The organism is Pseudanabaena sp. FACHB-1998 (assembly GCF_014696355.1).
Lineage (GTDB): Bacteria > Cyanobacteriota > Cyanobacteriia > Pseudanabaenales > Pseudanabaenaceae > Pseudanabaena.
Window position 1 is genome coordinate 1 of the sequence record NZ_JACJQA010000046.1, and the last position, 57671, is coordinate 57671.

General features: G+C 42.2%; 56 protein-coding genes, 1 tRNA gene and 1 riboswitch (1 of these 58 running past the window's edge). Of the genes, 33 read left to right on the forward strand and 24 right to left on the reverse strand.

Annotated elements, in window-relative coordinates; all coding sequences use genetic code 11:
* The first annotated feature begins 153 nt into the window (after positions 1 to 153).
* From H6F42_RS18665 to H6F42_RS18700, 9 genes are all read left to right on the forward strand, one after another.
* Positions 154 to 429, forward strand: coding sequence for a type II toxin-antitoxin system PemK/MazF family toxin (locus H6F42_RS18665; RefSeq protein ID WP_199289168.1), 276 nt, complete (start codon positions 154 to 156; stop codon positions 427 to 429).
* Between the two features lie 151 nt (positions 430 to 580).
* Positions 581 to 790 (forward strand): hypothetical protein, encoded by a 210-nt coding sequence (locus H6F42_RS18670; protein ID WP_190400890.1) that lies wholly within the window; start codon positions 581 to 583, stop codon positions 788 to 790.
* Entirely contained in the window at positions 780 to 1040 is a 261-nt protein-coding gene (locus H6F42_RS18675; RefSeq protein WP_190400891.1) for a type II toxin-antitoxin system RelE/ParE family toxin, read from the forward strand. Before H6F42_RS18670 ends, H6F42_RS18675 begins: the two co-directional genes overlap by 11 nt.
* A complete protein-coding gene (locus H6F42_RS22170; protein WP_277873899.1) occupies positions 1041 to 1163 on the forward strand; it encodes a hypothetical protein in 123 nt (40 codons plus the stop codon). It abuts the gene before it with no gap.
* A gap of 103 nt (positions 1164 to 1266) precedes the next feature.
* Entirely contained in the window at positions 1267 to 1488 is a 222-nt protein-coding gene (locus H6F42_RS18680) for a DUF433 domain-containing protein (RefSeq protein ID WP_055077700.1), read from the forward strand.
* Positions 1489 to 1491: 3 nt separating this feature from the next.
* On the forward strand, positions 1492 to 1809 hold the full coding sequence (locus tag H6F42_RS18685) for a hypothetical protein (RefSeq protein WP_190400892.1): 318 nt from the start codon (positions 1492 to 1494) through the stop codon (positions 1807 to 1809).
* 21 nt (positions 1810 to 1830) lie between these two features.
* Positions 1831 to 2061, forward strand: a complete 231-nt coding sequence (locus H6F42_RS18690; protein ID WP_190400893.1) for a hypothetical protein — start codon at positions 1831 to 1833, stop codon at positions 2059 to 2061.
* Between the two features lie 4 nt (positions 2062 to 2065).
* On the forward strand, positions 2066 to 2275 hold the full coding sequence (locus tag H6F42_RS18695) for a hypothetical protein (RefSeq protein WP_190400894.1): 210 nt from the start codon (positions 2066 to 2068) through the stop codon (positions 2273 to 2275).
* Complete coding sequence (locus H6F42_RS18700) at positions 2265 to 2525, forward strand: type II toxin-antitoxin system RelE/ParE family toxin (protein ID WP_190400895.1); 261 nt, start codon at positions 2265 to 2267, stop codon at positions 2523 to 2525. The genes H6F42_RS18695 and H6F42_RS18700 overlap by 11 nt, the downstream gene beginning before the upstream one ends.
* Positions 2526 to 2748: 223 nt before the next feature.
* On the opposite strand, the gene rnc is transcribed toward H6F42_RS18700, so the two are convergent.
* The 4 genes from rnc to H6F42_RS18720 all read right to left on the reverse strand — a co-directional run bounded on the left by rnc (position 2749) and on the right by H6F42_RS18720 (position 6018).
* Positions 2749 to 3432 carry a ribonuclease III gene (gene rnc / locus H6F42_RS18705; protein WP_190400896.1) on the reverse strand — a complete coding sequence of 228 codons (684 nt, stop codon included), beginning with the start codon at positions 3430 to 3432 and terminating at the stop codon, positions 2749 to 2751.
* A gap of 85 nt (positions 3433 to 3517) precedes the next feature.
* A complete protein-coding gene (locus tag H6F42_RS18710) occupies positions 3518 to 3826 on the reverse strand; it encodes an HNH endonuclease (RefSeq protein WP_190400897.1) in 309 nt (102 codons plus the stop codon).
* 418 nt (positions 3827 to 4244) lie between these two features.
* On the reverse strand, positions 4245 to 4496 hold the full coding sequence (locus H6F42_RS18715) for a hypothetical protein (protein ID WP_190401006.1): 252 nt from the start codon (positions 4494 to 4496) through the stop codon (positions 4245 to 4247).
* Positions 4497 to 4662: 166 nt separating this feature from the next.
* Entirely contained in the window at positions 4663 to 6018 is a 1356-nt protein-coding gene (locus tag H6F42_RS18720) for a nicotinate phosphoribosyltransferase (RefSeq protein WP_190400898.1), read from the reverse strand.
* 743 nt (positions 6019 to 6761) lie between these two features.
* Here H6F42_RS18720 and H6F42_RS18725 point away from each other — a divergent pair.
* Together H6F42_RS18725 and H6F42_RS18730 are read left to right on the forward strand one after the other, a co-directional pair.
* Complete coding sequence (locus H6F42_RS18725) at positions 6762 to 7541, forward strand: DUF4079 domain-containing protein (protein WP_190400899.1); 780 nt, start codon at positions 6762 to 6764, stop codon at positions 7539 to 7541.
* A gap of 16 nt (positions 7542 to 7557) precedes the next feature.
* Positions 7558 to 8601: a DMT family transporter gene (locus H6F42_RS18730; RefSeq protein WP_190400900.1), complete on the forward strand. Its 1044-nt coding sequence runs from the start codon at positions 7558 to 7560 to the stop codon at positions 8599 to 8601.
* Between the two features lie 269 nt (positions 8602 to 8870).
* Here the strand turns inward: H6F42_RS18730 and H6F42_RS18735 are convergent, their stop codons facing one another.
* Both H6F42_RS18735 and glnT read right to left on the reverse strand, forming a co-directional pair.
* Positions 8871 to 9785, reverse strand: a complete 915-nt coding sequence (locus H6F42_RS18735; RefSeq protein ID WP_190400901.1) for a hypothetical protein — start codon at positions 9783 to 9785, stop codon at positions 8871 to 8873.
* Positions 9786 to 9994: 209 nt separating this feature from the next.
* Positions 9995 to 11302: a type III glutamate--ammonia ligase gene (glnT, locus tag H6F42_RS18740; protein ID WP_190400902.1), complete on the reverse strand. Its 1308-nt coding sequence runs from the start codon at positions 11300 to 11302 to the stop codon at positions 9995 to 9997.
* 192 nt (positions 11303 to 11494) lie between these two features.
* Here glnT and H6F42_RS18745 point away from each other — a divergent pair, with 192 nt between their 5' ends.
* Positions 11495 to 12145, forward strand: coding sequence for a Uma2 family endonuclease (locus H6F42_RS18745; RefSeq protein WP_190400903.1), 651 nt, complete (start codon positions 11495 to 11497; stop codon positions 12143 to 12145).
* A 13-nt stretch (positions 12146 to 12158) separates the two neighbouring features.
* On the opposite strand, the gene H6F42_RS18750 is transcribed toward H6F42_RS18745, so the two are convergent.
* Together H6F42_RS18750 and H6F42_RS18755 are read right to left on the reverse strand one after the other, a co-directional pair.
* A complete protein-coding gene (locus H6F42_RS18750; protein ID WP_190400904.1) occupies positions 12159 to 13163 on the reverse strand; it encodes an alpha/beta fold hydrolase in 1005 nt (334 codons plus the stop codon).
* The gene (locus H6F42_RS18755; RefSeq protein ID WP_190400905.1) at positions 13160 to 14188 is read right to left on the reverse strand and encodes a fatty acid desaturase; all 1029 of its coding nucleotides are present in this window, start codon (positions 14186 to 14188) and stop codon (positions 13160 to 13162) included. The genes H6F42_RS18750 and H6F42_RS18755 overlap by 4 nt, the downstream gene beginning before the upstream one ends.
* Before the next feature lie 425 nt (positions 14189 to 14613).
* Here H6F42_RS18755 and H6F42_RS18760 point away from each other — a divergent pair, with 425 nt between their 5' ends.
* The 6 genes from H6F42_RS18760 (at position 14614) to purM (ending at position 23964) form a co-directional block, all read left to right on the forward strand.
* A complete protein-coding gene (locus H6F42_RS18760) occupies positions 14614 to 16917 on the forward strand; it encodes an ATP-binding protein (RefSeq protein WP_190400906.1) in 2304 nt (767 codons plus the stop codon).
* Between the two features lie 5 nt (positions 16918 to 16922).
* A complete protein-coding gene (locus H6F42_RS18765) occupies positions 16923 to 17426 on the forward strand; it encodes a response regulator (RefSeq protein ID WP_190400907.1) in 504 nt (167 codons plus the stop codon).
* Between the two features lie 270 nt (positions 17427 to 17696).
* Positions 17697 to 20258, forward strand: coding sequence for a response regulator (locus H6F42_RS18770; RefSeq protein ID WP_190400908.1), 2562 nt, complete (start codon positions 17697 to 17699; stop codon positions 20256 to 20258).
* A 903-nt stretch (positions 20259 to 21161) separates the two neighbouring features.
* Entirely contained in the window at positions 21162 to 21746 is a 585-nt protein-coding gene (locus H6F42_RS18775; protein WP_190400909.1) for a cell division protein SepF, read from the forward strand.
* Between the two features lie 148 nt (positions 21747 to 21894).
* Positions 21895 to 22689 (forward strand): pyrroline-5-carboxylate reductase, encoded by a 795-nt coding sequence (gene proC / locus H6F42_RS18780; protein ID WP_190400910.1) that lies wholly within the window; start codon positions 21895 to 21897, stop codon positions 22687 to 22689.
* A gap of 243 nt (positions 22690 to 22932) precedes the next feature.
* Positions 22933 to 23964, forward strand: coding sequence for a phosphoribosylformylglycinamidine cyclo-ligase (purM, locus tag H6F42_RS18785; RefSeq protein WP_190400911.1), 1032 nt, complete (start codon positions 22933 to 22935; stop codon positions 23962 to 23964).
* A 428-nt stretch (positions 23965 to 24392) separates the two neighbouring features.
* Here the strand turns inward: purM and H6F42_RS18790 are convergent, their stop codons facing one another.
* Entirely contained in the window at positions 24393 to 24989 is a 597-nt protein-coding gene (locus H6F42_RS18790; RefSeq protein ID WP_190400912.1) for a sulfite oxidase-like oxidoreductase, read from the reverse strand.
* A gap of 315 nt (positions 24990 to 25304) precedes the next feature.
* Here H6F42_RS18790 and H6F42_RS18795 point away from each other — a divergent pair, with 315 nt between their 5' ends.
* Both H6F42_RS18795 and H6F42_RS18800 read left to right on the forward strand, forming a co-directional pair.
* On the forward strand, positions 25305 to 25916 hold the full coding sequence (locus H6F42_RS18795; RefSeq protein ID WP_190400913.1) for a DUF721 domain-containing protein: 612 nt from the start codon (positions 25305 to 25307) through the stop codon (positions 25914 to 25916).
* A gap of 81 nt (positions 25917 to 25997) precedes the next feature.
* Positions 25998 to 27254, forward strand: coding sequence for an ATP-binding protein (locus H6F42_RS18800; RefSeq protein ID WP_190400914.1), 1257 nt, complete (start codon positions 25998 to 26000; stop codon positions 27252 to 27254).
* A gap of 168 nt (positions 27255 to 27422) precedes the next feature.
* Here the strand turns inward: H6F42_RS18800 and H6F42_RS18805 are convergent, their stop codons facing one another.
* From H6F42_RS18805 to thiC, 3 genes are all read right to left on the reverse strand, one after another.
* The gene (locus H6F42_RS18805; RefSeq protein ID WP_190400915.1) at positions 27423 to 28427 is read right to left on the reverse strand and encodes a phosphoribulokinase; all 1005 of its coding nucleotides are present in this window, start codon (positions 28425 to 28427) and stop codon (positions 27423 to 27425) included.
* 481 nt (positions 28428 to 28908) lie between these two features.
* Positions 28909 to 29457 (reverse strand): hypothetical protein, encoded by a 549-nt coding sequence (locus H6F42_RS18810; RefSeq protein ID WP_190400916.1) that lies wholly within the window; start codon positions 29455 to 29457, stop codon positions 28909 to 28911.
* 232 nt (positions 29458 to 29689) lie between these two features.
* A complete protein-coding gene (gene thiC / locus H6F42_RS18815; protein ID WP_190400917.1) occupies positions 29690 to 31075 on the reverse strand; it encodes a phosphomethylpyrimidine synthase ThiC in 1386 nt (461 codons plus the stop codon).
* Between the two features lie 7 nt (positions 31076 to 31082).
* Positions 31083 to 31179, reverse strand: a riboswitch (TPP riboswitch).
* A 346-nt stretch (positions 31180 to 31525) separates the two neighbouring features.
* On the opposite strand from thiC, the gene H6F42_RS18820 reads away from it, so the two are divergent.
* Entirely contained in the window at positions 31526 to 32275 is a 750-nt protein-coding gene (locus tag H6F42_RS18820; protein WP_190400918.1) for a hypothetical protein, read from the forward strand.
* Positions 32276 to 32416: 141 nt separating this feature from the next.
* On the opposite strand, the gene H6F42_RS18825 is transcribed toward H6F42_RS18820, so the two are convergent.
* From H6F42_RS18825 to H6F42_RS18835, 3 genes are read right to left on the reverse strand one after another with little or no spacing between them, the layout of a single operon-like run.
* Entirely contained in the window at positions 32417 to 32992 is a 576-nt protein-coding gene (locus H6F42_RS18825; protein WP_190400919.1) for a Uma2 family endonuclease, read from the reverse strand.
* Between the two features lie 7 nt (positions 32993 to 32999).
* Positions 33000 to 33494, reverse strand: a complete 495-nt coding sequence (locus H6F42_RS18830; RefSeq protein WP_190400920.1) for a hypothetical protein — start codon at positions 33492 to 33494, stop codon at positions 33000 to 33002.
* A gap of 34 nt (positions 33495 to 33528) precedes the next feature.
* Positions 33529 to 35331 (reverse strand): ABC transporter ATP-binding protein, encoded by a 1803-nt coding sequence (locus H6F42_RS18835; RefSeq protein ID WP_190400921.1) that lies wholly within the window; start codon positions 35329 to 35331, stop codon positions 33529 to 33531.
* A 163-nt stretch (positions 35332 to 35494) separates the two neighbouring features.
* Between H6F42_RS18835 and H6F42_RS18840 the strand changes: the two genes are divergently transcribed.
* On the forward strand, positions 35495 to 35995 hold the full coding sequence (locus H6F42_RS18840) for a gamma carbonic anhydrase family protein (protein WP_190400922.1): 501 nt from the start codon (positions 35495 to 35497) through the stop codon (positions 35993 to 35995).
* Between the two features lie 56 nt (positions 35996 to 36051).
* On the opposite strand, the gene lpxD is transcribed toward H6F42_RS18840, so the two are convergent.
* Positions 36052 to 37110 (reverse strand): UDP-3-O-(3-hydroxymyristoyl)glucosamine N-acyltransferase, encoded by a 1059-nt coding sequence (gene lpxD / locus H6F42_RS18845; RefSeq protein WP_190400923.1) that lies wholly within the window; start codon positions 37108 to 37110, stop codon positions 36052 to 36054.
* Positions 37111 to 37395: 285 nt separating this feature from the next.
* Here lpxD and H6F42_RS18850 point away from each other — a divergent pair, with 285 nt between their 5' ends.
* Positions 37396 to 38097 (forward strand): methyltransferase domain-containing protein, encoded by a 702-nt coding sequence (locus H6F42_RS18850; protein ID WP_190400924.1) that lies wholly within the window; start codon positions 37396 to 37398, stop codon positions 38095 to 38097.
* 243 nt (positions 38098 to 38340) lie between these two features.
* Entirely contained in the window at positions 38341 to 40752 is a 2412-nt protein-coding gene (pheT, locus tag H6F42_RS18855) for a phenylalanine--tRNA ligase subunit beta (RefSeq protein WP_190400925.1), read from the forward strand.
* 65 nt (positions 40753 to 40817) lie between these two features.
* Here the strand turns inward: pheT and H6F42_RS18860 are convergent, their stop codons facing one another.
* The 5 genes from H6F42_RS18860 to H6F42_RS18880 form a co-directional block, all read right to left on the reverse strand.
* The gene (locus H6F42_RS18860) at positions 40818 to 41441 is read right to left on the reverse strand and encodes a Vat family streptogramin A O-acetyltransferase (RefSeq protein WP_190400926.1); all 624 of its coding nucleotides are present in this window, start codon (positions 41439 to 41441) and stop codon (positions 40818 to 40820) included.
* Between the two features lie 34 nt (positions 41442 to 41475).
* Positions 41476 to 41850, reverse strand: coding sequence for an STAS domain-containing protein (locus H6F42_RS18865; RefSeq protein WP_190400927.1), 375 nt, complete (start codon positions 41848 to 41850; stop codon positions 41476 to 41478).
* Positions 41851 to 42122: 272 nt separating this feature from the next.
* On the reverse strand, positions 42123 to 44480 hold the full coding sequence (locus H6F42_RS18870; protein WP_242018522.1) for a SpoIIE family protein phosphatase: 2358 nt from the start codon (positions 44478 to 44480) through the stop codon (positions 42123 to 42125).
* A 323-nt stretch (positions 44481 to 44803) separates the two neighbouring features.
* A complete protein-coding gene (sbcD, locus tag H6F42_RS18875; protein ID WP_242018523.1) occupies positions 44804 to 46024 on the reverse strand; it encodes an exonuclease subunit SbcD in 1221 nt (406 codons plus the stop codon).
* A gap of 1 nt (position 46025) precedes the next feature.
* Positions 46026 to 46955, reverse strand: coding sequence for an alpha/beta fold hydrolase (locus tag H6F42_RS18880; protein WP_190400929.1), 930 nt, complete (start codon positions 46953 to 46955; stop codon positions 46026 to 46028).
* A gap of 346 nt (positions 46956 to 47301) precedes the next feature.
* Between H6F42_RS18880 and H6F42_RS18885 the strand changes: the two genes are divergently transcribed.
* Positions 47302 to 47382 (forward strand) — tRNA-Leu (locus tag H6F42_RS18885).
* 517 nt (positions 47383 to 47899) lie between these two features.
* Here H6F42_RS18885 and mazG read toward each other — a convergent pair.
* On the reverse strand, positions 47900 to 48712 hold the full coding sequence (gene mazG / locus H6F42_RS18890; protein WP_190400930.1) for a nucleoside triphosphate pyrophosphohydrolase: 813 nt from the start codon (positions 48710 to 48712) through the stop codon (positions 47900 to 47902).
* Positions 48713 to 48825: 113 nt separating this feature from the next.
* Here mazG and H6F42_RS18895 point away from each other — a divergent pair, with 113 nt between their 5' ends.
* The 6 genes from H6F42_RS18895 (at position 48826) to H6F42_RS18920 (ending at position 53542) form a co-directional block, all read left to right on the forward strand.
* A complete protein-coding gene (locus tag H6F42_RS18895) occupies positions 48826 to 49143 on the forward strand; it encodes a DUF2605 domain-containing protein (RefSeq protein WP_190400931.1) in 318 nt (105 codons plus the stop codon).
* A 119-nt stretch (positions 49144 to 49262) separates the two neighbouring features.
* Positions 49263 to 49541, forward strand: coding sequence for a DUF2973 domain-containing protein (locus tag H6F42_RS18900; RefSeq protein ID WP_190400932.1), 279 nt, complete (start codon positions 49263 to 49265; stop codon positions 49539 to 49541).
* A gap of 9 nt (positions 49542 to 49550) precedes the next feature.
* Complete coding sequence (locus H6F42_RS18905; protein WP_190400933.1) at positions 49551 to 49934, forward strand: DUF1636 domain-containing protein; 384 nt, start codon at positions 49551 to 49553, stop codon at positions 49932 to 49934.
* Positions 49935 to 50153: 219 nt separating this feature from the next.
* The gene (locus H6F42_RS18910; protein WP_190400934.1) at positions 50154 to 50714 is read left to right on the forward strand and encodes a fasciclin domain-containing protein; all 561 of its coding nucleotides are present in this window, start codon (positions 50154 to 50156) and stop codon (positions 50712 to 50714) included.
* Positions 50715 to 51188: 474 nt separating this feature from the next.
* Positions 51189 to 52259 carry a response regulator gene (locus tag H6F42_RS18915; protein WP_190400935.1) on the forward strand — a complete coding sequence of 357 codons (1071 nt, stop codon included), beginning with the start codon at positions 51189 to 51191 and terminating at the stop codon, positions 52257 to 52259.
* 152 nt (positions 52260 to 52411) lie between these two features.
* Entirely contained in the window at positions 52412 to 53542 is a 1131-nt protein-coding gene (locus H6F42_RS18920; RefSeq protein ID WP_190400936.1) for an endonuclease NucS domain-containing protein, read from the forward strand.
* A gap of 113 nt (positions 53543 to 53655) precedes the next feature.
* Here H6F42_RS18920 and H6F42_RS18925 read toward each other — a convergent pair whose 3' ends face one another.
* Complete coding sequence (locus tag H6F42_RS18925) at positions 53656 to 55713, reverse strand: FHA domain-containing protein (RefSeq protein WP_190400937.1); 2058 nt, start codon at positions 55711 to 55713, stop codon at positions 53656 to 53658.
* Positions 55714 to 55883: 170 nt separating this feature from the next.
* Positions 55884 to 56369: an FHA domain-containing protein gene (locus tag H6F42_RS18930; RefSeq protein ID WP_190400938.1), complete on the reverse strand. Its 486-nt coding sequence runs from the start codon at positions 56367 to 56369 to the stop codon at positions 55884 to 55886.
* Positions 56370 to 56623: 254 nt separating this feature from the next.
* Between H6F42_RS18930 and H6F42_RS18935 the strand changes: the two genes are divergently transcribed.
* A complete protein-coding gene (locus H6F42_RS18935) occupies positions 56624 to 57049 on the forward strand; it encodes a hypothetical protein (RefSeq protein ID WP_190400939.1) in 426 nt (141 codons plus the stop codon).
* 443 nt (positions 57050 to 57492) lie between these two features.
* On the forward strand, positions 57493 to 57671 hold the beginning of the coding sequence (locus tag H6F42_RS18940) for a DUF3177 family protein (RefSeq protein ID WP_190400940.1). It continues 412 nt past the right edge of the window; 179 of the gene's 591 nt are visible here — the first part of the coding sequence; the start codon lies at positions 57493 to 57495; its stop codon lies beyond the right edge, outside the window.

Consider the following 57671-nt stretch of genomic DNA (forward strand, 5'->3'; position numbering starts at 1 on the left):
CCTGCGTTATACTCTGACCAGTTGCGGATCTGATATTGCTCTTTCATTGGCTGTTTTGCCATCCTTATTTATATTTAATCTACCCTTCCATCCCTCTTTTATGCAACAACGCCTAAAAATATCGTCATTTTAGTTAAATATCCATTTTCAGATTTGTCTAATGCGAAGGTTCGTCCTGCTGTTATTATCAATGCACCACATAGCTCTCAAGACATTCTAATTGTGCCATTAACCAGCAAAACAGGCTCTTTGCTTGATGGAGAGTTTGTCCTTGCTGACTGGGCGGCAGCAGGACTTAACGTTGTTACAGCAGTTAAACGTGGTATCTATACTGTAAATAGAAGTTTAGTTATTAAGACTATTGGGAAGTTGGCTGATGTTGATATTAGGAGGCTTGAGCAATCTTTGAGAATTTGGCTAGGTTTATAATTACAACCCGATCGCCTAAATCTCTACATCAAACAGCGATCGCCCCTTCAACACCCACAAAACCTGATCGCCTAAATCTCAACATCAAATAGCAATTATATTGACGGCTAAGTTAAAATTAGTTAAACCCAAGTAGTAGATCCTTAGTGCTATGCAGATAAAAGAACTCACTACCGAACAGTTTCGTTTACTAGTTCGTGAAGTTGTAATTGAAGTGCTAGAAGAATATATCGATCTAGATGAAGGTAAGAAGTTAAAAAAATCGGTTGTGGAACGTTTATTACGACAACAACATCAACCAACTGTTATTCCTGCGGCTCAAGCTATGCAATCATTGGGGCTGAATTGGGATGAGTTATAGTATTGACTTTACTTCTGAGGCGATCGCGGATCTTGCGATAATTGATCGCACTAATCAAATACGGATAGCTCGTAAAATCAAGTGGTTAGGCGAGAATTTTGAACAAATTACACCTCTATCGCTTTCTGGTAATTTATCAAGCTTTTTTAAGCTGCGTGTTGGAGATTATCGAGTTATTTATGCGATCGCCCAATCACAAAAAAGTGTCATTATCCATCAGGTCGGGCATCGTAGAGAAATTTATGATTAGATGAATGATCGCCTAAATCTCAACATCAAACAGCGATCGCCCCTCAACCCCACAAACCCGATCGCCAATCCCCTCAAATCAAACAGCGATCGCCCCTCACCACCCACAAACCCGATCACCTAAATCTTAAAATTAAACAGCTAGCGCCTAAATAGTCAAGTCTTACTTTAAAGTTGGTTTATAATCGAGTTGTTAGGTATATTTTTACTTTGCAGAGGTGTAGTATATGAGGCATTGGGAAAGTCTAGATGCTATAGAAAGAGAACCTTATAAAGTGAGTGGTGCTTGGGTATTTCGGAAGACGCGAGTTCCAGTTTCGGCTTTGTTTGAGAATTTGCGCGACGGTGCAACAGTAGAAGATTTTTTGGAGTGGTTTCCGCCTGTACAAAGATCGCAGGTTGAGGCTGTACTGAACTATGAGCTTGATATGCTAGCTGAGGCGGCTTAGATTATGAGGATTCTTTTCGATCAGGGAACTCCTGTACCTTTGCGTCAATATTTGACAGAACATTCTGTGACAACTGCCTATGAAGAAGGTTGGTCTAACCTGTCGAATGGAGACTTGCTCAAATCTGCTGAAGATAAGGGATATCAAATATTTGTGACAACGGATCGGAATTTACGCTACCAACAAAATTTGAGCGATCGCCAGATTGCTATTGTTGTTTTGCTTTCTACCTCATGGCCAAAGATTCGGACACAGACTGAAAAAGTTTGTGATGTCATCAATGCAATTAAACTTGGCGATTACGTTGAGGTTCCTATCTAATTTGCATTGTAATAACAGCGATTGTCCCACAACACCCACAAACCCGATCGCCTTTTCCCCCAAATCAAACAGCGATCGCACCCTTCATCACCCATAAAACCCGATCGCCTAAATCTCAACATCAAACAGCGATCGCCTCTCTCCACCCATAAAACCCGATCGCCTATTTCCCCACATCAAACAGCGATCGCCTTGCTAATTTATATTGACGATTACGTTAGAATTAATGCAAAACAAGTAGTAGAGCCGTAATGTTATGCAAATAAAAGAACTCACTACCGAACAGTTTCGTTTACTAGTTCGTGAAGTTGTAATTGAAGTGCTAGAAGAATATATCGATCTAGATGAAGGTAAGAAGTTAAAAGCATCGGTTGTGGAACGCTTATTACGACAACAACATCAACCAACTGTTATTCCTGCGGCTCAAGCTATGCAATCATTGGGGCTTAATTGGGATGAGTTATAGTATTGATTTTACTTCTGAGGCGATCGCTGATCTTGCGAAAATTGATCGCACTAATCAAATACGGATAGCTCGTAAAATTAAGTGGTTAGGCGAGAATTTTGAACAAATTACGCCTCTATCGCTTTCTGGTAATTTATCAAGCTTTTTTAAGCTGCGTGTTGGAGATTATCGGGTTATTTATGCGATCGCGCAATCACAAAAAGGTCTCATTATTCATCAAATTGGACATCGCAGGGAAATTTACGATTAGATAAATGATCGCCTAAATCCCCACATCAAACAACGATCGCCCCTCACCACCCACAAACCTGATCGCCTATTCCCCAAATCAAACAGAGATCGCCTCTCACCACCCACAAACCCGATCGCCTATTTCTCCACATCAAATAGCGATCGCCCCTCAATACCCATAAAACCCGATCACCAAAATCCTCAAGTTAATCAAAACACCAATTGTTTTTGGAATTGAGTATTTAAAGCAATCCCCGCTTTTTCAGTTTTGCCAGAGCATCAGCAGCAGCTTCTTTTTCAGCATCTTTCTTGTTGCGACCTTTGCCTTCACCATAGATTTTTCCACTAACGTAGACTTTGGACAAGAATTCGGGAGCATGAGACATTCCGCCAACCTGCTCAGTTTCGTACTTTGGAGGAGTTGTTGCTCCATTTGCCTGCACAAATTCTTGAAGTTTATTTTTGGAATCTATACTGGAGCGAATAACCATGACATCTTTTGGGACAGAGTCAAATAGTTGCGCTATTAAAGGACGAAGTACATCGATATTACGCTTATTATCTAAGTAATAAGCGCCAACAACCGCTTCAAATGTACTGCTCAGAATATTAGGATTGGTATAACCACCTTCTCTTTTTGCGCCTTCTCCCAAACGGATTCTAAAATCTAGTCCAACTTCAGTCGCAAATCGAGCAAGTTGCTTTTCATCCACAAGTGCAGAACGTCTGCGAGTCATTTCATCTTCTGCCATTTCAGGACTTTTCTCATATAGATATTCTCCACTAATAAAATTAAGAATGGCATCTCCAAGAAATTCTAGTCTTTCATTATGTTCAGATTCATCTAAGTTTTCATTTACAAAAGAGCGATGAGTAAGCGCACGACGAAGTAATTTTTCGTCATTGAAAATCAAAAGTTTATGCATTTTTATCGAATTTATTTGTTAGAAATATAGTTGTTTAAATCAACTAAAACCTAAATATAAAATTTAGGTTTTAGTTATACAAAAGCTATTTGCCAGAGCTGTTCAAGGATGAACTTCTATGCTTTTGTGGAGCAGGGAAAGAACTATGACCTTGAGGAAAACTAGATGGCTTCTTAAGTGGTGGTGGTACGGGATTGTTACCGCGAGCTTGATTACATGGTTTACAAGCAATTTTCAAATTGTCGTTGCGGTTAGAGCCGCCTAAACTTTTAGGCACAAAATAATGCTCAATAGTGCGATCAAGTGGTGATAAAAAACGACCACAGTAGCAACAATAAGAACCATCGCGAAGGGCAATTTGTTCTCTCTTACGACGCGCTTTTTTGCTGTTCATAACATGTTGATCCTCTCAACTTATAGGGTTGGATTAGCAACAAAATATCAGTTAAATTAAATACAAACCTATTCCTACAAAGGGTAGAATTAGAAATTATATTTGCTGGTAAACGTCTTAAGTAATCTACGCGCTCCTCTCGATCTAATGCATATTTTATGCATTGAACTAATATCGCTTTAAGAATAGTAAACTACTCATCTCTCAGAAATGCTAGTTCAAGATATAAACTATCCATTAAATCGAGAAAAGTGCGTAGATTACTTAAGACGTGCACCCAAGCTACTGAATATTTCGCTTGCATAATTCAAATAAAACATGATCAAACTTATTTGTCAATAGTTTATAAGAAGAAATTTAATGAGTTGTTATTTTAATTGTGACAAACAAGTTTACAGATTTTTAATATGTTGGGCGATCACTGCATCAGTTTTTTACCTTCCCAAATAATTACCATATTTTTAAATAATCTTCCATCGCAATACTGGAAATTAAACTCTAATTTCATGACTTCCAGACTAACCGTTTGACCTAAATCTGCTTGTCGGATACCTTCTCGCAAATCTGACATAAACTCGCGATCGCTTAAAATTTCCATTATTTCCATCAAAGAAGCAAACTGCTGCATACTCAGAGCAACAATTACAGGCTTACCATCTTGCGTGATAATCGCTGGACTTGGAGGCTCTTAGATAGCGTTGGAATTGTTCCTGCGCCTCAGTAACAGTCAAATAATTAACCTAGTCTTTTACCTAGAGTTATTAAGATTGCACGATATCCAGTCAAGCGATCGCCATAAAATACGGTAGGCTAATGACCAAGACAAGATGTTTATTTTACTTATTCAAGCTTCTAGAGATAGCCACAGGAATTGTCTCTGGGTTAGCAATACTGCGAACTTCTTGAGGTAAAGACTTCACAGAATTACGGGTACGTTGAGCGATCGCATCTAAATCATCCAAAGACTTCAACAGTTCACCATCGTGCATGATTAGTTCTAGTAAAGATTGCTCATTGGGTTGAGGAATCTCGGAAATATGGGTGAGGCGATCGCCCTTCACAATTCCATTCTCAAAACTGCGCCAGATTTGCTTGCGACCAGCGATCGATTGCTTACCGCTTGATTTTTTGGAAACAGGAATATTATCAATTTCTACTAGTTTATAGACTCCATTTACGGGTGCACCTGTGACCAATTTTGTGCCGATGCCATACCCATCAATGGGCGCTCCTAATGCTTTGAGGCGAATAATCTCAGCTTCGTCAATATCGCCACTGGCAAAGATCGCAGCATCAGGTAGAAGGGCTTTTACTTCTTTAGAAACTGTTGCCATATCTCCTGAATCAATGCGAACTCCTTTTACTTGCATCTCGCCAGATTTGACTTTTTCGGCAAGATTACGAGCAGCAGCGATCGTATCGAAGGTGTCGATTAAGAGCGAACTATTAGGAAAAACTTGATGAAAAGCGCTAAAAGCTTGGGCTTCACTTCCTTCGGTGGCATTCAATGCCATGACCAACGCATGAGCCATCGTACCGCTTGGTTGTCTACCTAGTTTCAGTGCTGCTAACACATTGGAAGTAGCATCCATTCCTGCGGCGAGTGCTGCTCTTGCCGCCCAGAGTGAGGCTTGAGGACTGAAGGCTCGTCTAGTGCCAAATTCTAAGAGAGTAATGCGATCGCCTGCAACATCACGTATTCTGGCGGCTCTAGTAGCAATCAGAGTTTGATAGTTGATTGTATTTAAGAGATAAGTCTCAACTAGTTGAGCTTGCCAGAGTGGAGCTTCGATTCTTAGGAAAGGTTCATTGGCAAACATCGCTGTTCCTTCGGCAACTGCCCACAAATCTCCCTCAAAGCGGAAGTTTTCCAATAATTCCCAAAAGCGGCGATCGGCATTAGCGAAGATTCCTGTTGCTTGTAAAGCGGCGATTTGCTCAGAGGTGAAATGAAGATTTTGCAAGTATTCCACCGCTTGAGCGATACCCATCGCAATTAGGTAGCCAAATCCTTCGGGAAGGCGACGCACGAATAATTCAAAACTTGCTCGCTGGCGATCGCAGCCTTCGCGCACATAGCAAGCACCCATCGTCAGTTGATAAAGATCGGTGAGCAGTCCATATTCATCCGTCGCAATATTTAGCGTATTGGATTTCAGTCTGACAGCAGGATTGGCAGTTATAGCGCTCATGACTTTGGTGGGGGTAGAGGCTGGTATATTTCTATTATAGTGGTTTTCACCAAAATTGCAAGCGTATTTCTGGTTTAACAGCATCTAAATCCTGCTTGTCAAAATTATTTTTATCCATGAGGTTATTTTTTATGGCAATCCTCAAAAATTTGGCAACACTTTTGTGAATTGCTATATAGGATTAATCCAGCAAGGTTTTCTTAAAGCCAAAAATGGCTGCGCCATTTTTGGCTTTGGTATTAAAAATAGTTAATGACAAGAAAAAAATGGGTATTTGAAATCTACAATAATTATAGTAATTTTAAACTTAAATATTGAGCGTTTTTTTTGCAAGAATATTGAATAAATGCCACCGTTACAAGCTTTGCCTATTCAGGATTTCTCAATCCTTCAGAAGCTAAAGTAAGAAAACGCTGCACGGTGCAAAGTTCTATTTTTCATTTCTTCAGCTAAGTTATCAATTAGAAGCGATCACGCCATAGTCCGAAACCCAAGGAGCGAATTGAAATTCTTTCGCTAAGAACTTAATAAAGCAGCTTATTTTAGCGGGATAGAATCGACTGCGACGATGCAATCCATCGCTTATTCTAAAATGACGTATATCATATTCTATTTTGCCTAATCCGTTATTCACTGGAAAGGAAATCTGCCATAAGATTGAAAAACTGCTATAGGATAATTAGATACTGACATAGATAACCCTACAGACGGCTGTAATTTGACGTTATTCTTGGATTCTCAAAATGGAACTAGACGACTTTTTTGCTTTAATACACCCTGCGATCGCCGTAATTGTCGTTTTTCCTTTAATTGGCATTGTGACCCATCGAGCTTGGCAAGTTCGGCAACGCCGCCTACAAGTTATTAGTGGCGAAAAAAGCAAGGTTCCCCCAATTGTGGGATCTGAGCATGTGGAGATCGGCAACTGGTTGAGTATGGCTGTCGTAAGTGTTGCGCTCTTGGGTATGGCTTATCCGATTATTTCCAGATTCCTCAAAAACGATATTTTCTCTAAAGAACCTACACGCGCATTTTTAGTAATAGCTATTTTTATCGCCACTATTTCAACCTTTACATTTTTATTTAAAACGAAGGTAAAAATATGGCGTAATATTTTTGCGATCGCCACTTCAATGGGATTGATTGTGTTAGGAGCGCAGCCAGAAGTATTTAGGAGAGATAATGAATGGTTCTTTTCTCATTATTACTATGGAATTGCCGCCGCAATAATCATGATCTTTTCAGTGACTATCACTCAAGATATCTATAAAGACAAGCAAAATCGCTGGCGGTATATCCATGTCATTCTCAATTGCTTCGCTTTGATTCTATTTATGGGTCAAGGAATGACTGGTGCTAGAGATTTACTATCAATTCCTTACAGTTGGCAAAAGGAATTTCTCCGCCAATGTGATTCCAAAACTAAAACCTGTCCAAAATCGACAGCATTTTTAAGAAACGAACCAAGCTATACATTGTCTATCCTTAAGGCTCCTGCTCTTCACGTTTCGCGCGATCGCTAGATTCTAATTAAAGTTAATGAAAATTAGTAATATTCCAAAAATCTTAAACCAAACTCCCAGCTATTTCTACCTTGCAATTGCGGTCTTAATCTTTGCTTCTTCCAACTCGATTACTCGCAAAATTGTTGAAGTTGGGAATCATAATCTGATCGATGGCAGAAATCCAGTTTCCCTATGTAATGTTCTATTTGTCGGGAATATTTGTGCGCTTGGATTAATGATCCTGATTTTTCATAAACACTGGAATCGAGCGAATCTCAAGGCTCTAACTCGTAAGGACTGGATTAGCTTAACCATGACAGGAATTTTGTCAGGGGCGATCGCTCCTGCATTTGTTTTTACAGCCTTGGGAATAACGAACATCACCAATATTGTTTTAATTGGTCGAATTGAGCCAATTTTAACTTTAATATTAAGCGTTTGGCTTCTATCTACTCCCCTTAATTCTTGGATAATTTCTGGTTCAATTGTTTCCTTTTTGGGTATTGCCACAACGGCTCTCCTAACTTCTTCTGCCCAAAAGATCGCAATGGGGGGATTGCAGTTTGGAACAGGGGAGATCTTAGTCGCTTTAGCCGCAGTTATCACTTCCATTTCTACAATCCTCAACAAATTGCAATTGCGATCTATCCCACTCGGTATTTTCATGATTTACCGCAATATTGTTGGCAGCGTTATCTTTTTTTTATTAGCAAATATTCTCTACGGTGCTGTTCATTTTATGGATATTTTTTCTCCTTTACTTTGGCAATTAATGGTGGTCTATGCTTTGCTAATCGTTGTTTTTGGTCAGCTTTGTTGGCTAACAGGTTTAAGAAAAGCGTCTGTCACCGAACTTAATTTAGCAAGTTTATGTAATCCAATTATTGCAATTATGATGGCTTACTTGATTTTAGGAGAAGTACCGACTCAAGCTCAATATATAGGAGGAAGTTTACTATTAGTGGGATTTGTTTTCAGCTTTATTGGCAATTTCCGACAAGCTAAAATTCATCAAGATTTATTAAATCCTAATCTTAGTAAGGCGATGGAAACGGTTGTAGGTTTTAAAGGAGTTTAGAAAGCAAGGTCTGTTTGTTATCAATGGGCTTAAAGAATAAAGGCGATCGCTTTTGCCATCAGTTCATAGGTTGCGCGATCGCCCAGATTCTCATCTAAAAATTTGTCCATCAGGGAATTCATGCTCAGCAATACGAGAGTTTACACTCAATTTAGCAATGATTTGATATTTCAGCTAACCGTTTCTTGCTAGGTTGATAACCGATTATTTGTTCTGTTACTCATGACTTATCTTATCTGACAAATATTTTATCTTCTTCAATCTATAAGCTACATATCTTTAGGAATGGGAGCGGTAGGATCATAACGAGATATCCAAACACACTGCTCTGTTCCTTTATCCCATGCTAAAGCAATAGAAAAAACTTCATCACCTTGATAAAAGTTGATAAATTTTGGACGAAAAACATGGGTTTTCTGAAAAGCAGCTAAATCTGAAGGAGTACCTGCGACCATAAGCTTTAATTCTATTCCTCCAAGATTAATTGTAATTCCACTAACTAAATTATTTTTCGTTATTAACCCAAAAGAAGCTTCAGCGATGGTACTCATTTTAAATTGGAATTGCTCATCTGAAGTAAATTTAGCGGGTAAGTAAAGTCCATAAGGAGGATTGAATGAAGTATCAAAAAAATATTTTAAATAACAGGGTAATGTGTAATTATCTGGGTTAATGTTGGTGATTCTTGAACGATATGTTGCAAATAAAGCTTTAAGGAGCCAACGCTCAATATCAAATCCTGCAAAAAAATATAGGCTTTGAGAAGATTGTATTGAGCCATTCAAAATCTTCTCTATTAAACTTATAGTTTTAAAAAGGCGGCTAGCTTCTGTATCAATTGGACTAAAAGCTGAATTGTGTCGTTTACAAAGACACTTAGTTTTTAGAGAATCACTTTGAATTGAGTGTGTTCTGGAGAAATTAGAGCCATTAATAGAGATTTTATCATTTGAGATATTTCTTAGTACTGATGCAGAGAGGATATGTTCACCAGACATATTTCCTCCACAGTCATTCTGATCCGACAAGAAGCACTTTTTTAAAGATAAACCTGTTCTAGGGGGCTTAGGAATAATGTTTTTGTGGGATAAGCGAATATGCCCATTTTGAAGACAGCATTCTCCAAAAGCTCTACCACTTCCACATCCACAAGGAGACTCTGGAGGAACAACTAGCGTAAACATCTAAGTATCATTCTTACGTGCATTAATATTTAACAAAGATAGCTGATAATGACAGACTAATGAAATTTACAAATATGTTTCTTTGTTGTTCATTAAAAAGTCAGTTCTTTAATACTTATTTTGGTACAAGTTTCAAAAAGAGGCGATCTAAGTTGGTTTGATATCTAAGCGATGTAAAATCGCCACAACTTGTGCGTTGCCCATCATAATTAGCAATCTAAAGTATGTTCTAACTCCCAAGGACTAATGCGAGTACTATAATCATTCCATTCGCGTTGCTTTAACTTGATGTAGGATTGCACGAATTCTGAACCTAAAGCATCGGGCAGAATTGTATTTGCTTGCAAACATCGCAGCGCATCTAAAAGATTAGCTGGCAACTGTTTCACTGTGCCGAAGGGAAGCGGATCGGTGTAGGAATTATTGTCATGGCGTTGACCTGCTTCGCGTTGATGTTTGATGCCATCGAGACCACTGGCGATGAGGGCAGCAGGGAGGAGATAGGGATTAGCGGCTCCATCGGCGAGACGGAACTCAAAGCGACCTGCTTCGGGAATGCGGATCATGTGGGTGCGATTGTTGCCTGTGTAGCTGATTGTGTTCGGAGACCATGTTGCGCCAGAGTTGGTGACGGGGGCATTAATCCGCTTATAGGAATTGACGGTGGGATTAGTAAAGGCGCAGACGGATTCGGCGGAATGCAATACGCCGCCGATAAACTGATAGGCGAGGCTGGATAGACCGAGTTCTCCTTTTGCGTCATCAAAGAGATTCGTACTTCCCTCTAAATCCCAAATGGAGAGATGGGTATGGCAGCCGTTGCCCGTTAAGTGAGGAAATGGTTTGGGCATGAAGGTGGCGCGGAAGCCGTGTTTTTCCGCGATCGCTTTGACCATATATTTAAAAAAGGCATGGCGATCGGCTGTGACTAAAGCATCAGCGTAAGTCCAGTTCATCTCGAACTGACCATTCGCATCTTCATGATCGTTTTGATAGGCTCCCCAACCCATCGCTAACATCGCATCGCAGATTTCGGCAATGATATCGAAGCGGCGCATCAGGGCTTGTTGGTCGTAGCAGGGCTTGCTTGCGCGATCGCTTAAATCGGAGATATTTGTACCATCAGCAGAGAGCAGGAAATATTCGCATTCCACACCTGTTTTAACGCGATAACCGAGGGCTTCAGCTTGGCGCAGGGCTTGCTTGAGAACATAGCGTGGGGCTTGTTTGACGGGTTCGCCATTCATGTAGAGATCGGCGGGCATCCAGCCAATTTCGGGTTGCCAAGGTAAGGGGAAGAGACTAGTGCGATCGGGAATGGCAAAGAGGTCAGGATCGGCGGGTGTCATGTCGAGCCATGTGGCGAAACCTGCAAATCCTGCGCCATTGGCTTCCATCGAGTCAATCGCTGCGGTTGGCACTAATTTAGCGCGTTGCACGCCAAACAGGTCTGTGAAGGAAATGAGAAAGTAGCGAATTCCTTTGTCTTGAGCAATTTCAGATAAAGCCTTAGTCATAGTATGTATCTCTCAGCAAAGGAGATTATTACTCAAATCAAAATGCAGTCTCGTATCAATCTTGTCAATAATATTTCAATGAACCTTTCTTGCGGCGAATTTGTTTTTTGCAACCGATTTTTTCTGATCGGTGTGGCTAGCGTAAACTGTAAATAGCGATCGCTGGATGAGTAAAGTTTAGGAGATATGCAGATGACCACACTATTACGAATCTCACAGATTGAAACCTTAGCAGGGCAAAGTACAGTCCTCCATGATATTGACTGGAAACAATTTGAATCTATCCTCCAAGACCTTGGCGACAAGCGCAGATCAAGAATTGCTTATTTAAACGGTGTATTAGAAATTGTCATGCCCTTACCTGAACATGAAAAAATTAAAGTTTTGATTGGAGATTTTGTAAAAGCACTTCTTGAGACAAGGGAGATCGATTTTGAAGGGTTTGGCTCCACGACCTTCAAGCGCATTGACAAACTCGCAGGACTAGAACCTGATGATTGCTTCTATATTCAAAACAATGTCACGATGCGTGGTATCCGCAAACTAGACATGACCATCGATCCTCCACCTGATCTCGCGATCGAGGTAGATGTAACTTCCAAAACCAAGTTTGATGTTTACCGTACCCTTGGTGTACCTGAACTCTGGCTATACGATCAGACATTAAAAATTTATATATTGCATGATGGCGAGTATGTCGAATCAGAATTAAGCCCTATTTTTGGGACTATCCCGATCCGCGATGTCATACCACAGTTTTTAGAAATTAGCTTTCAACAAGGACGCAGCGCAGCTATGAAGGCTTTTCGAGTATGGATGCAAGAAAATTTATCCAATTCATGACTAGTAGAAACGCTTACCTGCTTAGCAATTCCCAAACTGCTTGACGGATAAATTCGGCATCTTCATGATTTTGGTAGGGATTGCCAGCACGATGTCCCCAGATTGAAGGAATGGAAAGGTATGAACTATTAGGAATGAGTGCTGCCTCGCGATCGCAATCTTTGGGAGTGAAATATAAATCTGTAGTACTAGGCATAACTAGAGTTTTCGCTTGAATCGATCGCAAGGCAAGCTCATAATCTTTTTGATAAATAGGATTATCACTGACATCACACCTGAGCCAAGTATCAAGCATTGCCATCAAATTTCGCGGATCGCGCTTGCGATAGCCAGATTCCCAACCACGCAGGAGATAATCTTCAAGAGATTCATAACCAAACTGGTAATACAAACCTTCGCGATAAAAGGCTTGGGAGGCAGCCCAACTTGCGTAAATTCTGGCAAAGGTGCGAAAGCCGCGATCGGGAATACCATCAAAACCAGTTCCATTCCAAGTCGGATCGGCTGTGAGGGAATATCGCAAACTCTCTAAGAAAATGCGATTGTGATCGGTGGTTTTCGCCGTGCCGCAAATTGCCGCTATGCGTTCAACGCGATCGCTATGTAATGCACCCCAATAATAGGCTTGCTGAGCGCCCATCGACCAGCCGTAAACTAGGGCTAAGCGCTCGATCCCAAAGACTTCACGCAGCAATTGCTCTTGAGCCGTGACATTATCTAGATGGGTAAACCAAAAAACCTGCTCGGCTAAGCCACATTCTGCACAGTTACTAGGCGAACTCGATAGCCCATTCCCAAACATATTGATGATGATTACGAACCATTTTGTCGGATCGAGAATGCCATCGGGTCGCACTAGCCATTCAATATCTGGGTGTTGCGCTCCGTAGGAGGTGGGATAGAGAATTACATTGGTGCGATCGCTATTTAATTCGCCATAGGTTTGATAAACCAGTTGTGCTTGCGGTAAGGTTGCCCCGCACTGAAGCTGAAAGTTCTTAATCGTAAAAGTATTCATGCTACTGAATTCTCAGTCTTCGCGTCAAAATTAGCGATGATTTGACGATGGACGTTGATGTAGCCATTTTCGACACATTCAAAATGGAAACTTAATTTCGCGTGGGCTGCGCCTAATTGATGGAAGGGAATAGAAGCATAGAGATGATGTTCGGCATGGTAGGAGATATTCCAAATTAGGAATCGAAAGGGCGCTAAGGTAAGCGTGGTACGGGTATTAGTGAGCATATTGTCGGTATTAGGGCGATCAGTATGCTCGGCTAGTAGTAATAATCTTAAAATCGGCTGACCGACTGCGAGAGGAAGCATCCAGTAGGTAATGAACCAAGGCTGTTGGAAATATACAGAAATGGCGATCGCCACCGCATAAACCAATAACTGTAAACGAGTCGAGCGAATGACTTCTGCACGGGAGCTTTCAGGAATAAATGGACAATTGTCTAAGTTGCCGATCGCTGTGAGGAAATGTCTCCGAAACTTGCCGATCCACCAATTAATCCCGCTAATTTCGATGATATATTCCCTAAGATTAGTAGGTTTGAGATCGCTTAATTCAGGATCTTTATCAGGGATTTGCGTATAGCGATGATGCCACTTATGATAAAGCCGATAGAAAGTACCGTTATAAAGAGATAAAAGCCCTGCGAACCAACAAAGAATATCATTGGCGCGATTATTTGTAAAAACGGTGCGATGGGATGCTTCATGTAATGGCGCAAACATGATTGCAAAGCTAAAGCCATAAAGCACTAATGCAGGTAAAGCAATGTACCAGCGATCGCTAAGATTGACCATATTTGTACCCCAGAGATAGCCGCTACCCGCCATTACTGCTAAATGGGCTACTAGCTGCAAGGTTCCTTTTAAATTCGACTTCGTATTTAAAACATTTAATTCTTGAGGCGAAAGAGTTTGGCTATATCTAATATTTGATGAGATAGACTTTTTGGTATCAACGCTTTGATTAGTAGATAGAGAAGAAAAATCTATGGGAGAATCTATTGATTGAGGATCATGGGAAAACATAACGACAAAAACACCTTGTAATTGTTAAAAGAGTGAATATAAAGTATTGTCAGCAGCTATTTTTAATCAAATCTCCAAAGGAGGAAGAGGGGAGGGAAAGTTTCCCATAATATTTAGTCACTAATCAGTATCTTGTAAAAGTTATTCTAAATAAGTCAAAGTTAATACTAAATGCCAGACTATAGCAAAGTAAGTTTTGCTTAGGACATAAAACCTAAAAAGCAAGTTGCGGCGCGAAGCGCCGCAACTTGCTTTTTGGGTTTTGATTTATACTGGCGAACTCTTACTTTGCTGTAAAACCATAGCTTTTAGGGTTTTATACTTAGTTGCGATAGCTACTTATAGAGAAAGTTTAACTATAGTGGAGACAGTGATTTATCTGGGAAAATATTAAAGTATAGTGAGATGAAAAGCCCATAGCTGCAATGAATTTAGGAATCAATAATCTAGTTACCGAGTTAGAACCAGTTAGTCTTACTAATTGCGATCGCGAGCCTATACATATACCGCGATCGATTCAGCCTCATGGAGTCCTGATGGTTCTGACTGAAGACGAGCTAAAAATTGCCCAAGTAAGTGTCAATAGCTTTGATGTTTTAGGAATTATTCCCGAAAATTTACTCGATCGCCCCTTAGCAGATTTTATAAATAGCGATCGCCTCGACTCTATTCGCGATTGCCTAGCTCAGAATTTTGAAAATATCAATCCACTAGATATCAGCTTTGATATCCCCGCATCGGAGCCACTTAAATTCAATGGTATTGTCCATCGTTCTCTTAATGGCAAAATAGTTCTGGAGTTGGAGCCACTTATGGCTAACACAGAAAGTAATTTCTTTCAGTTCTATCACCAAATCAAAAACACTCTCACCAAAATCCAAACAGCCCCAAACTTAACAGAACTCTGTAATCTAATCGTTCAGGAAATTAGAGTCATTACAGGATTCGATCGCGTGATGATCTATCGCTTTAACGAGCAAGGTGATGGTACGGTCATTTCTGAGTCTAAGCAAAAGGAGCTAGAACCCTTTCTAGGAATGCACTATCCCGATACAGATATTCCCAAACAAGCGAAGCATCTCTACACCCTTAACTGGCTCCGCCTAATTCCTGATATTGGCTATGAACCGAGTAATCTAGTGGGCGATCGCGATAATTCTATTCCACTGGACATGAGCTATTGCAATCTTCGCTCCGTATCGCCAATCCACATTGAATATCTCAAAAATATGGAAGTAGCTGCTTCCATGTCAGTTTCCTTAATTCAAAAGCAAAATTTATGGGGTTTGATCGCTTGTCATCACAATACACCCAAGTTTATTCCCTATGAAATTCGCACAATTTGTGAATTCTTAGGACAACTCATGTCTACGGAATTAGCCAACAAAGAAGCTAATGAAAATCTTGATTACAAGCTGCACCTTAAAAATATTCAAGGTCAATTTGTGGAACGCCTCAGCAAAGCTAATAACTTTGTAAGAGAACTTATGAGCGATCCCGAAGCCTTATTAGCCTTGACGGGGGCTACAGGCGCGGCGATATGTGAAGAAGGAGAAATCACTTTATTGGGGCAAACTCCTCAACTCGACCAGATAAATTCTCTCTTAACTTGGCTTCCCAAGCAATTGAAACAAGATATTTTTGTTGCCAATGCTCTATCCTTTTTATACCCTGAATCGGAGGAATATAAAGCCGTCGCTAGTGGACTCTTAGCAATGGCAATTTCCAAGATTCAACATCGCTATATATTGTGGTTCCGTCCTGAACTCTTGCAAATGGTGACTTGGGCGGGAAATCCAGAAAAACCTAAACGATTAGAAGAAGATGGCTCGATAACGATCTTTCCGCGTCAGTCTTTTGAAGCTTGGCAAGAAACGGTAAGTGGTTCCTCTCAGCCTTGGATGGACTGCGAAGTGGCGGGGGCGATTGAGTTACGACAAGCGATCGTAGACATCGTGCTACGCCAAGCGGAAGATCTAGCCCATATCAATGTGGAATTGGAGCGTAGTAATAGTGAGCTAGATTCCTTTGCTTATATAGCTTCCCATGATTTAAAGGAGCCTCTGCGCGGTATTCATAACTATGCTACTTTCTTATTAGAGGATTATGGCGAAATCCTGAAAGATGATGGAGCGGATAAACTCCATACCTTAGTGCGTTTAACTAAAAGAATGGAATCTTTAATCGATTCTTTGCTGAAGTTTTCTCGTCTGGGCAGACAGGAATTGCAGATGTCGCCGATCGCCCTCGATCAACTGCTAGGAAATGTGAAAGAGTTATTTGACATGAATCCTCAATGGCAAAATTGTCAAATTCGCATTCCCCGATCGCTGCCAACGGTCTTAGGCGATCGAGTTTTACTTGAAGAAATCTTTACTAATCTCATCTCTAACGCCTTTAAATATAACGATCAAGCTGAAAAATGGGCAGAAATTAGCTGGCAATATCACGTTACCCCTAATCTCCCAGAAGTCGGTGATGAATCCATAACAGAATCAAAATTTGTCACTATTTTCATCCGTGATAATGGTATTGGCATCCGTGAGAAGCACCTTGATGCTGTTTTCCGCATTTTTAAGCGACTGCACGCCGCTAATAAATACGGTGGCGGCACTGGGGCAGGGCTAACCATTGTCAAAAAAATTATCGAACGTCACGGAGGAAGTATTCAAGTACAATCTACTTACGGGAATGGGACTGTGTTTTTCTTTACTTTGCCTATTCAATAAATTAAATGCTTTTGGATTCTCCTTGGGACGATCAGATTCATCCAGTAATTGCCATTGTCGAAGATAGTGACGAAGATTTTTATAGTTTTTTACGTGCTACCCAAAAGCTGAATTTACAAGAGCGATCGCCATACAACCTTGTAAGGCTTCATGATGGGGATGACGCTCTAGATTACCTATTTCGTCAGGGGGAATACGAAGGGTTAACGGCTCCCCCACCTGTCGCCATTTTGTTAGATCTCAATCTCCCCAATACTGATGGTCGCGAAGTTATCTATCAAGTCAAGCTAAATCCTGATTTACGCACGATCCCCATTATTGTGCTGACTACTTCTAATAGTCTTCAGGATATTCAAACCTGTTATCAGTGCGGCACTAATAGTTACATGCTAAAGCCTATAGGGATTTCAGAAATGCAACAAACTGTTCAAATTCTCTTTCAACATTGGTTCCAGTTAGCCGTCCTACCCACTTACAGCGCTTTTCGCTCAAGCCCGAACCAAGAATAAATTTGCAAGCGTTGCGAAGCAACGCTTGCAAATTTATTCTTGGTTCGTTTGAGCGAAAATGGCTGTATGAACTATTTACTTTCCAGATAAATCAAGCTAGATGGGACGTGAAATGTCGCTATTTCCTTTAAAAAACGCAATATAGCAGTGTAAGAGATAGAAATTAGGACAAATCAAAACTTTTTTCCTGTAGATAATGATTTCTTGATAAATATAGTATGATTATAAAGTAAACAATGTTTATATAAATATTAACAACTCCTATTCCTAGTGTCTACCAGTATACTGATTTTAGAAGACTCTGAAACAGACCGCTTCACTTACATCCGCTACTTAGAGGCAGACGCAGAAGCGTCTTACCGTATCCTCACCGCCGAAACCTTTGAGGAAGGTTTAAGTCTGTACCGATCGCAAAAACCAGATATTATTTTAGTGGACTTTTCTCTGCCCGATGGGAATGGGCTAGATTTTTTAGAAGCGATTAGTCCAGATGTGTTAGGAAGCAATTTATCGGCAATCATGCTGACAGGGCAGGGGGATGAACGTACCGCAGTTAAAGCTCTAAAACTGGGAGCCTCAGATTATTTACTCAAAGGCGATGTGACCGCAGTTTCGCTATTAACTTGTGTGCATCAGGTACGCGATCGCCTCGCACTTATTAATCAACTTCAGCAATCTCAACAACAGCAAGCCGTGATCGCGGCGATGACCCTTCGCATTCGTCAATACATTAATTTAGAGGACATCTCCAATGCGATCGTCAAAGAATTGCGAAATTTTTTAGCCGCCGATCGCGTCCTTATCTATCGGTTTAATCCTGACATGAGTGGCATGGTGGTTGCCGAAGCGATCGTCCCACCTTGGAAGCCCTGCATCAATATTCAAATTCACGATAATTGTTTTCAAGGAAACCTTGGTGAAGCCTATCGAGAAGGGGATTTTTTTATCGCAGCCGATATCTATGACGCGAACCTGAGCGAAAGCCAGCAGCAGATTCTAGAGAGATTTCAGGTACGTGCTAGCCTCGTCATGCCGATTCTCTTAACCAATGATGATCAGGCTCGGCTGTGGGGATTATTAATTGTGCATCAATGCTCGACTCCCCGCCAATGGGCTGCAACCGACATCCAGTTACTACAGCAGTTATCTGTCCATTTGGCGATCGCCCTGCAACAAGCCGAGCTTTACGATAGCCTTCAAAATCTCAATATATCCTTAGAGCAGAAAATTGCTGACCGTACTCAAGAACTCCAATTTCAAAATCAAGTTCTAGAAAAAATCCATGATGGCGTAGTTTCCACTGATCTCACTGGCAAAATCCTCAGTTGGAACCAAGGCATTGAAAAACTCTTTGGTTACACAGCCGCAGAAATGATCGGGCAGAATATCGAAATATTCTATGAAAGCAAAGCCTATTTCCACGAAAAAGTAATTCAGCCCTTATTAGCTCACGGCACTAATGAGATTGAGCATATTTTCAAAACAAGATCAGGCAAACAAATTTATATCAGTTTACGCCTGTCCGTAGTGCGCGATCAGGAAGGGAATATTATTAGCCTCATGGGTTGTTCTAATGACATTAGCGATCGCAAAGAAGCCGAAACCAAACTTCATCGAACTAATGAAGAACTCATCCGAGCCACACGCCTCAAAGATGAATTTCTTGCCAATATGAGCCATGAACTTCGCACTCCCCTCAATGCCATCTTGGGAATGTCTGAAGCTCTACTCGAGCAGATCATGGGAACTCTCAACCCCAAGCAAATTCAATCCATCAACTTAATCGAAAAAAGCGGACAGCATCTCCTCGAACTGATCAACGACATTCTCGATCTCTCCAAAATTGCCTCTGGCACAATGGAGCTAAATCTCGAAGCCACTTCCGTAGAAAAACTTTGCCAGTCTAGTTTAGCCTTCATCCGCCAGCAATCCTTCCAAAAAAATATTCAAATCCATAGTCAAATCGCTCCCAATATTAAGGACATCATTGTTGATGAACGCAGAATCAAACAGTCACTCATCAACCTCCTCAGTAATGCCGTAAAATTTACCCCTCCCAATGGCAAAATTAGCCTTCTCGTATCAATTAGCTCCGACCCTAACTGGCAAACCAATCCAAACGCCCCTTCTCCCCAATCAATGATCCTATTTCAGGTCAAAGATACAGGAATTGGCATTGCCCCACAAGATTTATCCCGCCTCTTCCAACCCTTCAGCCAGCTAGACAGTAGCCTCAATCGTCAGTATGAAGGCACTGGCTTAGGGCTAGCAATGGTCAAACAAATTACTAACCTGCATGGCGGCACTGTAGATGTCCAGAGTCAACTGGGGCAAGGTAGTTGTTTTACAGTCGCCTTGCCCTATAGCGCTTACCCCGCGATCGCTGCCCAACCCACTGACCCTAAACCCTCATCCCCATCGCTAGCGATCGCCACTGAGGCGATCAATTCTTCGGCGATCGCCCCCCTCGTCCTCCTCGCCGAAGATAATGAATCTAACATCACCACCGTTACTGCCTACCTCTCCGCATGCAACTATCGCCTGATCCAAGCGAAAAACGGACAAGAAGCCATTAAACTCGCCCAAATCCATAACCCCGACATTATCCTCATGGATATTCAAATGCCCATGATGGACGGGCTAGAAGCCACTCGCCTAATTCGTGCCAATCCCCAAATAGCCCATATCCCCATCATTGCCCTGACCGCCCTCGCCATGGAAAACGACAAAGCCAATTGTTTAGCCTCAGGAGCCAATGACTACATGGCTAAACCAATCAAGCTCAAACAACTCCATCAAAAAATCCAGCAAATGCTAAATATAGCAACGTAAGAGATAGCTAGAACAAATCAAAACCCAGAAGATGAGTAGCAGCGCGAAGCGCTGCTACTCATCTTCTGGGTTTTATGTCCTAAGCAAAACTTACGTTGCTACAACTTGCCACAAATTACCTAAGTAGCGGGGCATATCGTGTTTTACATGCCCCCCAGCCATTCCGAAAATTTATACTTGCTATATCCCCCTAAACCTGTTATAAGTTTTAGCGTTCTGAGCTAAACAAAAATTTCGCCCATTTCAACATTGATAGAAAGTTTATTCTGTTAAATCGTTGTAATTTTTGTAGCGTAGAATACTTTGCAGACATTTAATCAATATTAATAGAATTATACCGAGCAATCAGGGCTAATTTTATTCTCAAAAATAGCTAGACAACTCCATGTTACGTTGCTAATGTTTTGCGACAATTTAGTACAAATGACTTCGAGAGTATATCTATTTAAGCCAATCTAAATGTTGATATCATATCCTCCGATTATCATCATTTAGGCTCACATAGACACTCTTAATGTGAACGAGTTTAGTTGTGTGAATTCGTTATTTGGTAACAAATTCGCACAATTATTAAAAACTTGTTAAGTATTAAAAGGATATCTTCATAGGTTAATACTTAGCCTAAGTAGTTCATCCCTATATATGACAAGGCGTTGTCCACTAAAAGTCGTATTTTGTCGCATTTGAAAAATTTAACAAGTTTGTCTATCTTTTTTCCCTGTTATCGGTTAAAGTTTGCGGGTAAACAATTTGTCAATACTGTTTTAAACAGAATTGATGACCCAAGATATCTAGACAAAGCAATTTTTTGCTTTATTAGATTGCACTCCTCATCTAGTCTAGAAATATAATGTTTCGGTTTCCAAGCCCAAACTGAGGAGCAAACACTAGGAGTTAATTACGATGGGAATTTTTACAAAGCTCAAGGATTTTGTTGGTTTAAATGAAGCTCAAGAGTACGAATATGAGTACGATGAAGCCTCAGCCCGTGAATACCAAGACATCTATCAAGAAGACAATGGCGCGATCGCTCCAGAACCAGAAGAGCCTCAAACTCGTCGTACCCGCGAACGCCCCACAGCCCTAAGAGCAACTTCTGAAGGTATGAGCAACGTAATTGGTATGCCAGGCGCTGCAAATGGTTTGTCCCAAGTAATGGTGATGGAACCTCGCAGTTTTGAAGAAATGCCTCAAGCAATTCAAGCATTGCGTGAACGCAAGTCCGTCGTTCTTAACCTCACCATGATGGACCCCGATCAAGCTCAACGCGCTGTTGACTTCGTTGCAGGCGGAACCTATGCTCTCGATGGTCATCAAGAACGTATTGGCGACAGCATTTTCTTGTTTGCACCTTCCTGCGTACAAGTCACCTCCCAATCGACTGTATTAAATGACGTGCCGATGACCCAGCCTCGCGTTGTCCGTCCCACCGCAGCACCAGCTCCAGCATGGGCCGCCGAAGCACCTGTAAGCCGTTTTGCACAATAATTCTTGCGAAATAATCCTTAGCAAAAATCCTGCTAGTTATAGCAATCGCCCTTATGATTAAAAACGATCAAAAACCCAGAAGGTAGAGGCGGCGCTTTGCGCCCCATCTACCTTCTGGGTTTGTAGTTAGTTAATTATTGGTGAATTCTTGAAAGTGCAACTCGGTATTGTCGGTGGTGGTGTAATGGGAGAGGCAATCTTGTCTCGACTTATTGCTAGCAATATTTACCAACCATCCGATGTCTGTGTTAGTGATCCGATGCCAGAGCGTCGCGAAACCCTAGCAAAAAAATATGGTGTGCAAGTTACACCTAATAACTTGGTAGCTGCGGAAGCTGAAATCATGCTTTTAGCAGTTAAACCTCAGTCGCTTAATGTGGCTGCAATTGGTCTAGCAAATGCTCCTGCACCTTGTGTTGTTTCAATTTTAGCTGGTGTGACATTGGCTCAGTTGGAAACGATGTTTCCTGACAAAGCAATTATCCGAGCAATGCCAAATACACCAGCGCAAGTCGGTGCAGGAGTAACTGCAATTTCACCTAACTCATTAGTTACGCCCGACTATTTAGAGGCGGTAAAAAGAATTTTTGGCGCGATCGGCACAGTGGTAGAAGTTGCCGAATCATTGATGAATGCTGTCACAGGGCTATCGGGTTCTGGTCCCGCCTATGTGGCATTGGTGGTAGAGGCGATGGCGGATGGTGGTGTTGCCGCAGGTTTGCCCAGAGCGATCGCTATGCAATTAGCCACCCAAACAGTTTTAGGCACAGCGCAATTATTAACCGAAACGAAGCTTCATCCTGCTCAACTCAAGGATCAAGTAACCAGTCCTGCGGGAACAACGATTGCGGCGATCGCGCAGCTAGAAAAAGCAGGATTACGTTCTGCGATGATCGAAGCCGTACTGGCGGCAACTCGTCGAGCCGATGAGTTAGGCAAATAGTATTTCCCAGAAATGAGTTGCCGCGCATTGCGCCGCCATTCATTTCTGGGGTTTATGTCCTAAACCAGATTTATAGCTGTGGTTACTTAAACTCAAAAAGCGAGTTGCGGCGCTTCGCGCCGCAACTCGTCTTCTGGTTTTGTGTCCTCACAAGAATGGCAACAGCTATACATTGCTATAGTAGTTCTCTGAAGCTTTGCGTTGCTGAGCTTTAGAAAATCATGAAAATGGGAGTTAGAGGTTTTGGATTATCGTCAGGCGGGTGTAGATATCGAAGCAGGTCGCACCTTCGTGGAAAAAATTCGTGACTCAGTGGCGAGAACCCATCGTGCTGGAGTATTAGGCGATCTTGGTGGTTTTGGAGGCTGTTTTGAAATCCCTGCTGGCTATCGGCAACCCGTTCTGGTTTCAGGTACGGACGGTGTTGGCACAAAGCTCAAAATTGCTCAAGCCGCCAATAAACACGACACGATTGGCATTGACCTTGTTGCCATGTGTGTTAACGATGTGTTGACCTCTGGAGCCGAGCCATTATTTTTCTTGGATTATCTAGCCACAGGCAAGCTGGAACCCGATCAACTCGCCGAGGTCGTGAAGGGGATCGCCGATGGTTGCCAAATGGCAGGCTGTGCCTTACTTGGTGGTGAAACTGCGGAGATGCCCGGATTTTATGGCGTTGGCGAGTATGATGCGGCAGGCTTTTGTGTGGCGATCGCTGAAAAGTCAGAAATGCTCAATGGTACACAGGTAAACATCGGTGATGTGGTCATCGGTCTCGCTAGTTCAGGTATCCATAGCAACGGTTACAGCCTTGTCCGCAAGATCATCGAAACCAAGGGCTATAGTTGGGGCGCGAAATTAGCTATTTCTCCTGAAACCGAAGATTTAGCCCTAGCCGAAGTATTTCTCACGCCCACCCAGATTTACGTCAAGCCTGTGTTGGCGGCTCTCAAAGCCGATCTAGGTATTCATGGTTTGGCGCACATCACAGGTGGCGGCTTGCCCGAAAACTTGCCCCGTTGTCTCGGCGAAGGTCAAGCTGTCAATATTTTCCGCCATAGTTGGGAAATTCCTGCCCTATTTCAATGGCTCCAAGCTCAAGGGGAAGTACCTGAACTGGATATGTTTAATACTTTTAATATGGGTATTGGTATGGCGGCAGTCGTTGATCCCCAGAAAGTAGATCAGGCGATCGCCTATTTCCAAACCCAAGGCTTTACCACCAATCGCATCGGTGAAGTTGTCGCAGGTACGCGATCGCTTAATTTTGTCTAGTTTTTTGAGAGAGTGCATTCTCAGCTATAAGCCATAAAAAAAGCGGTGCTTTGCACCGCTTTTTTTATGGCTTATAGCTTTAGTCACTTGCATTAGGACAAGCCAGAAACCAAGAAGCGAGTTGCGGCGCGAAGCGCCGCAACTCGCTTCTTGGTTTCTGGCTTCTAAGAGAAAGTGGAGATTACATTGACGAGTACTAAAACAGCGATGGAAGTAGCGTAAAACTTGAAGATGAATCTACCAAAATGAAATACAGACATTAACTTGCTCCTCTCTCTTAGCCTTAACTTTTGCTCTATGTTTATTAGTATCCAGCTTTTTTTTTAGTTAAGAAGTGACCAGAACAGGAGGATTTACCTAATTGCGATCGCTAAAAATATGTGATCGCGATCGCTAAGCCAAAAGAGGTGCTTTGCGCCGCCTTTGTCTTAAGGCAATACGCTGTATCTTTCCTCCGCAAAAGGTTCTCCCCGATGGTGATAGCCATTACGCTCCCAGAAGCCTAGTTCCATTTTGTCGAGGAACTCCAACCCATTAATCCATTTTGCACTTTTCCACGCATAGAGATGGGGAACTACTAATCGCATTGGACCACCATTATCTATCGGTAATGGCTCATCAAAGAGAGTATGGGCAAAAAAGTTTTCTTCTCTCGCAAAATCTTCCATCGCGATATTAGTGGTGTAGCCGCCATAGCAATGCTCCATGAGATGTACCGCTTGGGGATCGACTTCGATATATTTTAAAAAATCCATAACTTTAACGCCTTTCCATTTCACATCGAGCTTTGACCATGTGGTGACGCAATGGAAGTCTATGGTAAATTCACTTTGAGGCATTGCCATGAAATCATCCCAAGTAAAGGTTTTCTCGGTAGTCAGTCCCCATACTCGAAATTGCCAATCTTTGCGTTTAATATTGGGAGTATTGCCATAGGTCATAATGGGAAACCCATTAGTAAGCCGTTGCCCTTTAGGAACGCGCCCTTGATTAGGCGATCGCGACTGAAATAAGCCTTCAAACATAACCAATCCTCAAGAAACTATATTTGTCGATAATACTCCTTTCCCACTCAAGAAAGAGCTAGGCGCGGCGAAGCCGCGCCTAGCTCTTTCTTGTTTTTATATGCATATTTCTTCGGTGGGAAGGGTGTATCGACAAATATAGCTCCAAAAACTATGGCGGCACGCGCACCGTGCGCCATAGTTTTTGGTTTTTACCTCTGAAGATGGAGTTGCGGCGCTTCGCGCCGCAACTCCATCTTGGGTTTTATGTCCTGACTTAGATAGCTACAGCTATAATGTTGAAACTGAAGCAAAAAATAAGTTTGGTTTACAACCATGTCCCTCACAGGATTACCAAATATTTTGCATGACATCCAGTCACGCACCAGTTGGCAACAGCGCTGTCAATATCTGCTGATTGTCGAAAAATGGGCAGAGATCGTCGGTGACTCGGTCGCTAAGCAAACCAGTCCCATTGGTGTGTATCAAAAAACTCTCCAAGTAGCCGTATCTAGTGCCGTTTGGTCACAGGCTTTAACCTTTGAGAGGGTGAGGATTTTGGCAAAAGTTAATGCTTTAGTGGGTAGCTCTAGCAATCTCGCGATTACCGATATTCATTTCTCCACCGCTAAATGGGCTACCCATCAGCAAGCCCTAGCCCAACGTCAGGTAATTAGTGAGGAGCATCCGAGCTATTTACCAGCGATCGCTAATTCTGTGAAAGGCTTAAACAAAAAAAGTAGTAATTCCCCAAGTTCAGAGCTACGGAGCGATCGCCAAAAGCCTCCCGAAACTGCAAGTGAAGCATTTCAACGCTGGCAATCGGTGATGAAGTTAAGAGCGCCGCAGATGCCGAAATGCCCAAAATGCGATCGCCCTGCCCTCACGGGCGAACTATCTCGATGGCAAATGTGCCGAGTTTGTGCGATCGAGTATTTATTCAACTAATTAATGAGGCGCAAGTATTGCACCTCACTAATTAGTTGTTTTAGAAGTTATTTTTGAAGTTGTTTTTCTCTCTTTTTAGCTATGCCTGTTATAGAATCTCTCGTCGCTTGTAATCCTAGTTATTCTATCTGTTTAAATAAAGAGGAATATTACTATATAGATTTAGCAGCGATAAGAGGAGAAGATATAGTCAAAAAGCTACGGCGGACGATCGCCTTGTCTTCTAATAAACCCACCTATCAACTCATATCAGGGCATATTGGTAGCGGCAAAACTACGGAATTATTTAAATTAAAAGCGAGTTTAGAACAGCAAGGCTTTGCGGTGATTTATTGTGCTGCCGATGAATATCTTCAAATTAATGATGTCGGCTTAACTGAATTATGGCTAATGATTTTAAGCATTATTTTGCAACAGGTGGAAAAGAAAGGGGAATCGCTATCTTTAGCCTATTTGCCTAATGCGATCGCCGAGATTGAGCAGTGGTTACGCATGTCTCCGCCCATAGGCATCTCGACCTATCTACCTCGGCTACAACGTATTTTGCAGGCGTTACAAGCCAATGAACAGCAGCGTCGCCAATTACGTCATCATCTCGAATCTCGCCTCAAAAATTCTCTACTAGCGGCGGGTGAAGAAGTAACGGCTGTAGAAGTGGATCGCCTAAAGCAAATGGGCAAGAAAGGGCTAGTGATTTTAGTAGATAATCTCGATCGCCTAAATCTGGAGCAAGTGGATAACCTTTTTGGAGAAGGTGGTAAATATTTGCGGCAGTTTCAATGTCATGCCATCTATACCTTGCCCCTGTTAGCCATGCCCGACGAAAGCGAAAGCAACTATTTTCAACAACGGTTTAAGGGAACTGCGCCAATTTTGCTGCCTAATTTGACCATAGGCGATCGGCATGGCGTGGTTAATTCCGAAAGTTTAAATCTGCTGCGACAGTTGGTGATGGCTCGCCTACTGCCCAGTACTGCCAAGGAGAAGTTGTTAGATCGGGTTCATGAAATTTTTGATCAACTCGCCACGCTGGATCGGCTAATTATGGCTAGCCAAGGGCATCTACCCTATTTGCTATCCCTTCTATACGGTTGCTTACAAATGCAAGATCCCCCGATTCACTTGGAAGTGCTGAATCAAGTTTTGGAAACCGATCGCGAAATGCGTTTGTCTACCCTTAATAAGCGCGATCGACAGATGATTGAGCAATGCGTTGCTGGGAATGACGCACTCAAAGTCGATAGAGCAGACGCGATCAATTTATGTCGCCGCCTGCTTCTGTTTGAGCATCGTGATTCTCAAGGCTATTGGTATAGCAGTCCTCTTCAAAATCCCTAAACAAAGAATAGCGGCGCTATTCTGCAAAACTACAAGATTTTTTGAAAGTGTTGCTTTGCAACACTTTCAAAAAATATCTTGGTTTAGGTTTAAGCGCAAAGCGCTGTAATACCAATTCCCGAAAATTTCATATAAAGATAAGTAGCGGCGCGAAGCGCCGCTACTTATCTATGCTGCAACTAGATGCTCCGATACCTTTTTGCTAAGACGCTCGAAAGTAGCACGCATCTTCAAGCCCACAATCACCTGCAATAAACCAGTGCCATTATTAGAACCCGGGTAATCAGGATGCTTCCGCAAGAGTTCGGTTAATTCACCGTAATACTTGGTATTGAGACTGCTGAGATGGTTTTCGATATAGACCAATTCTTCAAGATGATCGAATTGTCCATCAATTTCTAAAACACTCGCAGGATGTCCGAGCCAGCCATCGGGCCCCGAGAAAAGCTTAATTCCCGGATAGGAACAGGTGAGCTTTGTGCCACAGGGAATCCAAGAAATCGTGGAACCTTCATCAAAGAGATAAGCTGGTTGTAAACCTTCCACATCACTCCTTTGAATTAGACGTACCCGCAACACTTTGCGATCGCGATCGTCGGCAATTAGATTAGTCGGCAAAATTTGAACGACCACATCCGCATGAGCCTTTTGCGGATCAATATAAGCTTCAAAATCGGGTCTACGCGCATCAATCGCTTGCATGACATCCGCTAAGGTATGACCACGTTCAGCAATATCCCGTTGAATCTTCCAAGCTGCTTTCACTTCATCACTAAGATCGAGATAAATGCTGAAATCTAGCAATTTCCTGACTCTCGGATCATAGATAGGATGCAAACCTTCAATTACCACGATCTTATTGGGGTGAATCAATTCGGGTGGGTCAATTTTGCCTGTCTCGTGATTGTAGATTGGCTTCCAGACTGATTTCCCTTCCTTGAGAGACTTAACTTGTTCGTACATCAAGTCAAAGTTATTCGCACGAGGATCGAGGGCGGTGATTCCTGTTTCTTTGCGTTGCTTGCGATCGAGGCTGTGGTAGTCATCCAGACAAATCACAGTCATAAGTTCTTCACCAAAAAGATCGGTCAGTCGGCGCAAAAACGTAGACTTTCCGCAGCCAGAGTCACCTGCGACTCCAATGACTACAACACGGTTGGGCTGATTGCTCATAGTTTTAACCCATTTCCTTAATAAATATAAAATTACTAAAAATGAAGTATGGATTAGATGTCCCGCCGAAGGCGGGACATCTAATCTCTCTCAAGTATGGATTTATAGTCCTGTCTTCGACAGGACTATAAACCTCTGGCTCTCGCTTGAATGGAGATTTACTGTCCCGCCTTTGGCAGGACAGTAAATCTTTGGATTTCGTTTGCTTGAAAAACGCGGTAATCTAAAAAATGTATTTATTGTTACTTATTATTAAAACTAAATCTAGCAAAACAGGGATATCCACACAAGTTAAAATGCCAAATAAGCAGTATATTTCTTAGTATTTATAAATTTATTGCGATAAGTAGCTGAGCATAAGTAAAAGCCAAAACAAGACGACACTTTGCGTCGTCTTGTTTTGGCTTTTATAGCTTGTCGCCAATTGTCTAATTTTATATAGAGAAAGGCGGCGCTTTGCGCCGCCTTTCTCTATATAAAATTAGACTTTGCTGCTTAAAATATCGCGATTTAAGGCTAGCTGAAAATCATCTAAATGGGACTTGTGCATTGGTAACCATGTATCCCCAGTTTCCGAGTTGATCGGTGGCAAGACATCATAAATCGGTTCTTGCAGAAAATATGTCTCTTTTAACTGCACTAGCCAAGCGGATTGCTGGCGATCTTTTACCCTTGATTGCAGATCGGTCAAACTCGTTGGGGCGATATCAATATTAATCCATTCCTCTAGCTCAAAGTTTGTGAGATCGCAAGGACTGATAGAGGCGATCGTCGCTAAACCCTGTAAAGCATAGGCAGGAAAAGTCTCAGTATCAAAGCCAAACTCATCCATGAGTTGCTTACATATTTGGGCGGATTCGGGATTGTCGGGATAGCCTAGGGAATGAATTAACACTCTAGTGCCAATGGAAGTTTTGAGAAACTCAGGCGGATCGAAAACGATCAGCGTGGAGTAAACCCTTGCTAAGTAGCAAACTGCCTCTTCAGGACTTAGAGAAATAGCTACTGTTATCGCTGCTCGATCAAGCATGATGCCAAAATGCAAGTACTTTTGATAAGTTTAAGGTGATAAGCATACAATGTTTCATGTTTTTATGCGTTGCTGCAAATGACTTAATCTTGTGTATACAAGTTGCCACAAATGGCGGTTGCTTTGTAAAATATTCGGCTTTGCGATCTTCAGAATAAAAAAGCGACACAAAGTGTCGCTTTTTTATTGCTAAGAAAAGGACAAAATCGCTACGCGATTTTGTCCTTGGGGATTAAGCGGTAGGGACGGCATCTTTTGCCAAAAACTTCTCAAGTTCGCTAATTGCCTCAGCATCAACCTTTTCTTGCATTGGACAGAATTTGGGTCCACACATTGAGCAGAATTCGGCGGTTTTGTAGATATCCGCAGGCAAAGTCTCATCGTGATATTCCTTTGCACGCTCAGGATCGAGGGATAGCTCAAATTGCTTATTCCAATCGAAGTTGTAACGGGCATGGGATAGTGCATCATCGCGATCGCGAGCGCCTGTACGATGACGAGCAATATCCGCAGCATGAGCCGCAATCTTGTAAGCAATCAAGCCATTGCGAACATCTTCAGCATTGGGCAAGCCGAGGTGTTCCTTTGGTGTGACATAACACAACATCGCCGTACCATACCAACCTGCCATCGCTGCCCCGATCGCCGAGGTAATGTGGTCATAGCCGGGAGCAATATCCGTTACCAGAGGACCTAGCACATAGAAAGGAGCTTCCGAGCATTCTTCCATTTGCTTACGCACATTGAATTCGATCTGATCCATCGGCACATGTCCAGGTCCCTCAACCATGACTTGAATATCATGTTCCCAAGCACGGCGAGTAAGCTGTCCGAGAGTCTTTAATTCAGCAAGTTGGGCTGCATCGGAGGCATCATGCAAACAACCGGGGCGGAGCGAATCGCCAAGACTAAAGGACACATCATGCTTCTTAAAAATTTCGATGATGTCGTTGAAGTGGGTATAGAGAGGATTTTGCTTATGGTGATGCAACATCCAACGCGCTAGAATACCGCCACCACGGGAAACAATTCCTGTAATCCGATTCTTGACTAAGGGAAGATGCTCAATCAAAATTCCTGCATGGATGGTTTGATAGTCCACACCCTGCTCAGCGTGCTTCTCAATAATATGCAAGAAGTCGTCTGGGGTGAGGTTTTCCATTTTGCCATGCACGCTTTCGAGGGCTTGGTAAATGGGAACTGTGCCAATGGGAACAGGCGAAGCATTGATGATCGCCGTCCGAATCACATCTAAATCACCGCCACCAGTGGACAAGTCCATGACAGTATCAGCGCCATACTTTACTGAAAGGGTCAGTTTGGCAACTTCTTCATTAATGTCTGAAGCGTTGGGAGATGCGCCGATATTGGCGTTAACTTTGCAGTTAAAGGCAATCCCGATCGCCATTGGTTCAAGGTTGGTGTGATTTTTGTTGGCGGGAATAATGGCGCGACCGCGTGCCACTTCCGCACGTACCAGTTCTACGGGCAAATTTTCACGCCATGCTACATATTGCATCTCTTCGGTGATAATGCCCTGACGAGCGCAATGCATTTGCGTACCGCGGTATTCTCCGCGCCTGGTGGGTGCAGAGCTAGCTTTCAATCCAACTGTCATGTAAATTTCCTCAAATAATGTGCTTTCCTACGCCGATGTCAATCGGTTCAGGTTCTAAGGATCTGCTCTCAGTCTGGTTTTTACAGACACTCCTAGCGTCTTGAGATCATAGCACTTGCAAGCTAAGGACTAGAGATTGAGATCTAGCTTCTTAATGATCGTCTGGACAAGAAATCTAGATAATATTGAGAAATATGATTAGTTTAAGTGTTTGTTTTTTATTAAAGGAGTATTAAGCGGCAAAAAGTATTTATTTTGGCGAAATTTAGGATATTTGCCTTTTATAAATCACAATAAATCTGAAATCAGATCTAAGCTAAATAGCTTAATCGTCATTAATTAGTAACTTTTATGTAACTTTTAGATAACTTTTTTATAACTATTGTGCTTGTTTTCCTATTAAAAACAGGAATAATAATGAAATCAGCTTAGTTTCAGGAACTTGTAACTATGAACACATTACAAAAGTTTTCAGTCTCAAATATTGTCAAAAAGCTCTCTTTCGCTACTGCTGGTGCTGCCTGCCTCACCCTCGGCGGAGTCAGCGCATCTCATGCTGCTAGTATCATTGATACTAATCCCTCTTGGAATGGTAGCAGCTTTATTTTCCCTTTTGGTGAACCAAATACTGCTACCTACGGACAAACCTTTACCGTGACAGGTAGCGAAAATATTCTCGAAAGTTTTTCTTTCAAAGTTCAGACTACTAGCGCTACACCTTCCAAATTTGCAGCCTATGTCGCAGGATGGGATGGCTCTAAAGCCACTAGTATCCTTTATCAAAGCAGTCTGCAAACCAATTCTAACAATTCAGCTTTTAATGATTTTACCTTTAATACAGGTGGTCTTGCTTTGACTTCGGCTCAGCAATATGTTGCATTTATCAGTGCTTCAAACTTTTTTGATGGTCAGCCTGATAGGTCAGTACTAGGTTTTATTAACAGTGACGTTTATTCTGGTGGACAATTTGTATTCCTAAACAACGGCTCTAACTTTAGTGCGCTCACACAAACAAATTGGTCTCGATCTGAACAGTTCAGCAGATCGAGTGATGTATTTGGAGATCTTGCTTTTAAGGCTACCTTTGCCGCGCCTACACCTGTTCCAGTTCCGGGCGCTGTGTTTGGCGTAATTGTTGCTGGTGGTGCATTGGTCGCTAGACAACGCAAGAATGCTAAAGCCAAGCAAACCGTTGCTTAATGTTTGATAGGTAGGTCATCACAAGTAACCTATAAACGTACAGATCCCCGACTTTTTCTAAGCAAGCAAAGATCGTTTGCAAGTTTATAAAAAAAGTCGGGGATCTTTATCTGTGTTTTTCATAGCACTCTGCGATCGCAATTATTCAAAATCAATATTGTCGTAAAGATCGGCTATTTGGATTTGTAAATCCGCAAACTTTAAAGAAATTGTTACGGTCGGATCATCGTATTCCGAGAATAGCCATTGATTGACCGCAGTTTTGACGTGATGCTCGACATGGACATGGTATTGATCAATTAAAAGATATTCCTCAAAAGTATTAATAGTGCGATAAGCCGCAAATTTTTCACTGCGATCATAATTTTGCGTAGATTTAGATAGCACTTCCGCAATAAAACAAGGATTGGTAATCGTATCTTTACGCCCATCCTGCATTTCTAAAAGCTTAGGCGCAACGGTTACATCAGGGTAAGTATGAATCTTGACATTGGGAATCCAAAGCCTTTGATCGACATGAAATACGCGAAAAGGCTTGCTGCGTAAAGAAGTTTTGATAATTGATAATAAATTTCCAGAGATGTCATTGTGATTTGGTGTGCCACCAGTCATTGGTAGAATTTCTCCATTACGATATTCGTTGCGAATATCCGACGCTATTTCTAATTCTAGATATTCATCAACCGTGTAAGTCTTCGTAGCGAGTTGAGGAACCATGATGTTTTTACCTGCGATCGCGTCCTGATGTAATTTGCTTAAAGTAGGGCTGATTGGAATTGAGACATTCTTGCAATTCGGGAGTCGTGTCTGTCGCCGCAACACCATCACGGACATAGACCAAACCTTCTCTCACAGAGCGTTTGACTAACTTACCGAACGTGATTTTGTTAGGACTGAAGCCATATTGCAAAATCGCTAGATTTTGGCGATCGCTCTTTTTCGATGATTCCAATAGATAAACTTCATAATCGATTCCTGTTTCATAGCGAGGAATCGCTAACTTTAGGGAAGTAATGGTCGAGCCGTTGGGTGAAAAGCCATGATAACAGATACGCTCTTGCCGATCGCTGGATGCTTCTTGCTTAGCAATGCGAATGTAACGGGAACCACCTCCCCAATAAAGTCCTTCTTCGAGAGCTTCGGCAGATTTGACAGAGATAAAAGTGCAGCTAATGGCGCTAAAAGCGATCGCGGCAATGCTGGAAAAAACTTGTTTCATAAATCAACTCCATTTAAAACTGCAAATCTATTTTTTACTTAAAGGCTAACACTTTAGGAATCGCACTAATTAGCTTTTGGGTATAAGGCTGTTGCGGGTTGTTGTAGATAGATTCAGCATTGTCTAATTCTACAATTTCGCCTTTGTTCATGACCATAATGCGATCGCTCATAAATTTGACCACACCAAGATCGTGGGAAATAAAGATATAGGTCAATCCAAATTCCGCTTGCAGTTCTTTTAATAAATTGAGGACTTGAGCCTGAACAGATACATCCAGAGCCGACACAGGCTCATCGGCAATGATTAATTTAGGATTGAGCGCCAAGGCTTTGGCGATGCAAATACGTTGGCGCTGACCACCTGAAAACTCATGGGGATAGCGACGCATGGCGCTTTTGGTTAAGCCCACCCGCTCTAGTAGATAGGCGACTCTCTCTTTTCGTGCGTCCGCTTTGCGATAACGATGGAAGCGTTCTTGGTGGCTGTGAATTAATAATGGCTCAGCGATCGCATCGCCTACGGACATTCTGGGATTGAGCGAACCATAGGGATCTTGGAAAATCACCTGTAAGTCGCAACGCAACTGCTGAAATGCATTTCCCTTTAACCTCGATATTTCTTTCCCTTCAAACTTTACCGAACCCATCACTGAATTGGTTAAGCCCAAAATTGCGCGACCTGTGGTGGTTTTGCCACAACCAGATTCACCGACTAAGCCAAGGGTTTCGCCACGATAGACATCGAAGCTAATGTTATTTACGGCTACGAAATAGCGTTTTGTTAATCCCAAAATGCTCCGAATTGGGAATTCAATCCGTAAGTTTTTAACCGATAGAATCGGTTCCTGCTGTTGAAGTTCGCTCAAACGAGCCGCTAGTTCCTCTGAAGATACTACTTCCAAATACCGTGAATCCGAAGGTTCTTTCTCAACTATTTGTCCATTCTGGATTTCCATAAAATCGCTTACGGTGGGCAAGAGGCGAAGTTGGCGATCGGGCTGAGGACGACAAGCGATTAAGCCTTTGGTGTATGGATGTTTAGGTGATTGAAAAATATCTTGCGTATTCTCTGACTCAACGACTTCGCCTTGGTTCATGACGATGACGCGATCGGCAATTTTTGCCACAATCCCTAAATCATGGGTGATAAAAATCATCGACATCTGGCGCGATCGCTGAATTTCTTTAAGCAAATCGAGAATTGCCGCTTGCACCGTCACATCTAAAGCCGTCGTCGGCTCATCCGCAATAATTAACTGCGGATTGCAAGAAATCGCCATCGCAATCATCACCCGTTGCAATTGTCCGCCTGAGAGTTCGTGGGGATAACGCTCAATTAATTGTTCGGGATTGGGTAATTGCACCTCATTAAATAATTGAATAGTTCTAAGTTCGGCTTCTGCTGCCGATACTTTTTGATGGAGGCGAATCGCTTCGATAACTTGATAGCCGCAGGTAAAGAGAGGATTGAGCGAAGTCATTGGCTCCTGAAAAATCATCGCTATGCGATCGCCCCGATATTGCAGCATCTTTTTTGCCGATACCTTCACCAAATCAAGCTGAGGCGCTCCCGTCGGTTGAAATAGGACTTCGCCATTAGCAATTTTGCCCGACTCCCCCAGCAATCCCATAATCGCTAAAGCCGTTACCGATTTGCCAGAGCCAGATTCACCGACAATGCCCAAGGTTTGCCCTTGAGCTAGATCAAAAGAAATATTTTTAACTGCATGGACTAGTCCTTCATCACTGCCAAAGGTAACTTGCAGGTTACGCACCGAAAGTAATAAATCTTCAGATGTGGTCTGAGTCTGGTCAAAATCTGAGGGTTGAGTCATAAAGGCTTAATTGACGGCAGGATTAGTTCTTATTATATATAGCTGCCCTATAAAACCCAATAGAGAGTTGCGGCGCGAAGCGCCGCAACTCTCTATTGGGTTTTGTTTTTGTCCAAATATTATTGGTTAGAGCTATAAAATAGTTTGAAAAACAAATATTTTTATGCAGATTCCCTACTCCCAACTTCCCATCCCCGATCTTAGTAAAGCCGCCTTTATTGCCAGTGATGCGGTGGTAGTGGGCGATGTGCATCTTAGCGATCGCGTAAATATTTGGTACAAAGTGGTTATTCGAGCCGATGTAAATCGTATGGAAATAGGCTACTGCACCAATATTCAGGATGGTGCAATTTTACATGGCGATCCCCATAAAACATTAATAATCGGAGAATATGTGACCATCGGGCATCGAGCCGTGATTCATGGGGTTGAAATTGGACGCGGTAGTTTGATCGGCATGGGAGCAATCATTTTAGAAGGGGTCAGAATTGGTGCAGGAAGTGTAGTTGGGGCGGGGGCAGTAGTCACAAAAGATGTACCTGCGGGGGTGGTAGTGGCTGGTGTGCCAGCAAAGGTAATGCGCCAACTTTCCGAAGCCGAACAACAGGAGTCGATCGCCCATGCCGAAAATTATTATCAGCTTTCGCTATTACACCAAAACTAAAAATGGCTACACCATTTTCACCAAGCAAAAGGCGGCGCATCGCGCCGCCTTTTGCTTTAGGGAAGCTTTGCTTCTAATTCGGCAATTCTCTTTTCTAATTTGCGAACTGTATGCAGCAAATCAGGAAGCTGTCGCTCAGAGATCACAATTCGCTTCCAATCCTTTTCAGGAACCACAGGATAGCCCATCATCGTCACCCCTGCGGGAACATCACTCGGAATGCCAGACTTAGCACCAATAATTGCGCCATCACCAATGTGAATATGATTAGCCGCACCGACCTGTCCCGCCATCACTACATGATGCCCCAGAGTAACACCACCCGCTAAGCCCACCTGCGAAGCCAAAACCGAATGTGCTCCCACTTCCACTCCATGCCCAATCTGCACAAAATTATCCAGCTTTGAACCTTTACGAATGACCGTAACTCCCACCGCAGGACGGTCAACAGCACAGGAACATCCCAGTTCCACATGATCTTCAATAATCACATGTCCAATTTGCGGAACTTTGTACCATGTGCCGTTGGGCGATATCTCAAAGCCAAAGCCGTCTCCACCAAGCACCGTACTGGGATGGAATAAACAATTAGCGCCGATCTGGGTGCGATCACTAATTACACAATTGGCATGAATCGTGGTATTTGCACCGATTTCCACATCGTTATAAATGGTGACATGGGGATAAATCGTGACATTATCACCAATTTTGACGCGATCGCTAATGACGACATAGGGGGCGATCGCGACATTTGCGCCGAGTTGTACGCCTTCGCCCAAAATTGCGGTGGGATGGATGCCCACGGGCGGCGTGGGTGGTTGATAAAACTTTTCGAGAACCTTAGCAAACAGAATCCGAGGATGGGAGGTACGGATGCAGGGCAAAGGCGATGGCGTTTTCTGATCGAGAATTACGGCACTAGCTTGGGTATCTTTGAGACGCGCTACAAACTTTGATGAAGACACAAAGGTAATTTCTCCAGATTGTGCCTTATCGATCGCCGCTACTCCTGAAATTACAGGATCATCTCCATTGGATTCAAATCGACAATCGGGAAGTGTAGCGGCAAATTCTTCAGCGAGTTCGGAGAGTTTGAAAGAAATTGTTTGGGTCATTGCTCTATCAGTTCAAGAAGGCGCGATTACCATAATACTTAATTGAAGTTTCTTTAGGTGAAGAAAGTAAATCTCATATACAAATTTTACCTAAGAGATGGCTATTACAACCATTTCGAGATTATAGCAGTTTTCATTTTGCTGTAGGTGAAATGAAAACTCAAAATTCATACTAGAATCAATATTTTATTTACAAATAAGTACACATTTATTTAAAAAATGTTATGGTTATGCTATCCGTAGATCAGTGTTTTTATAAAGTTTATTAATATCTATAAAAAACTTATGAATATAAATGATTTAAAGGTTCTTCTTCCTTCATATATTAAACATAGATATCGTACGAAGCTTTCTTCTTATTACAAGGGATTAACAAACTTCTCAACAAATTCTAAGATTATTGTAGGCAAATTAAAAAGACAATTTATTCGACCTTCTTTTCCAGATTTAGATGGAGTATACAATTTGCACATTGGATGTGGAAATATTAAACACAACAAATTTGTTAATATTGATGGATTGCCTGATTCACACATTCACTATGTTAGAAATATTGATGATTTATCATTTTTGCCAGAGAACAAAGTTGATTTAATTTATGCCTCTCACTGCTTGGAACATTTTTCACATCTTAGAGTTGAACAGGTCTTAGCTGAGTGGTTTAGGGTTTTAAAAAAAGAAGGTATTCTCCGTCTTTCAGTACCAGACTTTGATCTTCTACTAGGTGTTTATAAGGACAATGAGAATAGCGTCAACTCAGTTATTAGTCCATTAATGGGAGGACAAGACTATAAATATAATTTTCACATGACAATATTTAATCATTCTAGCTTGACTGAACTATTACTTAAGGCGGGTTTTTCTCAAGTAAGAGCGTGGACACCAGGATCAGAGGAACTAACTACTTTTGATGATTATTCGGTATGCAAGATTTTAGTAAATGGTAAGTACTATCCTGTAAGTCTTAATCTTGAAGCTATTAAGTAAAGGTAGTAGCCTTTAAAATAGTGATCCACCTACTCCGTCGGATTGTTAGAGCGCTACTGTAATTTGAATCGATCGCGAAGTAGCTATCTCTGGCGTTGATATATCCAGTGGAGACAAGTTGTATTGGTAGGATTTCAGAACCTTGGGCTATAGCGAGAAATATAGTTAGTAAGTTTGCAGTGCGGATTTTGCTAAACTACTATAACCTGAATATTTCTTAACACTTTTCCTTAGAAACTTCCAATGCGTATCTCTTTGAATTGGCTCCGCGAACTTGTTGACTGCGATCTCTCGCCCCAAGAGCTAGAAGAAAAACTAACGATGGCAGGCTTTGAAGTGGAGTCCATCGAAGACCGCAGAACATGGGCTGAGGGCGTAGTCGTTGGTCATATCCTCACCGCCGATCGCCACCCTAATGCCGATAAATTACAGGTATGTAAAGTTGATATTGGCGCACCTGAACCCTTGCAAATCGTCTGTGGTGCGGCAAATGCTAGACAGGGCTTATTTGTGCCTGTAGCCACAGTTGGGACTTATTTACCCACCATTGACTTAAAATTGCGCCCCACCAAGCTGCGGGGTGAGCGTTCTGAAGGGATGATCTGCTCCCTCGCTGAAATTGGCTTAGCCAAAGAATCAAGCGGCATCCATGAATTTCCTGAGGGCTTAACCGTGGGTGCAGATGTGCGCCCATTACTGGGGCTGGATGATGCCATCCTTGATGTGACCTCGACCGCCAACCGTGCCGATGCTCTGAGTATGGTGGGAATTGCCCGTGAAGTAGCGGCGCTAATTGGCAAAGAGGTGCGTTTACCCCTAGCCACTCAAGATTTTCAGCCCAAAACAGCAAGCTGGGTGATCGTCGAAGATCCAAAATCCTGTCCCGCCTATATCGGTACTTTAATCAAAGGCGTAAAGGTTGCAACCTCTCCTGAATGGCTCAAGCGTCGTGTGGAAGCCGCAGGAATGCGATCTATTAACAATATTGTTGATATTACTAATTACATCCTCTTGGAATGGGGACAGCCGCTCCATGCCTTTGATGCAGATACTTTAGACAAGGATCTTAAGATCGGGGTGCGATTTGCTAAGGCTGGCGAAAAAATCAAAACCCTTGACGATACCGATCGCAGTCTCACCAGTCAAAACTTCTTGATTACGTCGGGCGACAAACCGATCGCGATCGCAGGGGTGATGGGTGGCGCAGAAACCGAAGTTTCCGAAAAAACAATCAATATTGTTTTAGAAGCGGCTCTATTTACACAAGTCACTACAAGGCGATCGGCTCGCGCTCAAGGCTTACGCACTGAGGCTTCAGCACGCTATGAACGGGGTGTGAATCAGGCGGCGATCGAGTCGGCTACCGCCAAGGCAATCCAAATGATTGTGGAACTTGCGGGTGGAGAAGTGATTGAGCAAAGTATTGCTGATGCACGTTCTCAGGAAGTGCGGGGGATTGAGTTGCGCTTGACCAAAGTTTGGCAAGTCCTTGGTGAAGTCGATCGCGAAGATGAAGGCGTATTGCCTCTCCTTTCAGAAGTAGAAGTTGAGCAAACCCTCAAGGTCTTGTCCTTTGAACTGGAAAAGCAACCAATCGAAGAAGGTAGCTATGCCACTTGGAAAGTAACCGTTCCTCCCTATCGCTATGCGGACATTGAGCGGGAAATTGATCTCGTCGAAGAGATTGCGCGGATCTATGGCTATGACAAATTTGTAGAAACTCTTCCTGCCAGAACCGAGTTTGGATTCCTCTCTGCTGATCAAGAGGGTGGTCGGATGATTCGGGCAGCATTTCGTGCGGTGGGCTTAACGGAAGTGATGCATATGTCTTTATGTAGTCCCACTGAATCGCATCAAGTAAAAATCAATAATCCCGTTGCGATCGAGTATGGAGCTTTGCGCGGTGATTTGCTCACCAATTTGATTGATGCTTGCGCCTTTAATATCAATCAAGGTAATGGTATCTTGAATGGCTTTGAGATTGGGCGCGTGTTCTGGCTCGATGAAGCAGGTAGCGATGAAACCGATCGCATTGCAGGTATTTTTGGCGGCGATCCGACTGTGGGCGCATGGCAGCATGATTCCAAACCTCTGAATTTCTATGAAGCGAAGGGACTGCTAGATTCCGTTTTCCACAGTCTCTCGGTAACTGTGGAATATCAACCCGATCAGAAGGATGAACGCTTACACCCCGGACGCACCGCTTCCCTGTGGATTTCAGGTGAACGCCTCGGTACATTTGGTCAACTCCATCCACAACTACGGGCGGAGAAAGAACTTCCTGATGAGATTTATGTGTTTGAGTTAGATTTCTACACCTTGCTCGATGCGATGATGAAGAAGTCGATTCCTACTTTTCAGTCATTCTCGACCTATCCCAGTAGCGATCGCGATATTGCCTTTTTCGCACCCTTGAAGTTCACAGTTGCCGATATTCAGCGATCGATTACTCATGTGGGCGGCGAGTTGCTCGATTCGGTCACGCTCTTCGATCAATACATCGGTAAAGGTGTTCCCGAAGGTTCGCGCAGTCTTGCTTTCAGACTTGTTTATCGAGCCAGCGATCGCACGCTCACTGATGCCGACATTAACCCCGTTCATCAGAAAGTACGCGATTTACTGGAAGAGAAGTTCCAAGCAACCTTGAGAAGTTAAGCTGAGAGATCCCCTAACAGTGTTGTGTCGCAACACTGTTAGGGGATTTGTAGCGTGGGAGCAAATTAAGTGCTAGTCTGTAAAGCTTCAATGTCAGCGCTGACAATTCGATCTAGATTTCTGGTGATTTTTTCAACATCCCAGTTCCACCATGCAATTTCGAGTAACTGCGCGATCGCGCGATCGTCAAATCGCTGGCGAATAACTGTAGTAGGATTACCACCGACAATGGCATAGGGCGGCACATCTTTAGTAACTACAGATTTAGCAGCAATAATCGCGCCATCACCAATCTTCACTCCAGCCATAATCACCGCTTCGTAGCCAATCCACACATCATTCCCCACGACCGTATCACCTTTATAGGGAAATTCCAGATTTTGTGGTTGCCAGTCTCGCCAAAAAATTTGAAATGGATAAGTAGAAATACCAGCCATACTATGATTTGCACCATTCATGATAAATTTCACACCCCTTGCGATCGCGCAAAATTTACCGATAATCAACTTGTCGCCGATGAAAGGAAAGTGATATAGAACGTTACGTTCAAAATTCTCAGAATCCTCTGGATCGTCGTAATAGGTGTAATCACCAATGATGATATTGGGATTGGAAATCGTGTTTTGAATAAAACAAACTTGAGCAAATCCTTCCATCGGATGGGGATTCTGTGGGTCGGGATAATTCATAACAATTTATAGAAATAGAGATAGAAATCGCAATCTAGTCACTCTCGCTGTCTATGTTTGACTGCATAACTGTTAAATATGCGTCTAACTCTTCGGCATTGGCAAATACTTCCGAAATTGGTACAGCCTTAACAATATCAAATACTTTTTTTACTTGAGGAGTGAGGTTAGTAAAGAACACCTTGCCCTCTCTAGCTTTGAGGGTTTTACGAGCCTTAGCAAATATCCGCAGTCCTGCGCTCGAAACAAAACTCAAGCTTTGAAGATTAAAAATTAGAGTTTGAATATTAGCATTTAAGCTACTTTGAATAGATTGATCCAAATCATTAGCTGTGGATGTATCCAGTTGTCCATCCAATGTCAAGGTCAAAGAGTTAGTTGTGTTTTCAATAAAAATTTGTAAAGGCATATATTTATCACTTACTTAGGACTCACAACAGATTAAAACAAATTTCCATGGTGGTATGGCAGTTCTAAAGTATTTGTTAATTTTTGGTATAAGTCCGAAGAATAATTGGGGCGCTTCGCGCCCCAATTATTCTCATAAGGTTTAATAAAGCCTGTTTAGGCTTTGTATAGTACTGATAAATGATAAAAAAGCTTGCTTCGCAAGCTTTTTTATCATTTATCAGGGTTTTCAGAAATCATCAAGCGCTTTACCTAAGCAAAAATTGCTATAGGTTAGCGCAAGTTTGTTAATACAGACAGAACGTTATGCTCATCACGATAAGCGTAGTCCACTTGATCAGATAATTCTTGCACTAGATAAAAGCCAAATCCTCCTAGCGATCGTTCATCATCGTCTTTGTCTAAATCAGGTGGAACAAGTTCTAAGGGATTAAAAGGTTTTCCACTATCCGTAAAAGTCATTTTTAAAGCCTCTTTATCGACCTCAATTCTCAGATCAACATGACCATCATTACGATGATCATATCCATACTCAATGATATTAACTAAAACTTCTTCGGCAATTAACTGAGCATCTTCAATTAATTCCACAGATATCTCGGACTCTTGGAGAATATTGCCAAGATTTTGTTTTACCTCTGCTAGAGCCGTTAATTCACTATTAATTGTTAAATTCCATTGCATAACATTTGCTACCTGCAAAAAAGGGTTAGATGGTAGATATTGCAAGGCTAAAAGAGTCATATCATCCGACTGCGGGGCATCGGCAACAAATTGCTGACAAAAGTGTTGAACTGTTCGCACAGCTTTGGCAGGATTTGATGGAGGATAGGAAGCCATCATTTCTAGTAAACGAGTATCTGTAAAAAATTCCCCCTCCGCATTCATCGCTTCCGTAATGCCATCGGTATAAAGTAGCAGTAAATCATTGGGGAGCAACGTAAATTTATGCTCCTCGAAGATGATGTCATCATAAAGACCCAGAGGCGGCATCGTCTCTAGTTCTAGATAATGCACATGCTCATTTCTGACCAAAATAGGTGCATCATGCCCTCCACTAGTATAGGTCAATTGACCGCTATTCAGTTCCAGAATGCCACAAAAGACAGTTACAAATAAACATTCTTCATTGTCTGCACATAGCTCTTGATTAACATTACTGAGAATCTCTTGAGGGGTGCTACATTCCCTCGCTAGAGTCCGAATCAACGTAATCGTCCTTGCCATTTGTAAAGCCGAAGGAAAGCCTTTATCGGCAACATCTCCAATAATCAGGCATAGGCGATCGCTTCCCAACAAAAAGAAATCATATAGGTCACCACCTACGATCCGCGCTGGTTTGAGAATTGCGGAAATGTCATAGGATGAATTCGGTTTGCTAACTCCACTGATGCGTGGAAGCATCGTACGCTGAATTTGGGCGGCGATAGAGAGTTCGCTTTCTAACTTCTGTTTAGCCGCCGAAGTCTCTTGTAAGTTTTTAATATGCAGTTGCAAAGAATCCCGCATACGTCGAAATGATTGAGTGAGTCTTCCCACTTCATCCTCAGAAGTTACTTCGGGTAAATCCGCCAAGAGATTCCCCTTAGCCATTTCTTCTGTACTATTATTCAAGGCTCGCAGCGTTCTAGTCGTTAACTGGGAAATGAAGGTAATCACCACACACATTAGCAACATATCCTTGGACATGGAGAGGATCATTAACCAAATATATTTTTGTTGATATTCCTCTAATTTAGAAGCAGGAAAAGCTATGCCAATCAGCCCGACGATATCTACAGATTTGGTAATGAGGATGCCTTGAGTATCGATTTTGGTATTAACTAATTCTCTATTTGCGGAGTTGGTATTTGCATTCTGAGTAAGTCTTAATTGGATTTGCTCAGGATTATTCGGTTTGAGTAGCCATGGCTGATTGGAGTCTGGAGATTCAAGCATTATAAAGGGACTCCCCAATGCGAGATAATGAGTCTCCTCCGAATTAGCGAACTGTTGATAGAGGAGCGTTGGCATCCAATCCAAATTTACATCGATCGCTAAATAACTTTGATTGTTTTTTTGTTCTTGACGAGGATTTTGGAGGGAATCGGGTTCTTTATTAGTTAAAGGAATACAGTAAGTCAGCCCTGTTAGCTCTCCATTACTACTGTATGGCTTTGACCAAAAAGGCTCTTGCCGATCGCCTTGACAGCGATTTTGCCAAATATTCTGATCACTAACTAAAGTGCTGAACTGACTTTGTCTGTCATAAATCCAACCACTCACTGAGTTTGCCTTTGGACTTGTAGCATTTACTAAAGCAATGGCTCTTACCTGTGGCTGTTTTTCGAGTAACTGTTTGAGGGAAGTGTTTAGGCGATCGTTAGTCACCACAGCGCTAATCCTAGGTTCCTCTTGAGTCAGAGATTGCCTTACTAAAATCGCTCTCCGTTCGATTTCCAGCAATTTCTCTGAGATTTCATGAGAAGCATTGTCAATTCGGGACTGGGCAAGATCGATTAACCAACTTCCTACAGTTTTTTGAATGATTTGACGACCTTGCCAATAGGAGAATCCATAAATAGCGATCGCTGCGACCACGCAGCCAAAGATTAACCGATGCGTAATACTTTTGAACTGAAATCTAGGCATAGAAATACTTTTCATATTTATCTAGCTAGCCCTCTGTAATTTAGCAATAATTTAAGCACATCAGCATATTTCCCGCCCAGTTATGCCAAATGAAGAAATGGCGTAGCCATTTCTTCATTTGGCATAACTGGGTTTGTTTTTTAAATCACAAAAGTGTTGCCACACTTTCGTGATTTGGTATCATGCCAAATTATAGTGATCGTCACTTCCCCCCCAAAAGCGAGTTGCGGCGCGAAGCGCCGCAACTCGCTTCTGGTATTAAGATAACTGTTAGCCGAAAAATAACATATTGAAATAATTGCTTTGCAATTATTTCAATATGCTTAATTGGGTACTTCGCTAAACTCTATATACAACTCTTTAAAAGCAGTAATTACTTCAGGAGTCAAGTTTTTTTCTCGATCGCTATAAAACTTTTGAAACTCAGCGATCGGATCAAAGCGATCATAATCCTTCGGATCAAGAACCTGTGCGGATTCATTGATGATTAGCTTTGGCTCGACCATTACTGCTTGCGGACAAACTTTTCGCACCCGATCCGCGAGTCCGATGGGCGGCGTATCCACAGCGATCGCAAATTTCAAATAGCCTTCATAATCTCGATGAGCTTCTAGATGCTCATCTAGTTGATCTAAATGACATTCCACGCGCTTGAGTGGTTTATGGCAGGTGAGTGGCTGAAATTGTACTTTTGCAGGTCGCCCAGTTTCCACTTCAATTAAGTTAAATCCTTTCTCTTCGCCCACTTCCCCAAAATCCACTTGAATTAGAGAGCCAGCATAATAGGTCGGCGCAGCATTAGGAATTTGCTGTGGTCGATGGATATGTCCTAAGCCGACATATTGGCATTCCGAAGGAATCGATTGTCCTGACAAGCTGTAAACATCACCACTATAAAAAGCAGCCTCAGAACCTGTAAACTTCGCTCCCTCAATAGTCATGTGCGCCATCATCACATTTACTGCATCGGTTTTAAAAGCTTTAGCAAGATCTTGAAGAACAAAGGTGACTAGGCTTTTATAATCACTTCGCTGTTCTAAAGCATCTTTATTCCAGACATCCTCGGCTGCTAATAACTTGCGTTCGGAGGCAAAGGGCATCGCGCCGATGCAAAGTTTACCGCTCGCAGTTTCCAGATTGACAACACCCCCTTCTTCCGCAATTCTGGGACGACCTAAAGCCCTCACTCCTGCAAGGGATAGCAAATGGGCAAGACTATCAATGCGATTAGCAGAATCATGGTTTCCTGCGATCGCTACTGAGGGAATGCTTAACTGATTGAGCTTATAGAAAAAATCATAGGCAACCCGTTCTGCATCCGTTGTAGGGTTTGGTACATCAAAGATATCGCCTGATATGAGGACTGCATCCACTTCATATTCTTTTGCATATTTAAGAATTTCGTCTAGGGCTAAGGCAATTTCAGGAGTGCGATCGACTCCTTTTAACTTTCTACCCAAATGCCAATCGGAAGTATGTAATAAACGCATTACTCTAGAGTGATTGATTAGGAATGAAGTATCGTGCGAAGCACGATACTTCATTTTACAACTTAAAAAAGCTCCGAATGGAGTTTAAATATAGCGGCTCATTGGTGGAAGCATTATTATTATGTCCACCATTGGGAATAAGCACAATTTGCTTCCTCGTAGGAGTTGCTTCATATAATCTCTGACCCATCGTAGGTGGAATTAACTCATCTGCTGTGCCGTGAATATAGAGAACAGGAACTTTTATCGATCGCACTTTACTAAGAGAATCAAAGCGCTGATGGATCAGAGCATCAATCGGAAAAACGCGATATTTAGGATCAAGGGATGCCATCTCACTCATCGAAGTAAAAGAGGCATCAACAATCATTCCCATCGCATCAGGATGCTTATTAGCGAGATCGATCGCGATCGCCCCACCGAGGGAATGTCCATAAATTAAGATTTGATTTGGTTTAAATCCCTTTTGAATCAAATAGTCCCAAGCCGTTTGAGCATCTACATATACAGAGGATTCTGTCGGAAAACCACCTTCACTTCGACCATAACCACGGTAATCAATCACTAATACCGAGAAACCCATTCGCATTAGTCGATTTGCGTGCTTAGCATTGGCACTAATATTTTTGCCCTTACCATGCAGATATAAAATTACCCTGCGATCGCCTAGATTGCCAGCCTCTTCTTGCTTCGCGTTCGGCAACCACCAGCCATGAATATTTTCGCTTGTGCCATCAGCTTTGCTCACGGGGATTAACACATCCTCATACTTAGCGTTAAATTTGGCAGGAGTAGTTGTAATTTCTGGCTCTGGCGAAAAAATTAATCTTGTTTGTCCAAACCATAACCCTGCACATACCGAGCCGTAAAAACTGGCGAGCGCAATTCCAGCGATCGCCAAAGGTTTGACCCAAGGTTTAGAGAGGCGATTTTGGTTGGTCTGCTCCTGTGTATTTAGCTTTTCTTCTAGAGATGTTTCAGACATTGGGGCTTAAACTCCTGTCAGTAAGTTTTTAGAACCACAAGAGATATTACTGATATCTTTAAGTAGCTAAGCGCAATTAAATATAAAACCCTAAACTCTGTGGCGCACGCGCAGCGTGCGCCACAGAGTTTAGCCTTGTTTTTTAATCATGCTCAGCTACTTATATAGCAATTTGTCGCCAAGTGTATCAGGACATCGTCTCAAAAGAGAGTAGCGAGCGATCCTCTCAACACTAAGACAGCAGAGCGACGTTTCGTGTTGCCAACTTATCTGGGTGTTGAGATTAGAAAACATCTTGCGTATTTGCGTCATTGCTGTAATATAGTAAAGCACTTAAAAAGTGATAGCGGTCATGGTGGAATGGTAGACACGCCATCTTGAGGTGGTGGTGGCGAAAGCTGTGAGAGTTCGAGTCTCTCTGACCGCATTAAAACGCATTAATAAAAAAGGACGCTTCGCGTCCTTTTTTATTGGTCTTTAATTCGCAAAAGTGTTGTCACATTTTTGCGAATTAAAAATCAAATTCCGCAAGGTTTTTCAAAGCTATAGCAATGTAAGTTTTGCTTAAAACCCCAAAAGCAAGTGGCGGCACTTAGCGCCGCCACTTGCTTTTAGGGTTTTGGTTTGTACTGGCTAACTCTTGCTTTGCTATAAAAATGGCGCAGCCATTTTTATCTTTAGTATTATTTTTGTAGTAGCCTTGAATCTGATCCCATCGCATATCTACAAAGTTCATGTCCCGCCAAGTCAATTGCAAGGAAGAATGCACAAACGGCTGTATTCTTGGGGATCAATGTCCCCATTTAGAATATCTGGCTAAGACTAGAAAGTTTTTAGCAGAAAACTCCCTTGAGAAATTTATCGAAATATCAGATTCGCGGTTTTTACCACCAGACCCGCCTGCTAAATAAATGCAAAGGAACTGCAAAGCAGTTCCCTTGCATTTATTTAGCTAGTTTTTCTTTAGCCATCTTCCAAAGCTGATCTAACTCCTCAGTTGTAAAGCTGCTAATTGGGCGATCGCTTAAAGTCTCAATCGTTTCTAAGCGCTGAATAAACTTGCGATTAGTAGACTGCAACGCCTTTGAAGGATCGAGATCGTACCAACGCGCCACATTAATTAAAGTAAATAGCAAATCCCCTAGCTCAGCCTGTTGATTTTCCTTCGGCTCATGCTCTAGGGCATGGCGCAACTCATCTAGCTCCTCATGAAATTTCGCCCAAACTCCATCCGCGTCCTCCCATTCAAATCCTTGAGCGGCAGCTTTTTGAGAAATTTTCATGCCAGCCATTAATGGCGGTAGCGATCGCGCATAGCGTTTGAGCTTATAGCTTAGTTTTTGAGTTTCTGCTAAATCCTCACCCTTTTCTTCAGCCTTGATTCTTTCCCAATTTTGATGGATTTCCTCCATATTTTCAGCTTTCACCTCACCAAAAACATGGGGATGACGACGGATTAACTTTTGGGCGATGCCCTCCGCCACCTCAGCGATCGAAAAATGATTACCCTCGCTGGCTATTTGGGACTGCAAAACTACTTGCATCAATAAATCGCCTAGCTCCTCCGCGATCGCCTGACGATCGCCACTTTGAATTGCATCAACAACCTCATAGGCTTCTTCAATCACATAGGGAATCAAGCTTTCAGGAGTTTGTTCTAAATCCCAAGGACATCCATCATCAGGCGATCGTAACTTCGCCACCACCTCGATCAAATGTTGGAGCGCTGCTAAGTTCGCCGCAGAATTAAAACTCATAAGATTTGTTTAATGTTAAGAAAAGTAACAAAATGCTATAGTACTCTGTATAAAAACAACTGCATTTAACAAACTATACATAGCGCTGATATTGCTGCTTACGATTTACCCCCATGAGTAATACTGCCAGTCCTGATCCTGAAATGCTCAGACAGCTTCTAGAGCCACTGCTAGAAGACTTTAACTATTGGTTTGGACGCTCCAAGAAACTGCTTTCCAGCGAACGAATCGATTTCTTGACCGAGACTGAACAGCATGGCTTACTCGAACGAGTGGAAAATGCTCTGAAAGAGGTAAGTGTATCAACCTCATTATTTCAGGCGACAGGTCATCAAGTGGGTGTAGATATGGCAACGATGAAACCTTGGCATACACTACTTATGGAATGCCAAGCCGTAGGAATGCGCTACTATCGTAATCAAGCACCTTAAAAGTACTAGTCTTAACTCGTTTGTTGAGATGTACTTACTACAATCTCCAATTTTTATAAAAATTCTATTTAAGCCTTCCTCCGTCCACTATAGTTTATATATTTTTTAGGAAAGCAGACATGGTACAGATCCTCTACATACTCGCTTTTACCATCCTCTCGATCTTTGCGATTAGCAATCTTATTCGTAGCATGATTTCTCTTTCACAAAATGAGGCACGTAGTTATCAAGATAATCGCACTCGCCGCGTAGCGCCACAGTTTGCCCATCCTGAGCTATGGGACAAGGATGGCAAATATATTGACGAACCTTTGATGGTTATTAAGTCTATTAATGTAGATGATGCCCGATCAAGACTTGATGCTTTATATAATTCTTCGCCTAGTAATGATAAATAAAAGGTAAGAATGACCCATAGTCTTTTAGTCTGTACCTCCTGTGCTAGCACTTGGCAAAATGGCAAAAAGGTGGGAGTTAGTGGCGGCGAAATTTTGCTCCGAGAGCTATCTCAATTGCATCAAGATTGGGACAAGCGATCGCAATTTGAAATTCGGGCAGTTTCTTGCATGAGTGCTTGTAGTCATGCTTGCGTGGTTACTTTTGCCTCGGAGGGCAAATACTCCTATTTGTTTGGAGATTTGCCGAGTGATCGCGAAAATATGGCTAACACGGCTTCGGCGATCTTGTCTTGTGCCGAAACCTACGGCGATCGCCCCGATGGTCTACTTGCATGGAAAGAACGTCCTGAACCTTTAAAAAGTGGCGTGATTGCCCGTATCCCACCTCTATAGCTACATCACCAAATAAGAGAATAGAGGCGTTTTGCGCCTCCATTCTCTTATTTGGTTTAAATTGGGCGATCGCTAAATAAGCCGTAGGATAGATATTTAGATATTTGGCAGATTTAGCAATCCGCGATACTGACAACCTAAATAATTAATGTATTATTAAGATTAAGCAACAAAACTTAGCTAATCTTTAATATTTTCTACGAGAAAATGCAAAAATCTATGAATTTCTTGATCAAATCTGCTAGCGTTGCGATCGCAACAACAACCCTTCTAATCAGCCAACCTGTTTTAGCTAATGACCATCACTCGACAACTCCAAGTACTTCCAAAACTACTAAAGTTGTAGCAACAACCAAAGACAACATCGTTCAAGTTGCTGTTGCTAATGGCTCATTTAAAACCCTTGTTGCTGCTGTTAAGGCTGCTGGGCTAGTAGATACTCTCTCAAGTAAAGGTCCTTTCACAGTATTTGCTCCTACGGATGCCGCATTTGCCAAGCTACCCCCTGGAACTGTAGAAAATCTCCTCAAGCCAGAAAACAAAGCTGCTTTAGTTAAGTTTTTGACCTACCACGTAGTTGGAGGCAAGGCTATTGCTGCAAAGAGTATTAAAGCGGGATCTACTCTAGTTAAAACCGTTGATGGTGGTTCAGTTAAAGTCACCAAGACCAGCAAAGGTGTTGTAATTGACAACTCCAAAGTTATTACTGCTGATGTACCCGCTAGCAATGGGGTTATTCATGTAATTGATTCTGTATTGCTACCCCCAGACTTGCAATAAGTAAAAATTTTCAGATTGGTAACGGTCTATTTGAGTATCTCTAGCAAAGCAAGAGTTAGTCAGTACAAACCAAAACCCAAAAATCGAGTTGCAGCGCGAAGCGCTGCAATTCGATTTTTGGGTTTTATGCTTTAAGCAAAACTTACATTGCTATAAAATAGGGCTTTGGATTGCATTGTAGGCATCATCCAAAGCCCTATTTTATTATCGTTGTTGCCATTACAAAGGAACGTATAGCTGAGTATTCACTTGCATTAAACTCAAGAAGCGAGTGGCGGCGCTTTGCGCCGCCACTCGCTTCTTGGTTAACAAGACTGGCTATAGCTATACAAAAAGGCGATCGCTATATAATTAGCAAGAGTTTTGCTAAAAAAGCTTTAAAATCAGGGAGCGCGAAGAAATTCTGATAATGTAAGCAGACCGATCTACATAACCGATCTACATAAAAGACAAAACTCAAATTTGTAATACCTCATGCAAGGCACGCTCAGAGAAATTGATGTACAGACTATTATTCACCTAATTGAGTTTGGGCAAAGAACTGGTGAATTATTGATTGAGTCCAGTGAAGGTAAATTCTGGTTTTTGTTTTTTCACAATGGGGAATTGATCTACGCCACTGATACCGACAGTAATTTGACGAGATTGCGTGATTATTTGCATGGTTTAGGGCTAGATCATGCCCTTGATCAATTAGCTACCTCAAAACTTGGAATCAATGTCCTCGAGTACGGACAGATTTGGGCGTTGCTGGAATCAAAGATTTTAAATCCCTGTCAAGCAAAAGCAATCCTTGAAAGTACGATTCTGGAAGTCCTCTTTGATGTGCTGGGCTTGTACCAAGGCACATTTGTTTTTGAAATTAGTCCTGCCTTAACCCCCAAGCTATCCACGCTTAAATTTTCGGAAATCAGCGCCCACCATTTTCGGCAGTTACAACAGTGGAAATATTTTTATCCAATTATTCAATCTATTAATCAATGCCCGATCCTTTGGTCAAATGATGCTTTGCCCCATTTGAGTAAGTGGATTGATGGCAAGACCAGTATTCGTCAATTGTGTAGGTATTCAGGACAAAGTATATTGACGATTGGACAAGCCCTTTATGATGCGATCGCGGCGGGGGAAGTGTCAATTCCACCCCTAACGCTTAAAGTGCCGCAGGAAGTAAAAGTCAAATCTCCGAAAATTTTGTGTATTGATGACAGTGTGACCATTGGGCGGGCGGTGGAATATATTCTGCATAATCATGGCTATCAAGTTATGTCGATTTCTAGTCCGATCAAGGCTTTAAGTTTAATTTTTCAGCAAAAGCCCGATCTGGTTTTATGCGACATCGCTATGCCTGAGTTAGATGGCTATGAGCTATGCGCCATGCTTCGTAAATCTAGTGTTTTTGCGAAGGTTCCGATTATTATGTTGACGGGCAAGGATGGCTTCATCGATCGCGTAAAAGCTCGGATGGTGGGCGCAACCGAATATTTAACTAAACCCTTTGGCGAAAAAGAATTACTAACAACGGTAGAAAAATACAGCAAGCGTTAAGGGCTAAGGAGATCGCTTTTAATCAGATAAGAATTACGGTGTGTTATTTTTCAGTATTGCCTTTTTAATATCTATGCAAGTAGAGGGCGATCGTAACCATCTCACTCAAGCAAACTGATAAAAATCTTGTTAGTAGATTTATTGACTATAAAATGACTAATCAGGATAGTCCGATTTTACCTAGATTTCGTATTTATGGGGGGAGTGCAGAGTTTGAAACTGAACGACATCTTGAATGGTTCTTTTGGTATACGGTTCTTCCCAAAATCGGACTAAAACCACTAAAAAGTCAACACACTTGCAGAGAGGGAATTTGTGACATATTGGCGAAAGGAAATCAGAATCAACTCGTCATTGTAGAGTTGAAAAATGTCGAAGATTCTCATGTTATTGAACAAATTACTGCATATTTCGATGCCCTTATCGAAGAGAAGCCCTTTAGTGAACAAATTGACTACACTAAATCTATTGAGCTATACACTGTTTGTCCAACCTATAGGAATCGCACCGTAACAACATTAAAACACCACAAACTTAAATTTACCCTCTTTTCCTATGCAGTAAAAAGTAGCAATCAAGGCTTTATATTTACATTGTATGAATGGCTCACAAATATAGAAATAGCCAAAATAGACATCCCAATAGCTGTTGAAATTGCACCTACACTTAATTTGCCTGATCCTCCAAAAGCTTTTGTTAATCTTTTAGGGAATTGTTCAGAATGTGAAAAAATATGGGCTATTGAAATTCGTGATCAGATTTATCAATTTGCTCAATCTTTAAACTATAAAATTTATGAGAAGCCATATGGTAAATGGGTTCGGTTTGAAAGAAACAAACAAAATCCTATCGCTGAGATAGGTTGGGAAAACAAGAGAGAAAGTCTTGTGGTTTATTTATGGCTTCCCTTTATGACTGTTAATGGGCAATGTAATATGAGGAGAGATAGCTACAAAAGAACTGCCATGATGAGACTTTGGATAGATGATGGCATTGTTCGATATGTTGGCTATATAGAAAATCAGAGAAAAAGTTGGCTGGTTGTTACAGATGAAGAAATCCAAAAAGGCAAATTTACTAAACCTGTAAAATTACAGAGAAAAGGTCTGAGTGCTTACTGGAAAGGTCTAGCAATGCCCACAGATATTTATCTTGATCTAATGGGATTTACTCCTCGTTCTCATTCTCTAAATTCTTTTGTAGAGTTATCACTTGAACATTCGTTGCAAAGGCTAACTAAAAGTCGCCAGAAGACTATTATTGAGGTAGAACCTGATTTTTAGCGATCGCTTTTACTTAACATATTCAAATTTAGCTAAAATCTCATAAGCCAAGTATTTGTTTAACACCATCACTAATCCCAGTCTAACCAATGACAGTAAATCCTGTGAGTTAGTTAATTGGGAGCTTGGTTGGTTAACCATTTAAACCATTGTTCTAGAGAACTCCATCCATTCAAATAATGTAATTGTGGCGCATGGGCGGCGACCAAACTATCGACCGATCGCAAAGCGGCGAATTGTAAACCTAAAAAGCTATCGACGGCGGCGTAAGAGTTGCCTAAAGTTGCGGCTCCCGATGCATAGACCCGACCCGCACCATTCCGCAGTTCAGTTATTTCAAAATCATTGCTGACATTCAATCTGCCTAGTCCATTAACGGGAATGTTATAGCAATCTAGTAAATCGGCAAATAAAGGATTAGTATGCACCTTGGCATCTAAACCCGTTGCATCAATAATAAAATCTGCCGTTAATTGCAAAAGCCCTTCCATTTGACGCGGACGAATATAGGTGGCAGTACGCTGATCGCTTAATTGGTCGACCTTTTCCACATCGCCAAAGGTAATTTGATACCAACCTTCATTTAAGCCAGTTTGGACAATCCGTTTCCAGTCATGGCGATCGGCGGTAGTTGTGCCGCCCCAATCCTTGAGCAAGGCTTGACGCGTTTCGGGATCAGCTTCTTCGAGAACTTCCCGTAAGTCTCCGCCCCAACAAGCTTTTGGCCAGTTGAAAGGCTGAAATTCATAATGATTTTCGACGGTGCGGTGGGCGCGTCCGTGGATATTGCCTTGAGATTTAGGCGATCGCATTAAATGTAAGAGACTAATTTTTTGCTGTGGCGATCGCTGGCGCACTTCGTAAATACGCTGCACAATCCGTGAAGCCACAATGCCGCGCCCCCGAATTAGGACAGTGCCACCATATTTCTCCAAATGCTCATAAATATGTTCATGTTCCTCATAGCCATTTACGACGCTCTGAAAGTCTTCCGTTTGACTGCGATAGGCTTGCAGATCTGGCAAAAACTGAATGGCAGCATAGCCCATTGCTAAATGTAGATACTGAGCGATCAAAAAGGCATGATTGCCTTGACCGAGGGAATAGGCGATCGCATAGCGTCCATCGTTAGTTTTGCGAATGGAGCGCACCCTGCCATAGCGATAGATTTTGTCCCAACCGATGCGACTTGCTTCGCGATCGATGGAATCAAACACATTTCCCGAGCGCGGGGTGTAGGTCTCCGCAAGATCGGGTTCTGCAAAAACTTGCCAGATATACTTAAGCGCTGCATCTAGCTTGCCGCGAGTAAAGTCATGCCAAGCTTCGCGCCATGCGTAACTCGGAAATCCCCAAATATTGTCAGGGCAGGAATCGGAATTGGAGCGCAATCTTTCATGTAAGGGAATTTGGGAATTGAGGCAGAGCCGTTTATATCGCGCATAGGGTTGTGGCTCCAGTCCGAGAGCGACAATCTGCTCAGCAGCTACTCCAAAAATCCGTAGATAGTCCGCCCAAATATAACTCCCTAATCCACCCCCGATCGCGCCATAGGTAGTTTCATAGACAGGTAATCCTGTGTTGTGGAGAGATTGCACTTCCAAGGTAGGCAATTGAAAAAATTCTGGTGGAAAAGCGATGACATTTTGGGAGACATTTCCTGCATTGACTGATTGTGAAGGAGGAGGATTTGTATTTGTCTGGGGTAAACCTGTTTCAGAACTAAATAGAATTGTGGGAGTTGAAGCAGGCGGAATAAACGTATTACTTTGATTGTTTGGATTGTTTTGAGAACCTGTAATAATTGTTTGGCTAGTGGAAGGTAAGTCAAACGAGATGGTGACTTCATAGCGCCCAAACGTCAGGCGATCGCCACTTCCTAAAACTTTGTGTAATTCTGCGCTCCGTTCGACTAAAGAGCCATTCACCAGCACCCCGTTGGTACTATTTTGGTCAATCACTACCACCTTTCCTTGGTGATACATCAGCAAGGCATGGTATCGGGATACTGAGCGATCGCTTAGCACCAATGGCGATACTTGATTGCTATCTAGACTTGTTGGCAAGGAGTTTTGATCTTTACCAATGGCGATCGGTAAGCTCAATTGCAAAGACTGAGGTTGATTCGTATTGATTTCCAGCCAGCTTAATTGGACAAGGCTCTGCATCATTTTCTCCCGCCGTAAAATTAGCAATGTTGTGCCAAGAACAACGTTGTGCCAAGAACAACATTGCTAATTTTACGGCTTATTTAAACCCAAAAGAGAATCGACGCTTTGCGCCACCCTTCTATTTTGGGAAAGAGAGAGGCGACGCTTTGCGTCGCCTCTCTCTTGGGGTTTTAATGTGGTGGCAAAATGCTGCTAGCCGCACCTGCTAGGGAAGTTCCACACCAAGGACATACGAGAGTAATTTTTTCGTAGGACGAAATCTTGGCACATTTGAAATTGGGGCATTGCAGACCATAGACAGGATTGTTGCCATGAATTGTAATGGGCGGATTGATCTCAATAGGCGAGATCTGTATTTGGGTGACTTGTAGGAGTTGCTGCCCTAAAGCGATCGCACTATTGTTTTGTAATTCTATTTCTCCTTGCTCCAAGCGATGACCATCGACTATGGGCGGATTGGACTCACGCATATTTCTAATCCAAAAGCTCTGCTTTTGCGGATCGAAATAAATCACGACATGCAAGCCTGATACGGTGGGATGGGATAAAACTAAATCACATCGAGCGGGATCGCGACCAATTCTGGCGATCGCTAGCTCAACTTTAGAGCTTTTCTTAACTCCAGATTCCACCCATTCCAGTGTCAATTCTGCCATATTCGCTCTCAATGCTTAAGCTTAATATATAGCAGAGATAGCATCTCTTCGAGTGCAAAGCGCGTTAATGTAACGTAATACATTAATCATCAAAATGATGGGCTAAGCGATCGCTAGTCCGTCCTACTCCCTTCCCACCCAAGAATTAGCTATGCGGCGCGAAGCGCCGCATAGCTAATTCTTGGGTTTTAATGTCTCTTTTTAGACTGGGAAGGGAGTAAGATTAATTAAAAATTTACTAATTAACGATCTCCATGACTCCTACATTAATTGGAAGATGGCAAACTCGTCTCTTACTTTTAGGTACATTAGGCGTAATTGTGACCATTCCCTTTAGTCTCAGTGGAGATAGCTTGTATTTTCAAATCTTGCTATCGGTCGCCTTTTTAGGATGTATTTGGGATATTGGCTATAACTTCTTGCAAACCCTGCGATGGGATCGAGATTGGTCGGCACTTTTACAATTAGCAGCAGGTATATGGGAAGCAATTTTTATTTATTTTCCCTTTAAGTTTCTAATTAGAGATCTCTTAAAACTTAACTGGCTGAGTTCAGAAATTCCCCTAGATAAATTTTTATGGCATTACTGCTGCGTGTGGTTAGCAGTATTTATAGCTTCACAAACGATCATGCGAGTAATTTTTCCGCGTTGGCGATTTCTAGGAGGTCAATGGTTTTAGTTTCTGCTTTAGAGAATGGCGACGTTTTGCGCCGACATTCTCTAAAGCAGATTTACGTTTCCTTCAAAACCTCTATGGCTAGGGCAATACAAAAGCAGAAAGGGAGTACTTAACACTCCCTTTCTGCTTTTATAGGCTATTTAGCTGATGTAAGAATCAGATTTATTTGAGAAGCTACCTATAGCAACATAGATGTTTCGTTAAGCCCATTTAAAGCGAGTTTTGAACTTACAAGTTTGATTCTCGCTATTTTTGTTGCTTGTTTAGAATTGAAATTATTTCTAATTAAGTTTCAACAAGTTACTACTTCTTCTTGAACTCAAAGAAATATTAATCTCAGAACCCAGTAGTTTGATTTATTTAGGATAGCTGAACTTTGCTTATTTATAGCAGGTTAGTATAGTACCATAAAATGGAAGATCTGGTCAGAATTTTTTGCTTTTATGGATGCAACCCTTACTCGTCAACTTGTATGGCTAGACTATCGCTTAGCTCTGCTATTTTTAGTTTTTGTTCCCTTTGGATTGTTATGCTGGGCTTTGCGAACTAATGTCGAAGCAATCAAGCGATCGCTACTTTTATATTGGCGAGTTGCAAGTCTGCTATTGATTACTATTTATTT

Bases quoted from the DNA above. Each gene is read 5' to 3' on its own strand.
- H6F42_RS18670 (WP_190400890.1), top strand. From the start codon at position 581: ATGCAGATAAAAGAACTCACTACCGAACAGTTTCGTTTACTAGTTCGT.
- H6F42_RS18675 (WP_190400891.1), top strand. From the start codon at position 780: ATGAGTTATAGTATTGACTTTACTTCTGAGGCGATCGCGGATCTTGCG.
- H6F42_RS22170 (WP_277873899.1), top strand. From the start codon at position 1,041: ATGAATGATCGCCTAAATCTCAACATCAAACAGCGATCGCCCCTCAAC.
- H6F42_RS18680 (WP_055077700.1), top strand. From the start codon at position 1,267: ATGAGGCATTGGGAAAGTCTAGATGCTATAGAAAGAGAACCTTATAAA.
- H6F42_RS18685 (WP_190400892.1), top strand. From the start codon at position 1,492: ATGAGGATTCTTTTCGATCAGGGAACTCCTGTACCTTTGCGTCAATAT.
- H6F42_RS18695 (WP_190400894.1), top strand. From the start codon at position 2,066: ATGCAAATAAAAGAACTCACTACCGAACAGTTTCGTTTACTAGTTCGT.
- H6F42_RS18700 (WP_190400895.1), top strand. From the start codon at position 2,265: ATGAGTTATAGTATTGATTTTACTTCTGAGGCGATCGCTGATCTTGCG.
- rnc (WP_190400896.1), bottom strand. From the start codon at position 3,432: ATGCATAAACTTTTGATTTTCAATGACGAAAAATTACTTCGTCGTGCG.
- H6F42_RS18710 (WP_190400897.1), bottom strand. From the start codon at position 3,826: ATGAACAGCAAAAAAGCGCGTCGTAAGAGAGAACAAATTGCCCTTCGC.
- H6F42_RS18720 (WP_190400898.1), bottom strand. From the start codon at position 6,018: ATGAGCGCTATAACTGCCAATCCTGCTGTCAGACTGAAATCCAATACG.
- H6F42_RS18725 (WP_190400899.1), top strand. From the start codon at position 6,762: ATGGAACTAGACGACTTTTTTGCTTTAATACACCCTGCGATCGCCGTA.
- H6F42_RS18730 (WP_190400900.1), top strand. From the start codon at position 7,558: ATGAAAATTAGTAATATTCCAAAAATCTTAAACCAAACTCCCAGCTAT.
- H6F42_RS18735 (WP_190400901.1), bottom strand. From the start codon at position 9,785: ATGTTTACGCTAGTTGTTCCTCCAGAGTCTCCTTGTGGATGTGGAAGT.
- glnT (WP_190400902.1), bottom strand. From the start codon at position 11,302: ATGACTAAGGCTTTATCTGAAATTGCTCAAGACAAAGGAATTCGCTAC.
- H6F42_RS18745 (WP_190400903.1), top strand. From the start codon at position 11,495: ATGACCACACTATTACGAATCTCACAGATTGAAACCTTAGCAGGGCAA.
- H6F42_RS18750 (WP_190400904.1), bottom strand. From the start codon at position 13,163: ATGAATACTTTTACGATTAAGAACTTTCAGCTTCAGTGCGGGGCAACC.
- H6F42_RS18755 (WP_190400905.1), bottom strand. From the start codon at position 14,188: ATGTTTTCCCATGATCCTCAATCAATAGATTCTCCCATAGATTTTTCT.
- H6F42_RS18760 (WP_190400906.1), top strand. From the start codon at position 14,614: ATGAATTTAGGAATCAATAATCTAGTTACCGAGTTAGAACCAGTTAGT.
- H6F42_RS18765 (WP_190400907.1), top strand. From the start codon at position 16,923: ATGCTTTTGGATTCTCCTTGGGACGATCAGATTCATCCAGTAATTGCC.
- H6F42_RS18775 (WP_190400909.1), top strand. From the start codon at position 21,162: ATGGGAATTTTTACAAAGCTCAAGGATTTTGTTGGTTTAAATGAAGCT.
- H6F42_RS18790 (WP_190400912.1), bottom strand. From the start codon at position 24,989: ATGTTTGAAGGCTTATTTCAGTCGCGATCGCCTAATCAAGGGCGCGTT.
- H6F42_RS18795 (WP_190400913.1), top strand. From the start codon at position 25,305: ATGTCCCTCACAGGATTACCAAATATTTTGCATGACATCCAGTCACGC.
- H6F42_RS18800 (WP_190400914.1), top strand. From the start codon at position 25,998: ATGCCTGTTATAGAATCTCTCGTCGCTTGTAATCCTAGTTATTCTATC.
- H6F42_RS18805 (WP_190400915.1), bottom strand. From the start codon at position 28,427: ATGAGCAATCAGCCCAACCGTGTTGTAGTCATTGGAGTCGCAGGTGAC.
- H6F42_RS18810 (WP_190400916.1), bottom strand. From the start codon at position 29,457: ATGCTTGATCGAGCAGCGATAACAGTAGCTATTTCTCTAAGTCCTGAA.
- thiC (WP_190400917.1), bottom strand. From the start codon at position 31,075: ATGACAGTTGGATTGAAAGCTAGCTCTGCACCCACCAGGCGCGGAGAA.
- H6F42_RS18820 (WP_190400918.1), top strand. From the start codon at position 31,526: ATGAACACATTACAAAAGTTTTCAGTCTCAAATATTGTCAAAAAGCTC.
- H6F42_RS18825 (WP_190400919.1), bottom strand. From the start codon at position 32,992: ATGGTTCCTCAACTCGCTACGAAGACTTACACGGTTGATGAATATCTA.
- H6F42_RS18830 (WP_190400920.1), bottom strand. From the start codon at position 33,494: ATGAAACAAGTTTTTTCCAGCATTGCCGCGATCGCTTTTAGCGCCATT.
- H6F42_RS18835 (WP_190400921.1), bottom strand. From the start codon at position 35,331: ATGACTCAACCCTCAGATTTTGACCAGACTCAGACCACATCTGAAGAT.
- H6F42_RS18840 (WP_190400922.1), top strand. From the start codon at position 35,495: ATGCAGATTCCCTACTCCCAACTTCCCATCCCCGATCTTAGTAAAGCC.
- lpxD (WP_190400923.1), bottom strand. From the start codon at position 37,110: ATGACCCAAACAATTTCTTTCAAACTCTCCGAACTCGCTGAAGAATTT.
- H6F42_RS18850 (WP_190400924.1), top strand. From the start codon at position 37,396: ATGAATATAAATGATTTAAAGGTTCTTCTTCCTTCATATATTAAACAT.
- pheT (WP_190400925.1), top strand. From the start codon at position 38,341: ATGCGTATCTCTTTGAATTGGCTCCGCGAACTTGTTGACTGCGATCTC.
- H6F42_RS18860 (WP_190400926.1), bottom strand. From the start codon at position 41,441: ATGAATTATCCCGACCCACAGAATCCCCATCCGATGGAAGGATTTGCT.
- H6F42_RS18865 (WP_190400927.1), bottom strand. From the start codon at position 41,850: ATGCCTTTACAAATTTTTATTGAAAACACAACTAACTCTTTGACCTTG.
- H6F42_RS18870 (WP_242018522.1), bottom strand. From the start codon at position 44,480: ATGCCTAGATTTCAGTTCAAAAGTATTACGCATCGGTTAATCTTTGGC.
- sbcD (WP_242018523.1), bottom strand. From the start codon at position 46,024: ATGAAGTATCGTGCTTCGCACGATACTTCATTCCTAATCAATCACTCT.
- H6F42_RS18880 (WP_190400929.1), bottom strand. From the start codon at position 46,955: ATGTCTGAAACATCTCTAGAAGAAAAGCTAAATACACAGGAGCAGACC.
- mazG (WP_190400930.1), bottom strand. From the start codon at position 48,712: ATGAGTTTTAATTCTGCGGCGAACTTAGCAGCGCTCCAACATTTGATC.
- H6F42_RS18895 (WP_190400931.1), top strand. From the start codon at position 48,826: ATGAGTAATACTGCCAGTCCTGATCCTGAAATGCTCAGACAGCTTCTA.
- H6F42_RS18900 (WP_190400932.1), top strand. From the start codon at position 49,263: ATGGTACAGATCCTCTACATACTCGCTTTTACCATCCTCTCGATCTTT.
- H6F42_RS18905 (WP_190400933.1), top strand. From the start codon at position 49,551: ATGACCCATAGTCTTTTAGTCTGTACCTCCTGTGCTAGCACTTGGCAA.
- H6F42_RS18910 (WP_190400934.1), top strand. From the start codon at position 50,154: ATGAATTTCTTGATCAAATCTGCTAGCGTTGCGATCGCAACAACAACC.
- H6F42_RS18915 (WP_190400935.1), top strand. From the start codon at position 51,189: ATGCAAGGCACGCTCAGAGAAATTGATGTACAGACTATTATTCACCTA.
- H6F42_RS18920 (WP_190400936.1), top strand. From the start codon at position 52,412: ATGACTAATCAGGATAGTCCGATTTTACCTAGATTTCGTATTTATGGG.
- H6F42_RS18925 (WP_190400937.1), bottom strand. From the start codon at position 55,713: ATGATGCAGAGCCTTGTCCAATTAAGCTGGCTGGAAATCAATACGAAT.
- H6F42_RS18930 (WP_190400938.1), bottom strand. From the start codon at position 56,369: ATGGCAGAATTGACACTGGAATGGGTGGAATCTGGAGTTAAGAAAAGC.
- H6F42_RS18935 (WP_190400939.1), top strand. From the start codon at position 56,624: ATGACTCCTACATTAATTGGAAGATGGCAAACTCGTCTCTTACTTTTA.